Origin of the sequence: Blautia luti, assembly GCF_013304735.1 — a bacterium.
Classification (GTDB): domain Bacteria; phylum Bacillota; class Clostridia; order Lachnospirales; family Lachnospiraceae; genus Blautia_A.
On sequence record NZ_JAAITI010000020.1, the window covers coordinates 1 to 55,511 of the forward strand.

The following is a 55,511-nucleotide window of genomic DNA, read 5'->3' on the forward strand; positions in this document are numbered from 1 at the left end:
CTTTATCAGAGCTGAATAACGCCGCTGATATCGCACACAAACGAATTTATGACCGCATTCTGGAGAGATGTATTCCTGTCCGTATCAATAACCGGAATATCCGTCAGGACAACGCTTCCGCCAATTTGAAAGAGGCGAAGAAAATCCTGCTAAGCAATCCTGATTTGAACCAGAATTGAAACAACAGAGTATAACTCAATAGTTATTTCTCACTGGCAGTGGTGCTACTTTCTTTTCATATTCATCACCAGAAATATGCCACTGTCAGTTATCCGAAACTATAGTACTAGACCAGAAAGCATGGTCTCATTTATCAGGAAGTATTGCTCCCACCGATGGCTCCACCAGAATGGAAAGACCGTGAACAACTCTGGAATGCTGTGGAAGCTGCAGAAAAAACAAAAGACAGCCGACTGACAAGGGAATTTGTTGTCGCACTTCCCATTGAATTAGATAAGGACAGTAATATTTCTCTTCTTCAAAATTTTATTCAAAAGAATTTTGTGGATATGGGCATGTGTGCTGACTTTGCTATTCACGATACAGATGGACACAATCCTCATGCACACATTCTGCTTACCGTCCGTCCACTGAATGAAAACGGAACATGGCAGTATAAAACAGAAAAAGAATATCTCTGTATAAAAAATGGGAAAAAAAGGATTTACAGCTACTGAATCCAAATGCTGTTCTAGCAAGGGATTTTTCCCTTGAACCCATCATTTATGATATATGGTGGCGCTTTTCGCCCCCAAATAGTGAAAGTGGGGGCACTTTCTGCCCCCACTCAGGAAATGTTGCTAAAATACTGTTTAGATTTATCATACATACAAAATGGAAGTTATCTATTTCTCCTCTTCGTTAAGACCTAGTTCATTACATATTACTTGCTATCCCTGATACCTTATTCTTTCTACCAGCGTTTCCTTTTTCAGATTACTGCTTAAAACGCAGGAAAGTACAATCTGCAACAGACCGACCAAAAAAATCATAATAAAAATTGGTACGATTGGAACATGATAGATATTCATTCCAAATATTCCATTATGTTTTGCATAGGAAAAAAGTGCATAGCCGAGCGGCAGACCAATGATCAAAGCTACGCATATGGTACCAACCGTAAACATCATTCCCTGTAACTGCAGACATAAATTTAATTGTTTATTTGTCATACCCACAGCCTGTAATACACCATATTCCTGCTTTTTTGTCGTAATATTCATGATTATGGTGTTTGCCATATTCATAAAACCGATGAGTCCTACAACCGCCATAAACAGATAACAGCCAAGCTTCATCATGCGAGCTGTGAATTCTGCAGATTGTAACTGTGCATGATAGGTATCCATTTTTATATGCGAAGTATTAGAAATCAAAGTATTCAGACTCTGTTCCACAGATGCAACATCTTTTTTATCACAGTCCACCCACAAATAGCCATAGGCTGTTCCCCTCGGATTCATGGAACGGTATACACCTTCCGGAATGACAAGATAAGTGTCCGCGCTTACAAAGGATCCTGCAATCTTTCCCTGATAGGTATAGGTTTCACTTCCATTCTCAAAGTCAAATGCAATGGATTCACCCGGAGCATATCCATCTTGTTCCATCCACATCAACCAACCAAAGAAAATTTCACCATTCTTTACCGCCTGATCATAGTCCATAGAGCCAATATCCCCGTCTTGGCGCATAAAATCAAAATCATTTTTACTCACAATATCAGCCGGAAATCTTGTTCCGTTCAGATTTACAGAGACAATCTCTCTCGTCATGACATCTGTCACTCCTGGAATGCTTTTGATTTCTTCAATCATTGAATCATTCAATGGATTATCCGTCAGAATCGTATCCAGATTATTCTCCGGATATCTTTCATCGTACTCAGCAGAATAGTCAAGCTGCAGTTCAAATTGTCCATGATTAACGGAAAGACGTGCTTCATGCTCCGTATCAATATTTCCTACATAATTAGAGATAATCACAAACAATGCGCAGGAAAGCCCCAGTGTGAGGATGGTACCAATGGTTCTTTTTGGATTACCCGTTATATTTGCCATTGCCATAGAAAACACGGTGACATTTTTTCTGCCATTTCGTTTTCCTTTTTTGTGTGTTTCTGCATTTTCTAAATACCGTGTTGCTTCGATAGGTGAAATCCGTGAAACAATTTTCATTGGTTTACGCAGCGCCAAAGCAACGGTAAAAAATGACACGAAAATACATAGAAGCATAACAGGCAGGGAAAACAGTGGCATCTGCTGATTTTGGACTCCCATAGAGCCAGTTCCGGTTGATACAAAGTTTCCCTGTTCTACCAGCCAGTTAAAACCGCATTTTGCAATCAGAAAACCAAGAAGCAATCCAACTGGTATTGAAGAAATTGTCAAAAACATACCCTCTCTGAAGATCAGTTGTTTCATCTGCTTTTTTGTCGCTCCCAGAGCCTTGATTTTTCCATACTCCTGTATCTTGTTGGCAATACCGACCTGAAAAATATTATAAATGACCACAACAGAGAAAAGTACAATTGCAAGAATCAAAACCCCGCATACCGCAATCGTTTCATAACTCGGCTGCAAGACCCATTGCAAATAGAGATCATTGACTATAACGTTTTTTTCTTCGATCCCACAAGCTGCTGCAATCTGCTTTATAACCGAATCAATATTATTCATAGATACATTTGCAGAATCATTTAAAGTAAAATAAATATTATACTGTCTGTCATTCTCTGCGACATGCTCATCATAAAACTCCTGTGACCCGAAAGCAACATAAGATGCCTCGATGGTATACTCATCCCGATCATATAGGATTCCGCTGACAACAAATTCTTCCGGCTTATATTCTGACTGCATTCCTGCGCGGTAATCCAGTGTAACCGTATCTCCGATCTTTACATCACCATACCCCATTGCACGAAAAAATGCTCTTCCTGCGGCAATTTCCTGCATTTTTTCCGGATACTTTCCTTCCTTCAACTCATATTCTTTATTATAAGGAAGCATTTTTCTTGCAGTCTCATCCATGCAGACAAACCCGCCTTTTTCATTGCCTTTTATGATACCTTCGGTGCACATAGTGCCTGTAGCATCTATTTCCGCACGGCGGTTTACTTCTTTTAACTGCGATCCGTCTGCGGAAACAAACAGACCATAATTGCTTCCATATGATCCTGCCGCCTGACTTTTCTGTAAATGAATTACCCCATTTCCCACAGTACTGATGATAACAAGCAGCATCGTGGTCAGACAAATTGCCATCATGATCAGTATACTTCTTGTCCTGTTCCTTTTGTCATTGCTATATGCAATCCTGCTTATTGTCTTCATCTGAAATCCACCACCTGTCCGTCCTCAATCACCAGAATACGGTCAGCGACCTGTGCAATTTCGTCATCATGGGTAATCATTACAATTGTCTGTCCATATTTTTTTGCTGTCATCTTAAGCAGAGCGATTACCTCATCACTGGTCTTAGAATCAAGATTTCCTGTCGGCTCATCTGCAAATATAATTTCCGGACGATTCACCAGTGCTCTTGCAATTGCTACTCTCTGCTGCTGTCCTCCGGATAACTGATTTGGCAGATTATAAATCCGGTTTTCAATCCCCAGAGTTGCAATAATATCATTTACATACGCTTCATCCACTTTTCTTCCATCCAGCCCCAGTGGCAGTACAATATTTTCCCAGACATTAACAGATGAAACCAGATTAAATGCCTGAAAAACAAATCCGATTTTTCTTCTGCGGAAAACAGCAAGGGCATCTTCCTTCATCCTGTATAAATCTTTCCCTGCTAAAGTAACACTGCCTTTTGTCGGGGTGTCTAGCCCTCCAAGCATATGAAGTAATGTACTTTTACCGGAACCTGACTTTCCAACAATTGCGACAAATTCTCCCTGTTCAATCTGAATGTCCACCTGATTGACCGCTTTGACCTGATTCTCACCTGCGCCATAAAACTTACAAAGCTGCTTGGTTTCTAATATCACACTCATGTGTTGCCTCCTTTTCATCCTACATCCAAATTGTATCAGGGCAATCTTTCATTTCACTTTCAAAAAACGAGCAGAAGTCTTACAGAATTGTAAGATTTCTGCTCACTTAAAATTTAACCAACATATGGTAATTGAATCACAAACTTGCTTCCTTTTTTCTTTTTGCCGGAGGTTACCGTAATCGTACCTGCGTGTTTTTCGATAATTTCTCTCGATAGAAAAAGTCCGATTCCTGTACCACTCTTTTCCATGACCTCCTTGGAACTTCCTCTGTAAAATCGTTGAAAAATTTTGTGATACTCATTCTGCGGAATACCAATTCCCTGATCCTCAATTTCCATTCTTACAAGATCGTTTCTTTTTTGTAACCGGATAAATATTTTTGAACCACACGGACTGTACTTGACCGCATTATCCAGAACGTTGATCACAGCTTCACCAAGCCACCTTTTATCCTGCATAATCGTGCATGTTTCCAGCTCTTTTTCATAGTCAAAAACGAATTCAATTTCTTTCTCATCCGCTTTAGGATAAGTGCGGTTCACAGCAGATATGACAGTATCCATAAGTGGAAGTTTTTTCTTATTAATCTGAATCAGTCCAGTTTCCATCTTGGATATTTCAAGAAGCGACTGCAATAATGTCTCCAGTCCATCCAGAGCACTCCGACAACGGATACAAAACTCCTCCTGTTCTGTGGCACTTAAGTCATTCTGCATCAGCACACTAAAACATGTATCCAAAGCTGCAACCGGTGTCTTTAACTGGTGAGAAATATCAGAAACCATTTCTTTCGTGTTCTCCTTTTCTGCCCTTGCTTCTTCCTTTATCAACTGAATATGATGTCCGATTGCTTCAAGCTGGTCATTCAATTTTTCCAGTTCTGCATGATTTTCCGTTTTCAGTAAATCATCAAATTTATTTTCACGGAATCTGATCAGAATTTCTTCCAACTGGTCTAAAATTTTCTGATGACACGCATCTTCTTTTTTCTTCCAATAAAGTAAAAAAGTCAAAAGAAGCACGCATATCACAGTGCTTACAGCACCGGTCACCATAACCTGATGCCGGAATTGCGAATAAAATGCATTCCCTTTATTCCCCCAGTATCCATATTGCTCCAATAATCGCCTTCCCTGTTCGTTAGTTTCAATATCCTTATCCTTAAGCAATTCCGAAACAGCATCCAGCCCGGAAAATTCTTCCTTTGCAGCAATCTCTGTCATAAGATTCATTTTATATTTATAATCTTCATAAAACACATACGTGGTAAAGCAATTTAATATTGCAAACAATAATATGACAGGTAATACCAAGGAGAGTACTACTGTAATCTTCTTGCGATATCTCTTTGTCACTGCCTTACCTCATGATTCCATATATACCCAAGACCTCTGATATTCTTTATATAGACCGGTGCAGCCGGATTGTCTTCGATTTTCTCACGGAGTCTTCTGATATTGACAGCGATTGTATTTTCATCCACAAAATCCCCTTCCAGATCAAACACATTTTCCAATATTTGTGTTTTTGAAAGAATCTGTTTTGGATTCTGAAGAAAAAAAGTCAGCATTTTCAACTCCGTTTTTGTCAGACTGATTTCACGACTCTTTATCAGGACTTTCATTTCTCCTGCGATAAATACGATATCTCCCGAAATCATCTTTCCGGCTTCCGTTTTCTCCTGTCTGCGGCGGAAATGTGCTTCTATTTTCAAAAGAAGTACCGAAAGACTAAACGGCTTTGTAATATAATCATCTGCCCCTGCTTCATATCCCATGACCTGATCCATCTCCTGATCTAGTGCTGTAAGACAAATAATGTATGTATTATAATTGCATCTCATCCACCTTACAAATTCCAGTCCATTCCCATCCGGAAGATTCACATCACAAATGGTAACATCCACATTATTATCACTTGCAATTCTTTTCGCTTTTTTCACTGATTCTGCTGAAAAAACCTCATATCCGGATTTTTTCAGTGAGACTGTAATTCCACGATTTAAATTTTCATCATCTTCAACCACGAGTATACTTGGCATAGCATCTGCACCTCTCTTTATTAACTATTCATCTTAAAATGCTTCAATGCCTCCACAATTGCACTCTCTTTATCTTCTGGACACTGCGGTTGCCTGCTATCTTCATTTTTAGGTAAATTATAATTCTTTCCAACCTCAATTCCGCATTTTCTCTTTACCTGTGAGATATACAGATTGGAAACCTTCATGCCGGCATTATGTTCAGCCACATACTTCTTTATCTCATCATATGTAGCCTTAGTCTCTGCAGATGTTATATCCATATCATCAAGTTCAATCGTGACATTAATGTAATCATCCGGCTTTTGTTTCAGTTGGGACAAAAGAACAACCGTCTCCACATGTGTTGTCACTAGCATAGGAACACACATTCTTTACCTCGTCTGCGATATGGGAACACATTTCTTTCGCTGTTTCTACTGCTTTTGATTTCTTCCCAAATCGTTCTTTTGCGTTTCCAATTTCATTTTTGAATCCTGTTTTATATATGAAAATAATTTTATAGGGATCTTTCTCTCCATTTTCATCGTAACCACCGACAATAACTTTTTCGATGGTACTTTCAAATATTCCTCTGTCAAATTCTTCTAAAACTTGATTTTTTGACAATGCCTTCTTAAAATCTGCAAGTCTTCTTTGTAAGCTTCCCTCATTGTCATATTGCTGTTCCAACATACTCAGCTGTGATTTTGCTTCAGACAATTTCTTTTCATATCCCATATCTGTTTCCTCATAAATGTCTTTAGCTACAACACCTTCTAAATAATTTTCCAGCAACTTTTTTCTCTTATATTGAATATTATAAACGCTTCTATTAAGCTTTTCAATTTTATCTTCTATCGAATCTTCCAATAAAGTTTTCTCAACTCTCTTAATAAATTCCTCCAACACGTCTTTATGATCCATACATAACATGCGGTAAGATTCAATAAAAGCATCCTCTATAACCTGCTCTGGAATTCCTTTACTGTCTGGGCAAAACCTTTTACCATGCTTCGTTGATTCCACGCATTGCCAAATAGTTTTTGTATATTTTGAGCTGCTATGCCACCTTCGCCTTGATAAATTCGCACCACAAAATCCACACTCCAACATACAGCTAAATGCATACTGTCTACTGAATTTTTCTCTTTTCCCAGGAGCAACTCCCTTTTTACGTCCTCCATTACGACGTTCTCGTATTTCCTGGGCTCTTGCAAAAGTTTCCTCTGATATAATTGCTTCATGATGGTTCTTTATATAAAACCTATCTTCTTCACCAAGATTTTCCAACCTTCTCTTTGATATTGGATCTACTGTAAAAGTCTTTCCTAATAAAATATCTCCTTTATATTTTTCATTATTAATAATTCCCATCACACTGGAAGAGGTCCATGGATTTCCCCTAATGGTTGGTATTCCCTGTTCGTTTAATTCCCTTGCAATCATCGTACTTCCAGCTCCTGCAACATATCTATCAAATATGTATCGAACCGTTTCCGCACCTTCTTCATTAACAGAAAGCGATTTAGTCACCACATCATAATCATAACCTAAGCATCCCTGAAATCCAACGAGTTCTCCTCGTTTCATTTTCATCTTTAAGCCTTTTTTTACATATGCAGATGTATTTTCCACCTCTTGCTGTGCAACAGAACTTAAAATAGTCAGTAAAAATTCGCCATCCTTTAAGGTATTAATTTTTTCAACCTCAAAATATACTGCTATATTCCTTTCTCTTAGCATTCTTACATATTTTAATGTGTCTAAAGTATTTCTTGCAAATCGTGGAATACTCTTTGCAATTACCATATCAATATTTCCTGAAAGGCATTCCTGAATCAGTAACTGAAATTCTTCACGTTTATCTGTTTTCGTTCCTGTGATAGCTTTATCTGCAAAGACTCCGGCAAATACCCACTGTTTATTACTTTTAATCAAATCAGTATAATACCTGACCATTGAATTATAGCTTTTAATCTGATCTTCATCATCAGTACTAACACGACAATATGCGGCAACTCTTAATCTGTCAATCCTTCTTCCATTAGAAATATCTTCACCAGAACTATTCGCTTTAATGATTTCAACTTCCATTTCACCGATCCTTTCTTATGTATTCCTATCGTAGTGTTGATATTATTCTACAACGCAACTCTGTGCTAGTCAAGCAGTAATATTGGAAATTACACCATAATCTTTTTTTAGTTTTTTCTCTATTAAGCGATATTCATTTTCATTGATAAGTTTTAATGTTCTAAGTTGCTTTAGCATGGATAGCTGCATACTATATCTTAATAATTTTGTACTGTTCATTTTCCCTCCCTTATTTATTTTATAGATAATCCTGCAGGTAGCTGTCGGGTAACAGCTTCATTGGTATTTCACCATCTTTTCAGACCGGGCAGCCTTCCCGGAAGTATCATTATCAGAAACAGTCTCTTCGCAGCAAAAATCCCACTTTCTGATCACAGTCCAATATTTATCGCTCGTGCCTTTACTTCAATATCCCTTTGATATTTCTTCGTTTACAACATTTCCTCTTTGCGTCACGATGTCGCAAAGTAATAATGCAGACAGTCCTGGCGTATCCGCTGTATAGCTTCTCTGTTTCATATGTCCTGCAGGATAAATATTAAATTGTCAAGGTACAAGCAACGCTAAATATTCTTATCAGCAGAAAGGGATGCTCTTATACATTATTTAGCGAACCATTTTAAATCCCAGAATTGTTTTTATCAGTTTTGTTTCCAAGCGTCTGCGAAGCGTTTCATCCACACAATAATGAATACTTCCATATTCGTCATACATTTTTCTAATTGATAATTTTGCAATGTATCCCTCATAATGTTTCAATACTTTATTTATCGCCTGGATATCACCTTCCAATGCTCTTTCAATCACGCAAAGCGGTATCAATTTTTTATTACTTACACTTTTTTCTTCTGTTTTCATTTACATTTTCCTCCAGCATAGCCTTTAGTATTTCAAGTGATCGTGTTCGATGCTCATGTACCGTACTTCTGACAAGATTCAATTTTCTTGCTATATCAGCATCATTCATTTCCATAAAATACGACAAAAGAATAACATCCCGTTTTCTTTCCGTCAGTGCTTTCAATGCTTCTGCCAAAAGAGCATCTTTTACCACCACATCATAACCGCCTGCACGAAAATAGCTTTTTTCCAATGCATACTCATTGATTATAGAAAAATTCTCTATTTCCCGTTCCGATAATTCTGAAAACAAAACTTCATGTTTTCTAAGATATGCCAAATGTCTTTCATAATCCACCACTTCGCCTTTCAATGCTAATTTACATTTTCGATCAAATTGATGCCTGACTGTTTTTTCATCATAGGAAGAAGATTGCTCCATAGAGTTCACCTCCTTCCCGACCACAAGATATGAGCAAAGGTCTTTTTCCCTTTCCCCCTTATCCCGATTGAGAACTTCTCATTGTTCGGGTTTAAAAGAAAAACTCTATAAAAAGTTTTCGTAATATATAAAAAACGTCCTTACGGATTGAAATCCATTGGACGTTTTTATATAAATAATCTAATATTCAAAAAGTAATCTTCTCCCTTCTTTCTATGTAATAAAAAAGCGGAAATAATAATTTTATCATCTCCGCTTATTCTTACTATTTTCAATTTTATATTTCAAAATACCAACATACTGAGAAATTAAAATTATAAAGGTAGTCAATGCAATCAAAGAAAGCATATCCTGTATTAAACCAACTGTACAACAGATGGCAAATGCAATAACTCCGATTAAAATTTTCATAGTTACCTTTTTGCAATGTTCTTTTTCAGTATTGTTAAGTTCTCGATTAATACTCTCCACTGTTCACTCCGTTCACAGTAACGTAGCCAAAATTCATTCCAGATTGCCTGCGGCAATGGAATTTTGGCTTGTATGTCTCGGGATTTTGGCATATTCATGCCAAAACACCTCGCGGGACAGTGGTGTGTGAACAGTAACAATCATATTACATTCTCATAATCCAACCCGAAATGTACAATGATATAGGGTGATATGAGAATGAACCAAGATGAAAGAAGGTTTGACTTTCATGGGCTCGGGCTCGCTTTGAAACAGGCCAGAGAGGAAAAGGGCTGGACGCAAGCCTATGTGGCGAAGCTGGTCGGCAAGACTGACCGCACCATTATGAACATCGAGAACAAAGGCCAGCACCCCAGCTTCAACCTGTTTTTCAAACTCGTCACCCTGTTCGACATTTCCGTAGATCAGTTTTTCTATACAGAAGGTCAGCGTGGAGAGAACAGTTGCAGAAAGCACATTGATGTGCTTTTAAGCTCGATGAATGAGAAAGAGCTTGTTGTCATGGAGGCCACAGCCGAAGGGCTCAAGAAAGCCAGAGAAACGGAGGTTCAAGAGGTATGGCTGTTTTGCGTCAGCAGTATGTACTGGTGGAAGCAATCCAAGCATGGATTGCTTCATTAAAAAAGAATCAACAATAAATCATTATTCGGAAAGACCAGCAACTTTGAGTGGCGCTGGTCTTTTATATATGAATTATAAACTTCAACTAACCTGCATATAGTAACATTCCACGGGCAAAGTATGAATTATACAATGTAACCGGGTGATGTTATATGGCGAAAGTTGAAGATTGTCCCGGTTTTGAAACCTTCGGTGCAGATGTCAAAGCCGCACGAGAGGCAAATCGTCTGACACGAAAAACATTGGCAGAATTGGTTGGGATTGAATGGCGGTATCTTGCCAACATCGAAAAAGACAGCACGATTCCCAGCCTGCCTGTGATAATCTAGTTGATTAAAGTCTGCTGACTTTTCATCCCTTTCAACCCCTTACAAAAATCGGCATAATCAAGCCTATTGACCGGTATAATAACAGGTCTCCGCTGGCGCGGTTGTCATAACTCCGCAGCGTCGTTTTACTCGTGCGCCGCAGGGTTCCCCCCAAGTCTTTAGGAGGCCGTGAGGAAGTATCTTTAAGCCCCCGTGCAGTCCTCGCGCCGAATCTGCCACCATCCGCTTTGTGAAATCGTAGATCGCTCCGAAACAGCTTTGTTCATCACCTCCCTAGCTGCTCCATCTTCGCGGCGTTCCACACTCGCTCGTACACGGGTTATGTACCTGTTATGCTGTCTATGAAATTGTCAAAGTGCTGTTGAAGGTGGAAAACTTGTCCTTCTATTAACTCTGACAAAAAGAGCAAAAAACGAGCGCACCAAACGAAACTTTTTCAAAAATACTTTGCCAGCTGCTTCAGACCGCGCCGGATGCTGTCACGGACACGGCTTGGGTCTACACCCTCCGCTACTGCTATTTCGCTCACACGCATACCCAGGTAATACCGGGCATAGATTCGCTTAGCCTGCTTCTCCGGCAGAGCCATCACAGCGGCATAGAGCTGTTCCCGCAGCTGCTTTTCTTCCAGGAGCATTTCCGGCGTCTGGGGCTTCAGCAGGATCGCATTTTCAATGCCGTTGTCGCAGTCCAGGGAGTAGTGCGCCTTATAGCGATACATCCTCCGGTCATAGGCAGCCTCTACACGCTCAGCGGCTCGAATCGTCTCCAGCACATCTTCGGTTACTTCTACAAAGTGATCGTTTTTGTAAACATCGGGATATAAGTCCTTAAGATTGACTTTCTTCATTATGTACCTCCATTTCAATTCACGGGCGATTGACGAGTGAATAGAAAGGAGGCGGGGATCGGCAGCGACATACTTCGGGAGCCTTCCCGAAAAATCGACAATAAAAAGCGCCAGCTCCCTGCAATGGGAAACCGGCGCGACAAAAACACCTATTATTCTGCTTTAGTAGGAATGATAATGCCGATAGGTAGTCATACCTCCCCGGAGGAGGGGCAAGGCTTTTTTTAATTGGTGCAGCTCATGGGTACTATGAATAACGAAAATTGACATGGCGGTATCCTCCTAAATACCGCCCTCCTGATTGCATGAGCATCGATCCGAAAATCAAAAAGAAACGGCGGCTCTGATCTTTTCAAAGCCGCCGCTTCATAGGCGCATGGAAATGTGTCTGCTGTGCGACGGCTTTTTTTCTTTTGCCGTCGCCCGGCAGAATGTTATTCAATATTCTGATACACTTTATTGCAGACTACTATAATCAATTTCTCATTATTTCAATGACGGACTGCTTCTTCCACGAGTGAATAAGTAATATAGTCATCAAAACTTCGAGTAGTAACATTACAGTAACAAATAGTAAAAAGGCTCTGGTTGGAAATACAAATCCTGTAGACATTCCTGCTTTTTCAAGAAAAGTACCGATCATATATCCTCCAGGTATTCCAATAATAATAGTCATGAAAAGTGAAATTCCAGTATTGAAAAGCCCTTCTATCATAAAAGACTGTTCTAACTGTTTGTTTGTCATACCAATAGATTTTAGGGTTCCCATTTCTTGTTTCTGCGATAATAGGTTTGTAACAGTGAGATTAATTTGATTGATTACTGCAAACACCCATAGAATAGCCGAAATGATATAGGCTAAGGTAAAACCAGCTTGGTTATCTTCTTGATGTTCTTTTGTAAAATCTTGAAGGGTCTGTAAGCTAACTTCATCGTTCCCAGCAATTAAAGAACGAATTTTATTCTCCGCTTCCTGTATGCTTTCAGGCTCAGTCTGTACTTCTATCGCATAAGTGCAATCGTAACCAACAAGTTCATGCATCATTTTTTCGGGCATCCTAAAAATATAGCCACCCATTCCATCATTACTGGAGGTGATTGCACCAATTTTGAATGTTTTTGTTATTGTTTTACCACTATTATTTTTGAAATTAAAGGTCACAGTATTCCCAATTTGAGGTTTCCAATGGTAAACATCATAGACACGATCAGGATCACTTACAATTAACTCCGTGTTTTCTGTTATATTCCCCGATACAATAGCTGTGGTTAAGGAATCCATATCTTTTTCATTGTATCCCATCAACAAGGTTTCATCAGCAACATCATTGCTTGTTGAAAATTCAGCTGGTAATGTAGCGTAGGTAAACACATTACGAACACCATCCATAGTAGCAATGTTTCTATTTAGATCAGAAAAATATTCTTTGCGTAATACTGCATCTAAATTCTCACTATCATTTTCTAAATCTACACTGATTTTGAAATCCCCATGTCGTATATCCCAGTAACGAGCCATACTTTCTGCATTAAAAGAACTTTGATAACTCGCTGCAAAAAAGAAAATAATTCCGCATAGCCCCATTGAAAGTATCGTCAATACTGATTTTTTGCGATTCCTAAAAAAGCTGATTTTAGCTAAATATGCAGGTGTAATACGATGTCTTTTATGACTACGATAATTGATCGTTTCTACCTGATTTTTCAAGGCGGCTATCGGAGATACATTGGCAGCAATTCTTGCTGGCTTACGAACACTGATATATACAAGAAGTATTCCAAAAAGGCTTGCTCCACACAAAGAAACAGCAAAGGCAAATACAGACCATCCTTTTGATTGCAAGCAATAGCTGATAATCGTTCCCACTATGCTACCAATTAAAATGCCCGGAGAAGCAAGAATATAGCCTTGTTTAAGCACTATTTTATAAATCTGCTTTTTACTTGCTCCTATGGTTCGTAATTGTCCGAACTCAGCAACCTTTTGACCAACCGAAATGTAAAAAATACTGTAAATTACAAGTGCAGCAGCTAAAAAAAGAATTCCTGCAAGCACAATATATGCCGCATAATTACTAACCGAAAGCCCCGCGTTGACATAATCATAATAGCTGCTGACTGTCCAATCTTTTAATCCTGTGTTTTCCGAAATTTGGGATAATAGTTCCTCTGCTTCGTCTTTGGTAAAGGTATCGGCATTCTCAAGCCACACATATCCATTCAGTAAATCATTTCCCCTTAACTCCTGGCATTTTGCGAAAGAAACAAAAACAGGGTAAGCAGAAGCATCTTGGTCATGATATATGCCAACAATCGTATATTTTTTTACGGTCCCGTCTAAATTTAACTGGATTGTAGTATTGATTTTGGCAGGGACATTTTCACCTTCAAAAAAGGCATCTGTAACCGCAATTTCGTTTGATTGTTCTGGATATTTTCCCTCAAAATCTGGTATTAAATTGAACATCGTGTCATCATAGTAAATCAATGACAACTCTTTGGAATTTTGTTCAACTGTTTTAATGTTACAAGAAAGACCTATACTTTGAACGCCTTCTTCAGACGACAAATTTTCTTTGTCTTTTTGCGTAATATCAAAGAAAATTCCCTGATGTAATCCTGAAACCTCATTTTGGTTCTGATGAATAATATTTTGAACTGTCAGCAAAGACATCATAATCATTGCAACGGCAACAACAATCGCAGAAATACAGAACAAATTTTTCTTCTTATCAAAAGCTATACTTTTTTGTGCCATATTTTTGATTATAGCACCGGTATCATTTTCAAAAGGCCAAATCATAGTTCCATACCTCCGGTTATTTTTCCGTCCTCAATCCGTATGATGCGGTCTGCAAGACGGGCAATATCATCATTATGAGTAATCATAACGATCGTTTGATGAAATTCCACACTGGTTCGTTTGAGTAAGCCAATGACATCACTGCTTGTTTTACTGTCAAGGTTGCCTGTCGGTAGGTTCAATTTAGTAGTATGAAAATCTCTGTTATTTTTTACGTATTTTACGTATATTTTTATTGACATTACGTAAAATACGTGTTATTATATACTTGTAAGGAGGAAACAATACAAATGAGATTTCGAGAAATTGAAAAAATAGTCCTCAATGACGGATGGGAGTTGGTAGATGTGAGAGGTTCACATCACCAATACAAACACCCAACCAAAACGGGAAAAGTTACAATCCCAAATCATCGAGGCGACATTCCTCAAAGGGTTGTCAACTCCATACTCAAACAGGCGGGTCTCAAATGAGACCTGCCACCCATTAAAGAAAGGAGCGTTATCATGAATTATATTTATCCTGCTGTTTTTTATCCGGAGGACGACGGGAAATATTCAGTTATTTTCCCCGACCTCAATGATTTAGCAACTTACGGAGATAACCTTGCGGACGCTTTCGCAATGGCTCAAGAGGCTTGCGGTCAGTATTTATTCACATCCTTGCGTGATGGTGATGTTCTTCCCGCTCCGACCCCTCTTGATGCAGTCGAAAAGGACGAGGATGCAGCACTTGTCAATTTGATTTGTGTCAACCTCGACGAATACGCCCGTGCGTACAATGACAAGGCAGTCAAGAAAACTTTGAGTATTCCTGCATGGCTCAATACTGCATGTGAAAATTACGGTATCAACTATTCAAAAGTTTTGCAGGATGCGTTGATTGCCAAAATTCAAGCACGTTCATAAATCCATTATAGCACAAGGACGACACCCGTTTCCGGATGCCGTCCTCTTTTTTTGTCTGTATTCTCTTATAACTGCTCGAATTGTACATGCTCCGATTCTCCGGAGAGGTAAAGGTCGCCGATTGTTCTGACCATCTTCTTTCCGTCCACAACATGAATCTCTTTCACATAATATGACTGTCCTCTGATAGCACGACCGCAGATGTTGTCATTGCCACATTCTGCCGAACGTCTGATATTGAGTGAACCGTCACAAATGACTGTCACCCTCATTTTGCCCTGCGGAATGATGACCTTGTCCTCCTGCTGCTCCTCTGTCGCCTTGTCCGGCTCTGTATTCGCCCCATTTTCGCCGTTTTCCTGTTCGGTCGGTGGATTTGTCGCCTTATCCTCATTTGAGGCGTTCTCGTCGTCCTCTGCGTTCTTCTGCGATGTTTCCTGCTCATTGTCTCCGGTTGCAAGTTCGCTCACATCGTCATTGACCGTTGTCATTTCCTTGAGTGTCTCTGCGTCTACTGTTCCGGTCTTGTTTCCGTCCGCATCGTATGTGTTGACACTGCCGTCCGGATTTGTCTGTAACGCTCCCTCCGGAACATCATCCGTGAGCGAACCGATGACCTTTCCGGTTTCATCCCAAACAACGAGGCTCTCGTCCTTTGCTGCTGCCCTTAATGCTGCATCAAGTTTCTTGTACTCTTTGCAGTCCTCTTTCTTGAACTCTGTTCCTTTGCCTAAATAGTATAACATGTTTATTCCTCCTGCTATCTCAAAATTCTATTGACTTCGTTCTGAACTGCCTTTGCATCATATCCCGCTGCTGCGAGGCGGTTTGTTCTGTCGCTACCATTTCCCCACTTTCCGTTGATGACCTCTTTCGCTACTTCATTGATGCTTTTGCTCGGTGTCGTTGCATTCCCTTTCAAAATTCTGTTGACTTCGTTCTGAACTGCCTTTGCATCATATCCCGCTGCTGCGAGGCGGTTTGTTCTGTCGCTACCATTTCCCCACTTTCCGTTGATGACCTCTTTCGCTACTTCATTGATGCTTTTGCTCGGTGCTGATGTTCCGGACGCTTTTGAACCTGTTGTCAGATTTGTCGCAACGTGAGCGTTGTCGTTGAGGAGAATGTCTCCCGCAAATAAATATGCATCCGATGTCAGATATTTGCTTTCTGTCAGCACCTCGAATCCTGCTGCCTTGAGTGCTGCCCGCAGGTTTCCAGTATAACAAGCCGTACTCACCTTTTTCAGTGCGTCAATTCCCAGTCTGTAACCTGCTCCCTTTACGATTGCAGCGACACCGGATGAACAGTCTGCCTCACATGCGACTGTAATCTGTGCAGGGTCGTAGTTGGAATCTGCAAGGTTCGTCCAAAATGTACCCCTCTGTGACTGGTCATATCCTATGAGGTTGTTGTTTGCTGCTGCCTTTGCCATGCTTGCAATCATCGCTCTCACATCCGCATTCGGATGACGGAGAACACATTTCCACGGTCTGTTATACCAATTTATTACCCGCCACTCTGTACCTGTTTGGTCTCCGGCTTTTCCTCCGGAGTATCTTCCGTTTTCGTCATGTCCACAATTTGAAATCATTTGTTTTCCTCCTTGTCAAATTCTTCTGCTGTGAATCCGCATAATTCCGGATTCTTTTCTTGTATCGTGTCATATAGTATCAATCCTCCAACGATTAGAGGTGTACCCCACCACATCAACGCAGCAGGTATCGAAATAATGAATCCGGTCACTCTCGCCACCCATTTTCCGAACCTCGCCTCGTCTGTGTCGGAATAGCAATCTCCGTACTCTCTCATTTCCTCCCGAATCTCTTTGTCGATGTCAAAAGAGAGTTTCCAAAAGAAAATATTGACCGCCACCCAAACGATGACCGCACCGATTGCATATATCAACATGATTGTTTGCATGTTTCCGGTTGCGAAATCACATATCCTTTTCAACCGTTTCACCTGCCTCACCGCTCACAAGCGTCTGCATCGCTTTGTTGCTCTCAAGCATCTTTTTCATTCTCTCAAGTGCCTCGTCGACCATCATCGAAAAAGCCTCGAACGAAATCACTCTCACAAGCCATGTGAACCGTGCGACGAACATATCATATACATATCGCAGTTTGATTTGACCTGTACCGCCTCCCAGTTCCTTTTCTGCTTTTGTGACTGCATAGAGCAGCCATTCTCTAACTTTGTTCAACTGCTTGTCTGACGGCATTTTCACGAAAACATATACTGCATATCCTCCCGCTGTTAATACCGCAATCAGACCCACAATCACAAACCAATTCTCGACGATGTATTTCATCCTTGTACCTCCTCGTCATTCTGCTCCGGCTCGTCATTGTGTTGTATTTCTCCGTTTGACTTTGTTCCCTTGACCGTTTTCACGGACTTAATGAGTGCCATCGCCCCGCCCTCGACTGATAGAAAACGGAATACATTCTCAATCAGTGTCGACGGTTCTGAACCCATCCGCAAAAACACAAATATCATCACGACTGTAAAGATAAATGCTGCAAGAATCAAAGTGAATACAACACGTTTCATGAACAGACCGGACACCTTTTTGTCATGTCTCTCTTTTCGCTCCCTTATCCGGTACATTCTTTTCAGATGCCGGATTCTGATGCGTCGTTCCTGTTCTGTCATTCTCATGTATTGCCTCTTTTCTGTGAGGTTGATTCTTGCCTGTTCCCTGCCCTCCTGTTATCGGTCGGAATGTTGTTCTCCGTCCAGTCTCTTGTGATAACTCTTGAGTGACTGTTCCACTATGACAACACGCTCTCTCAATGTTTTCATCTCCTCACGGTTCTCTCTCGATTCCCGCTTGATGTCTTTGAGGTCATCTGCAATGTTCTCAAGTTTCACCATCACCATTGTGTCGGTTGTTGCTCTCTGTTCTGCATCTTCCTGTGTGTCCTTTTTCTCATTTCTCTGCTTGGAACAGATTCCGAAAAAGATTGCAAATGCAACAGATACTCCGGAGAGCAACAGGGATAATTCAATCGTCAACGGCGTTCTCCTTTCCGAACTCTGTCGCCTCGAGGTCGTCGGTGTCGCAGTATTTCCGCATGTGGTATTCGAGAACATCCATCTCCCTGTCTGTCTCCTCTACCTCCTGCCGGAGTTCCACTCTGACCGCCTCCTCGATTTTCGACTGTTCAATGATTGTTTGCTGCTTTTTCACGATTGCGGATAGAGTTTCCGTCACATCACACAATCGTGATATTATTTCAAGCGGACTCATTCTGCACCACCGCCAGAGTATGCCTCCCCTGTGATGTATTCATATTCATCCACTGAAATACTACCCTTTGAGACACGCTCGGAAATCTGTTCCTTTGTGAGAGTGCCTTTTTTGTACATTCTTTTGAGACTTTCAACAAGCATTTTCATACTAAATCAACCCCTCCTCAATCAACTGCTGTGTGTATTCGTCAATGACTGCATCTTTCTGAAACTGTGTCACGGATTCAACGATTCCTGTTGTGTTGGATGCAACAACCTCCTGCATGAGCGTCAATCTGTCATATTCCTCCCGTGACATCTCACGCTCCTCTCGCTGCCATCCGGTGATTTTCTTTCCGTCTGCATCCTCTTTCGTTGCTTTCTTGATATTGCGTCTCTGATATACCGTTGTCGGTGACGCTGTTGTGTCGAACTCCTCCGGCTGTTCTGCCTCCGTTCCGAACACTTCTCTCCATTCTTTCATGTTTTTCTCGCTCCTTTCGCTTTGAATGTTTGCTAACTATTTTCTTTAATTTCTTAACATTCACATAAGGCTTGACCCTTTGCAGGTACATGTCGTATGTGTCTGTATTGCTCAAGTAACCCATGTATGACAGAATTGCGGTTGCATCGTACCATGTGATTTTCTCTTTCTTTGCGACACGGTTGACTTTCCGTGTGCAACTCAACATGATGCTTTCCCGCAGAATCGTCTTGTCGTGATAGAACTGGAATCCCATGAAATCGAGTGGTCTCCCTTTTCTCTTTCCGGTCTTTTTCTCTGTGTAATCGAACCGGAACACCTGCCAGTTTCCTTTCATCTGCAAGTTGAACTTTTCTCTCAAGAATCTCTCAATCTCCTGCTGCATCCTGTGGAGTTCCTTTTTGTTCTTTCCGAACACCACCATATCATCCATATACCGGATATAATGCACCGCTTTCAACTGCTCTTTGATGAAATGGTCGAGAGGCTGCAACATGAAATTTGACAACCACTGCGACGTGTAAAACCCTAAAGGCAACCCGACCTCGCTCCCATCAATTATCAGTTCGAGGATGTACAACATTCTCTCGTCTCTGATTTTCTTCTTGAGCCACGCTTTCAAGACATCATGGTCAACACTCTCGAAAAAGTGTCGAATATCCATCTTGAGAACATATTTGCAGTTCTTTTTGTCTCGCTGAATCCACCTCTCGATGTACTTTTTCCCATAATGAGCACCCCTGTTCGGTACGCTCCCACATGAGAACTCATACATCCCTTTCATGAAAATGTCATAACACGCAGAGACGACAATGTGATGAATCACCTGCTCATAATTGTATCGAGGTTTCTCAATCATTCTCACTTTCCTGCTTGTTCCCTCGTTGATGCAGACTTTTCCGTGTCTTGATGGTTTCCATGCCTTTTCCGGATGTGGTATGTCGTACCCCTCCGGTGCAGTGTTCTCAAGTTGCTCGACGACGTTCTTGACATGTCTCTGAATGTTGGTCGGCTCTAATATCACCGCAACGTCCGGACGCTCTGTCTTGCCCTTTGCTGCTTTATGAAATTTTTGCTCAACATTGCTATGTTCTAACATAGGCTTGTACAGGTTATTGACGGATTTCTTTCCCATCTTTCTTATCACCTCAAGGTCTTTCTGATATTCTTACTCGACCCTGCCTGCATCGGTATCATTTCCACTGGTTAGGTGTATTTCAACACCCTGCGGTGTAGGAAAAAGGTATGCTTTTGGTTAAATGCTCCATAATTTGATAAGATTGGCTCGCCACGATGTTCGTGTTCACGTTCGTCGCAGGGTTGTTCACATTCCAGTACGACAAACCGCACTTCGACCCGTTGCCACGGTTGCCACCGAACAGGGCAAGGACGCACACCGATTCCCCTGTCATGTCAAGGTCATCTTTTTGTCATGTCGGAGATTCTATCACAATTTTTTCTGTTTGTGTCGGATGTGCCTCCCGTTTCCATCATCGTGGAAAATCCTTGTCATACCGGACACCTCGGAGGGTAAACCCTCCGAACCTCCCTTTTTATTGCGGGGGAGTATCTCCCCCGTTCCCCCTCGCTGCTTACGCAGCAGCAACAGGCGGTTTACAAGAAAGGCTCGCCACGATGTGCGTGGACACGTACGTCGCAGGGTTGCCCACAAACCAGTACGACAAACCGCACTTCGACCCGTGGCCACGGTAGCCACCGAACAGGGCAACTGCAACAATCGTATTGTTGAACCATAACCCATCACATTCGTATGTGGTCTCACTTCCGGATGCAACGGTCGGGATTCTTCCGATGTCGGATGCCATTTCCATTCTTGAACAGTAGCCTCCGGATGTTCCGGACGGTGTCAGTCCTGTGTTTGTGTACCCCGCACCTGTTGAGTTGTACGGAGGAACTGCTTTCACATGATACACTCCGTTGATAAGCAGCAGACCTCTCAAACGTTTCCAGTAGTTCGCAAAGAAGTTCTCGCAGTAAAATACTTTGACTGACTGTGTGGTCGATGTATAACCGAAAAACTGTCCTTTTCCGTTGAGTGTTCCGGTCTGCAAGAAATTGTCGGACTGACTGTTTCCGTTTCCAAACTTGCCTTGTGAGTTGGTGCTACATGTAATCATCGTACACATTTCATACATGAGGTTGATTTCAGAAAATGACTGTTTATCCCATCTGTCGCCGTTCTGCTTTGCTGCGGTCGTCTCCTGCTCGTCTGTCATGGACGCTGTCGGTGTGAGACCGGAGAGTGAACGCATCCTGTTGTTGACAACCGAACCCTCGTACATCGGGAAATATGTCACAGGCAGGACATTTCCGTCTGCGTCGGTGTGTGCGTATGCTTTGTATGTGTCATCGTACTGCTCCTCACAGAACACAACAAAATGATAATTGTTCTGTGTCCATCTCTTGACCCAAATCAGAGGAATCTCGGACATTGCATTTCCACCGTATGATGTTTTTGTGATGTCCGATGCTCCTCCGTTCAGCTTGAGAGCATGGTTTTCATGATTCAGTTCATAGTCAACCGTTCCGTCAGTTCTTACCATGACCGGACGGTTTTTCTTTACGAACCAAATATCTCCCCAGTCTCCATAATCGAACCCGCCTCCTGCGAAATTCATTCCTGCGGGTGTCATTCCAACCGCATCATAAAGATATTTGACACGGGTTGCCGGATTGCTGTCGAGGAGGTTGATTCTCATTCCGTATCTTTTCGGTTTTGCTTTTGCGTCCTCGATAATTTTCTTTGTGTTGGAAAGAATCTCCTGCGACGTGGATTCTTTCGCCATGAATATTCTGTCACCTGCTGCCATTATTCACTTGCCTCCTTTGTGATTTCCTCAAAATACAACGTACCGTTTGAGATACCCATTCGATACTTGATTTGCGTCGCATCGTCCTCCAGTTCGACAGTCGTTGCCAGTGCTTTCATTTCTGCAAGCAACTCCGTTCCCTTTTTGACCATGTCGTCATAGTACGTTTTTGCATCTTCGTCCATTCCGGTCTTGATTTCTCTGACCTCCTCGATGTCAAATGCGACAGGGAGGCTCATGAACTCGGTCGAACCGTTACCGATTCGGATGATTCTGTGACCGCTTGTCGTGGTTTCGAGACCCAGTTCTCCATCATCGAGAACCCTCTTGCTCTCCGTCCACTCTGCGGTCGTTCCCTTTTTCAGAGTGATTGTTGCTGTTGCCATTCTTTTTCACCTCTTTCTCAAATTGTGTGTGACGTTCCTGCGATGTACTTGTCATAATCGGTCGTGAACGGTGTTCCTCCCTTGACAAGCAGGAGGTCGGTTGATTTTGGTGTTCCTCCATCCACATTGATGTTGATGTCCGTCTCAAGTTCTCTGATGCGTTCATAATAGTCTTTGACTGCTGCCAGTATCGCATCAAGACCGGACTGACTGATGATGATTTTGTTTGCCTCCTCGGTCGCTGTCAGACATTTCTTTGTCTCAACAAGATTGATGATTTCTGCTGTGTACGACCTGTATGGTTTGGAAAGTTCGTCCAGTTTCGCCTCCGCATCCTCTTTCAGTGATTCCGCATCCGTGTATCTTTCATCTTTCCACGTCATCGTTTTCACTTTCTTTGAATACTGGTGATTCTCAACATAATTTTTCCCGTCGATATTCAGCATCAATCCATCTTTCCCTATCGGAATGAGCCTTGTTGCAAAGTCGTATGAGTTTGACTGCACCTGCAACCGCTTGAGGTTCAGACGTTCAATGAAATATGCTCCTCTGTCCTCTCCGTATTTCTCATATACCGAAATTCCCTTGTTCAGAGAATCGAACACCATCTCGCATCTATACGTTGTAATTGCCTGTTGAGCGACATCCCATGCAGAACAGTTCTGCTCTATCCGGATTGTTCTCTTTTTGGAAACATCGCACCGGATGACTTTCCATCCAGTTCCGTCGATTGCCTCTGTTAGACATTCATCGACCGTCTTTTCCACAGTCTCGAATCCCTGCGGATATTGTTTGCCCTCCAGTTCCTCGACGTTCAATGTTCCGGTGCATTTGTACCATTCCCCGCTCGGCTCGACCTGCTTGATAACAAATTCGTCCGTGTCGGTTCTGATATATCCCTCCTCTTTGATGTCCGTCGCATACCTGTTTGTCTTTCGGAACTCGAATGTGATTTCCTTATCTCCAGTCTTGAGAGTGCTTGTGATGCACGTTTCTTTTATTCCGGATAAAATACACACCTTTTCGTGTGAATCATTGTACAAATCCATCTGACCGCCTCCTATAACCACATAGGTTTGTATTGAATTGTTACGATTGCATTTTTATCCGAAAAAATGATGTGATGTTCTTTATCCTTTCCGGTTTTCAGATACGGAAATTCAAACATTTCCACATCTTTGAATTTGTTTTCGCCATCCATTGTTACGAATCCGGTCTCTCCATCAATCACGACTGTCGCACCTCTCGGAATTGTCTTTATTGTTATTTCATCCGAAAGACCGTTGATTTTCATTGTCTCGATGTATTCCAGTGCTGTGATTGTCAATCTGCATGGTGTCCACCTGTTTCCTTTTGTCTCGAAAATTATTTCATTTTTCTCCTGCCACGAGATTGTCACATCGTCGCTAAACCAGTACCCCGTGAACTTGAACGATGACTTGTATCTCTCTTTTGAGATTGTCTTTTCCGGTGCATTCGCTGTCATAAATCCCTTGAATTTTCTCCGATATCCGTCAAGTGTCAAAACAACACCTTTTTGCAGGAGTGCATTGAAGTCGCTAATATGTGTCATGACTTCATCTCTGTCTTTGCCTCTGAAAAGCACCTCAACCGTGATTCCGGACAGTGGTGTATATGTCTCTGATTCTGACGGAATCAAAGCACCCTCGAACATGTCCACTGTCACGGTTGTTTGAGGAGGTGTAAACTCGACCGATAACTGTTTTGCATCAAATTCTCGAATGTCTGTGCTATCTATTTTCATTCCTTACCTCCTCTTTTTGTGTGCTATCGCTAGATTGTCACTCACCTTGTCAGTGGTCACATTTGCGACCTCCTCGCTGTCGATATATGTGTGTACCTCCACTGTTGCATTGATATTCTGATTGATTGTTTGTATCTTTCTGTCAAGTATTGTATTGAGTTTCGCGTAAAACTCTGCAAGTGGCAAGATTGCCTCGTCACCCGCCTCGCCTCCTACCATGAGGCTGTTGCCGTTGATTCCGAACACGGTCGGATTTGTCATAATACCACCGGATTTGTACCACTGAATCGAGAATGACGGGAGCGAACCTTTTCCTCCAATTCCGAACGGTGCAACGCCTCCGGACACGCTGATGTGTGGCAAGTTCAAATGTGGCAATGACCATTTGAAATTGAACGCCGATTTGATTCTTGACAATGCACCTGTCACCGCTCCGTGTGCGGATTCCATCTTTGAGGAGAACGATGATTTGATGCTCTCCATCGCAGACGATGCGGTCGATTTTGCACTCTCTAATTTGCTTGAGAACGCCGATTTGATGCTGTCAAGTTTCCCGCCTGTCAGAGTGTTCGCCGTACTCATGAGAGAGTTCATTGTGTCCTTTACGCCTGTGAACGTAGCAGACACGATTCCCTTGATTCCCCCGCCTTTTTCACTGTATGCAGATTTCATATTATTGAGTTTCGTTGAAACATTGGACTTTGCTGTCTCCATGAGTGAGGTTGCCTTGTCCTTTATGTTCGTGAAATCCGTCGACCATTTCGTTTTTATCTCCGAAACCTTTGAGGAAAATCCGGATTTGATTTCTGTCAATTTATTCGATGTATTATTTTTCCATTCCGTCATTTTTGTGGTGACGGTGGTTTTCATGTTCTCCCAACCTGTTGAAACATTTGACTTGCACTGGTAGTCCTGTGATTCCGTCAAAGCTGAATGATGTCTTGAAATGCATCACCTCGTCTGTACTAAACACATATTGACGACCGGATGTCGGGTCTGTGTAGACGTACCACAAACGCCCCACTCCTGCGAATATCCCTGCATCATCAACGACTATCTGCACACAATTTGACTGCATGACCCACAAATCAACGATTTTTATTTCACCGCCGAATTTCTTTCGGTCAAACTTCTTTCTCATATACACATAGCCGTTTCCGTAATGGTTGCGGTTGATTTCAACCGTGTTCCAAAATGTTGTTGGTGTCATGAACGGATTCGGTCTTTTTGAGAGCAGTTTTGATGTATCTGTCGCCTCTGCCTCAATGATTCCCTTGTCCGTTTTCTGATAATATTTGATAGGCATTTTTGCAAGGGTTTCTGACAGCATCTTGAGACATGTGAAATATGTGACCTCTGATGTCGGTTTCCCTTTTCTTTTCAGTCCTATTCGCTCAAGGAACGACGGTGAGTTCAATGTCATTTTCCCTCCGTCGTTCTGTGGTTCGCCTCTCCACCAATTTGAAATTTTTACTCCCAATCTCTGAAACGGATTCATTTATTTCTCACCGCCTTTCTTCATATATTTTTCATATTGCTCAAGCCATTCATTGACAGTTTCATTCACATCCGGACGGTATTCCTCTTTCATTGCGTGTTTCCATGCGTCGATGATAGCGTCAATCGGGTCGATTCGTTCTGTCGTAATGTCTTTGTCAATCTTTATTTCACCGTAATTGTTTGAAATGGTCTTTGCATTCGCAATCGACCAAACAAGCAGGCTGTCAACCGGAACAACTATCTTGTTGCCCTCTTTTCCGACTTCCATTCCCTCAATCTCCACATTGCCCGCAAGAATCTCAAGTCTGAAATCAACGGTCGCATCGTTCAATTCTTTTGCTGTCTGTGTGACAGAGATTGAATCGAATCCCATCGCCTCAAGGTCTGACAGGAACGCCGATGCGTTGTGCGGGTCGTAACAAATCAACTGCGGTTTGAGGTTGTATTCCCTCACTAAATCCTCAAGGTATCTGATGATGTATTTGTAATCTGTCTTGATTCCTCCCAGTGTTTCCGTTACCGTCACAAGACCTTTTTCAATCCATACGTCGTATGGTACTTTGTCAGTCTTGATGTGTTCATCCACCCTTGAGGACGGGATGAACGAATGTGTGTGAACAAAATATTTTTTCGTGTCCTCCACCATGAACGGAATCACGATTGCGATTGATGTCAAGTCTCCTCCGGATGACAAGTCAACGCCAACATAGCACTTTGACCCTCTGAAATCCTTGAGTGATTTCAAAACTGCACATGCTTTCCATGATGCAATGTCCTTGATATACAGCGAATTTGACCACTGCATCCACATATTCAACTGCTTTACGAGGAAATCTCTCAAGTCCTCCCCGCCCATATCACGGGCAGTGTGTGCAATCGGAATGAGGTTCTCAAGTGCGTCTCGGTCAAACTCAAGAATCGGGTTCGCTTTTATCCAGTTTTCCGGCGTGTACCTGTCGTCGTGTTCGTCCATCTGTGCGATATACACAAATTGACTGTCATTCTCGAAAACGCCCTTGAGTAGATTGCAGCAATACTCATATAACTTGTAGCACGGCGACTTGAGGTCGAATCCTGCTGTTGTAATAACCGAAATCAACGCCGACTTGAGTTTCTTGATACCACCCTCAAGCAGTTTGTACATCTGGTTTGTTTTGTGGGCGTGGTACTCGTCGACGATTCCCAAATATGCACGGTGTCCGTCGAGTGACTTTGTATCTCCGGACAATGCTTTGATTTCCGAATGCGTCAGCAGACAGTCAATCGTGTGGTTGTGGTCGTGAACCTTGAACCACTCTGACAAATCCTCGTCGGAATTGATAAATTTTGCGACCTCGTCAAAAACAATGTTTGCCTGGTCTTGCTTTGTCGCCGTACAAAATATTTTTCCGTACTTGTACCCGTCGAAATTGCCGTAATAACACGCCAAAATACCATTGATGAACGATTTTCCGTTCTGTCGTCCTAATTGCACATAAGATGTTCTGAATCGTCTGTATGACTTTTCCTTTGTTCTCCATCCATTGAGTGACCCTAAAATGAAACACTGGAACGGATATGCCGTCACATGCTCATTTTCCTCACCCTCTGCAATGGTCAATTCCTCTGCGAAATTGATGATTTCCTCCGACTTTTCAACGTCGAAATAGTATTTGTATGGTGCTGCTTTCGATTTTTCGATGTCGTCAAGATGTCTCTGACATGCAAGACGGACATATTCTCCGGCTGTTATCTTGCCCGATACAACATCAAGGGCGTATTGTGTGCAGCGGTCTTGTGTTTCTCCTGCTTTTGCCATGCCTTAATTTGCATATTTCGCAAATTTGTTCTCCGGCTTTTGCTGTTGTGGTTTCGGTACGACCAAACGGCAGCGAGAGGAAACTGTCAGTCCGAAATCTGATGCTCCTTGCCTACACTGTTTCATGCAGCGGTCTTGAATTATCATGAGACGTTCTCTTTCTCCGTTCACGACCTGTCTTGTACCGACCTGCACACGTTCTTTTTCGCCTGTGTCCGGATTTTCCCTCGTCTCATAGACTGGAACATCCTCCATCAATGGAGTTTCTCTGATTTGTTCCGTGATTTCGATGTACTGCGTTTGTGCAATGAGTAGCCTTGCCAATGCATCGCAATCAAGGTTTGAAATCAGTTTGATTTCGAGTAATTCTTTCGCAATCTTCCGGAATTGTTTCTTTTGTTCCGGTGTCAAATATGACGGAGGTCTCACTTTGTCGCATGGTGCTGTGACCTCGGCGTTTTTCCGTGCCTCAATTTCTGCTTTTGTGAGGTGTTTTCGCCCGTTCATTACAACCAAATCTGTGGGTTGTCTCTGTCCTGCCATGATGCAACAAACCTCCTTTCCGTCAGCATTTCAGTATTTTGTGTCACATTCTGACACCTCTTTCGGATATACCTTTCTACTGAAATTCCCGTGGGGAGTTTTCTCCAAGGAAAAGAGGGGGTGCGACTAAAAACGAATCGCACAAAACTTTTTTATATCCCCCTGCCTCTCGAAAGTGGTACTCAATCAGTGACCTCAACTGTTTTTGTGTTGCTCTCATACTTGCTTTGCTCTGCTTATATAAAGCAGTGATTGTGTTGTGTGTCTTATGGTTGAGAGGTATGAGGTTGAACGGATTCAAACGCTGTTCCCAGTCGTCCTCAAGTTCAATGATATGGTGAACCGGATTGCATGTGAGCAACTCATGCTCGACATATGCCCTTTATATAGACCGCCTCAAGAGCGTCGTATTTATACCCCTCACCTGCTGCCTCTGCATCTTCCTTGAGCGATGCAAGAGCCTTTTTCAAATGTTCAAACAGAATGACCGTCTCTGCACGGCACTCTCTGACCGATTGCAGGAATGCCTTTTCCGCTGATATGTTGTATTTGCCTATATCCGGCACTTGAGAGGTCTCTGATACCGCCTCATTGATATATCGTTCCATTTCACGATAATTCTCAAGATATAGCAAGGTTTTTTCAATGACCGTCTGCTCCTTTTCCTCTTTCATGCTTTTTCCTCGCTTTCTGCTTTCTTCTCATAGGCAGACCGTGCATTTTACGCCAGTTATTCGTGTTTTTGCGGTTTTCCGCATCTCTCAAACTGCTCATTTTCAAAATTGCCGTTTTTGCCTGTTGCAAAGTCGTTCCCATTTGCAAAACTGCCTCAACGAACGCCTCTGCTGTTGTTTCAATCTTGATTTCCGGTTTTTGTGGATTTTCATTCTTTGCAACATCCGGATTCACTGTCGCCTTGTCCGCTGCTGCCTCAACGATGCTCAAAATCTCATTTTCTGTCTTTCCCATCGCCCGAAATCTGTCAATTATGCCTTTTAAGATTCCCATATTATCACAACCCTCCTTTTCGCTTACATAAAAGGCAAATCGCCGTCGATGCCGTCCGGAATACTCATGAATCCGTCTCCTGTGTCTGTATATCCGGCGTTTTCTGCCTGTTCTCCTGCTGCTTTCTTACTTTCTGCAAATTCCTGTTCCTCAATCACAACATCCGTCGTATATACCTTTTGCCCGTCTCTGTTGGTATATGAGCCTGTCTGAATCCTGCCAGTAACAACAATTTTTGTTCCCTGTTTCAGATATTTTTCCGCAAACTCGCCGTTTTTCCCAAATGCCACGCATGAGATAAAATCTGCCGACTGTTGCCCGTCTCTTGCACCTCTCCGGTCGACTGCCAGTGTATAACGTGCCACACACATGGATTCCTGTGAACCGTTCTGCTGTGTATATCTTACATTCTGGTCTCTTGTGAGCCTACCCATCAATATGACTTTGTTCATTCTCTTTTTTTGTCCTTTCTTGAATCAATCTCTCGTATAAACGCAAATCATCCGGCGGGATGTCGAGATTCCAGTCTCTCGCAAATTCTATCCCGCCGATGAACGCCTCTTTTTCTCTATCAGTCATTTTCCCGCTGCATAACATATTCATTTTGCATTTTCTGCAATCTGACAAGTCCTTTTTTGAACTCAAGGTCATCACCATTCATGCACACATCGAATATTTTCTCATAGTCGACAATGTGTGTCTTGATGAACTCTGCCTCTGCTGCCGTCCTGCTCTCATTGATGAACATTCCCTTGACTGCCTCTTTTATCATTTCGCAGTGTGTCCGTTCCTCCTCTGTCGTTGGAGGCGTGTTTTCAATCATTTTCTCATACGCATTGTCAATCGCTCCTGCAATGAGTTCTTTCCAACCCTTGCCCCGCTCTCCTAATAGCTGACATTCAATATCCTCGAAACGGTTTCCTTGCCCTGCTGCCGTAATTCTGATGTCCTTTTTGCCCTTTGCTGCAATCAGAATCAAATCGTCGTCGTATGCCTCCATGTAGTAGTCAAATTTCGCATCAAAATTCGGATTCGGATTGATGATGATTTCCGGTTGACTGCTGCCCTCTGTCTGAATGCTCACGCCGATGTATTTTGCATCTGTTGCCTTTGCATTGATAAATATTGCCTTTAACTCGCTTTTGTTCATGCTGCTCCTCCATTCACTAATCTGTTGAGTAACTGTTCATACATGGTCTTGTATGTGTCTCTTTCAGTCTGCAATCTGATTGTGTCCTCTGTCTGTGTCATGTTTGCAATCTTCTTGTTTTCCTCAACATAGACTGCTGCATCCTGTTCAATCTCTGCGATTGTGTCCTCATGCTCCTGCTGCAACATCTCAATTTCTTTCTTGAGACTGTCGATTTCCTCCTGCTGCTCCTTGATGGTCTTGTAATACTCTTTTGCTGTCTTGATGCCATTATCCAACTGTAAGGAAATCATGAGAGCAAGAAATTCCTGCAAATTTCGCATCGGTGTTCTTATAAGGTCATCGAACTCAAATCTTTCTCCATTCAGAACAGAAACCGTGAACACTCGCTCTCTTGCCTGTGGCAATCCGAACTCTCTTGCATCCAGTACCTCGAAATTATTCGTATATCCTAACCGCTCCATTTCAACCATGTATCTGTCAAAATTCGGTCTCATGTACTTTGATTTCACATTCTTCACATTTTCCCATATTACATAACGAGGTCGCCATTCGCCCATGTTCTCAATGATATGTATTGTCTCCCACATGAGGGAGGAACGTGTTCCGCTCCCCTCGTCTGAACCTTTTCCTCTGTTGATTCTGCCCTCGCCTGTGGCTTTTCCTTGATGTCCTGCAATGCTCATATCTTGACAGGGCGAACCGTGAATCAGAATGTCCGGTTTCAGATTCCATCCGACAACCGTTTGTGTTTTATATGCCAATTCCTCACGGAACATTGAATTGTACGAACGCACCGCCTTTTCATTGATTTCCACATAGTCGATTGCTTTCGTTGGAATGTTCAAATTTCTCAAGGCACATCGAGGCGACCCAATCCCTCCGAACAATTCAAGAATTTGTATTGTCTCGCTCATGCCCTGCTGCCTCCTCTCTTTTTGCAAGTTCTTCTTTTGCCAGTTTTATGAAATCTTTCAAATCTTCCAGTCTGCGGTTGTACTTCTCAAACGCTTTCCGTGCATTGTCGTACTGCCATTTAAGAAAAAGCCATTGTGTTGTTCCCTCTTTCTCTTTCAATTCTTTTTCTGCCTTTTCGATGGTCTCTTTCAAATCTCCGCTATACTTGAATGTTGTTCCGTTCTTTTTATGCACCGCTCTCATTCCTGCCACGTCTACCCCTCCATTTCCGTGAGTAACTCATGCACAACGCATCTGTAATCTTGAGACACAATCCCACGCTTTGAAAATTTCGGGAGTGGTATCATTGCCGTTGTAGATTTCTCTGCGATGATAGAACGACGAATCGGTGTGGCAAACATGTCAAATCCGGATTCTGCTTTCAACCACTCCTCAACCTCAAGAGAGGTCTTGTTTTTCTGTCGCATGGTCATGAGTGCCTTGATTCTCAAATCCGGATTGATGTCTCTCAAGTCCTCAATCTGCTCCTCAAGGTTCTGCAATGCCTCGATTTCATATCCCCCGACCTTTACCGGAGCAATAATGAGTTCTGCTGCAATCAGAATGTTAATGACTACCATGTCAAGCAATCGCCCGCAGTCACAAACGCAATAATCATATGCATCGGAGACCTCCTCCAACGCCTCACGCAATCGTGTGACTTGATTATCCTCCGACTTGAGCAGTAAATTCATGTCCGTTTTCATGAGATAACCATTCGCCGGAATGATGTCAACGTGTGAATACTCTGTCGGACGAATCAAGTCGCCTGTTTTATATGTGCCTCCGACGCACTCATGTTTCTCAAGTAATTCGCTCATTCCGATTCCGTCCGGTTCATACACTCCGAACGTCTTTGATGTGTCTCCCTGCGGGTCTCCATCTAACACAAGCACTCTCTTTTCCTGTTCCTCGCCTAACATATAGGCGATTGAATCGGATGTCGTTGTTTTCCCGATTCCTCCTTTTGGTGACATTACTGCAATGATTTTCATGTCTTTTTTCCTCCTGTTATTATCCTGTTATATATAAATCGTGTAATACAATTTCATTTGCAATTCTTGAAACTTGAAATCCGGCGTTTCGTCCGGTCGCAGTGGTGACATGAGGTTCAATTCTTTCCACTTCCTGTGAGTAATCTCCGGAACTGCTCTGAATTTCACAACCTCGTCAAATTTATACTGTTCATAGAGTTTGCAGTTCGTGTGACCGACCTCCGGTGCAAATAATGCAAGATACCCGACGAATATTTCCTCGTCTCCCTTGATGATTCGCAGCATGTCCGCACTCTCTAATGTGTTGAGTAAATCTGCAAGTGTCATGACCTGCCTCCCTTGACTTTCCCGTCCTTGAGGATGCTGTTGTTCGGGATGCTCATTTTGTTGTTGAAATCCTCCTCCGGACAATAACACAACGCAAGATTCAAATATTCCTCAATGACTTTGATTGCCTCCTCTGCTGAATAGCAGGTTGCGACAAAATGTCCTGCTGCTGCCATGTCTGCAAGGAACTCTTTTTGTGTGTCCTGCTGCCTGTTATTTCCGAATTTCATTTCAACGAACAATCCGCAGTATGAGCCTTTCGGATATGGTAGGCACAAATCAGAAACACCCGCCTTGACACCCATCTGTTTGAATTTGACTGCCTCCTGCTTGTTTCTGCTGCCTCCGTTCGGTACATGGAACAACCACCTCAATTCCGGATAACGGTTCACATTCCAATTCGCCCACAGCACGACATTGATTTGCTCTGTGTCCTCACTTCTCATTGCGTATTTCATATTCATCTGCATTCACCTCTCTTTTGCATATTTCGTAATATTCACATGTCAGACATAAATGTCTGCAATCCTTGACTTTGAGCATATGTCTGAATCTCTCTGCGACTTCTCTCATTTTCATCTGTCCTGCTCCTCCATTTCTAAAATCATGTAGGCGTGAATGAAAATGCTCTTGTGTTTCCTGCCGAACTGGTCTTTTGCCGGAGGTACTTCATGCATATTCTCAATCGTTCTCTTTGCCTCCCACCATCGGCGTGTTTTTCCATCTCTTGAAATCGGCTTGAAATGTACCTTGACCGTTCCTTTGATGACGGAAAACTGGTCTCTGTCTACCCGCAGGATGTCATCGAATCCCGCTGCCTTGACTGCTGCCGTTGCTTTTCGGAAATACCTCTCTTTCGATTCCGGTTTCCAGTCAAACCTCATTTCCCGACCACCTCCTCAATCTCTTTCATTCTCTGCATGATTGCCGTGTTGTATGAATATACATACACGCCGTTGCTCCACAAATATTCCCTTGCACCTTTTTCACCGTAGTTGTACGCTGCAAGTGTATCTTGAATCGTGCCGTATTTCTTGAGCAGGTATGAGAGGAAATCAATCCCGACCCTCACGTTTTGATATGGGTTCATAAGGTCGGTGCATCCTAGATTCTGCATCCGGTCGGTGTGCCATTTCTCATATATCTGCATATATCCCTTTGACTGCCCGCCGTCTCCGGTTTTGTCGAACTCATATCCGGATTCTTGCTCTATGATTGCCAATACAAGGGCATATGGAACGTCATATTGCTTGCATAGACATCTTGTGTATATCTGCATTTTCTCCGGAAAATAGCCTTTGTCTGCATACTGCTCCGGCAAGTCATAGAACACGAATCCCTCAAGGTCATCACTCCCCCAGTCCTCGGACATGGTGTCAAATACCTTGTATTTGTCCTCGATGTTCTCTGCTGTCTGTGTCATCGTCTCCGGATTCTGCATCACTTCCGCTTGTATCTCCTCCGGCTCTTTCTCCTGCTGCTCCGGTTCTTTGACATTGAACAATATCACGCAAAATCCCGTCAGTAATACCGCAATCAATGTGATGTGAAACGCATTATACAAACCTGCTCTTTTCAATGCCCGTCTTATCCGTCTTATCCGTCTTTTCACCTGTCGACCTCCTTTTCCGCATTCGTGCATGTATGTAAAACATGCAATTAAAATCGTTGTAGTACACTTTTGCATTCGTGAAATCCATGTCCGGATACCACTTTTTCAGTATCTCCGGAATGGAATCCCTGTCCTTGACCATCTTGTCAACGAATGAGCCTATTTTTTTATAACTGCCTCCTGCTGCCGGACGTTTGGAATGAACAACCTTGATTCGTGGGTCTCTCAATCCCTGTGAACTGTTCCATCTCTTTTCTGACGGAACACGGTTCTTTTCTTCAACGATATAGTTCGCCATGCCGGACAAACCGTTTTCGTCTGTCTGCAACCTGCGAACCTCATTCCTGCTTGACTGTTTCCAACATGATTCAACTGTCTCCATGTCTAACGCACCATCCATGACAATGTGATGATGCCATCTGATTTCCGCATCCGGATTGTATGCGGTCACATAGACATATTTTGCATTCGGGAGACCTCTCTTTTTTCTCTGATAGTTGATGCGTCGGATGTACTTTTGCACATTCTTGATTGCTGCATCCACATCCCCGTCCGGTGGGAGATGCTCGTCATCATAGGTCAATGTCATCCAAATATCACGGTCACTGAAATTCTCGTTGATTAGCCTCTCAACATATTTCCGTGCGTTCTTATCATTCAGATTCTTTTGAGCCTTGTTGTTGTCTTTCTTGATTGTCCTCCCCTCCGGAGGTACTTCATCCATGCTCCGGAACTGCGGATATATCTCAATTTCAAACTGGTCTCCTGCTGTTATCTCTTTCAGTGCATATATAACTTTCTTTCGATGTTGGAACAGGTTCTCAATGAACCACTCATGCATGTCCTCCATCGCTTTGTTATATGCTGCCTCATAGTCATACGGGATATATTGCATCCCTCTTTTTCTTGCCATCTGACACATGCCTCCTGTTATGTTTTCGTAGACTTGTTATTATCTATTACAAGGACGACAAAACCTCCGAAAACCCTTTGTTTTCCCGACCTTTCCGGTCGTTTTTGAGTTGCTTTTTCGTGTCAGATTTGATATAATATTCTTAGTTTGAAACATATCAATCGACACCGATTGACACACGGATGACCGTTCGCAGCGGTCATCCGTTTTTTTGTCTTTATGCTGCTTTTTCTTTCTTTGAGACGCTCACGGTGATTTTCACCTGCTCACGTTCAGAAATGATTCTCGCTAATGTCTCATAAAATTTCTTGATGTTCTGTTCACTCACCTGCTGCACCTCCAATCTATTAAAAAGGCTCTTGCCTGTTGTTTTCGTGTTCGGTTAGGCGGTCGTTGCAACCGCCTCTTTCTGTTCCCATCTGCGACGCTCCTCGACTTTTCCTGCTGCCTTGCCCTCTGCGTATGCAGACATGACCATGATTGCCATTGATTTTCCCTCAAGGTCGGAAATATTCATGAATCTTTCTGCCATGTTCTCGATTGCCGTCTTTTTCTCGTTTCTCGTCATGATTCAACACCTCCTCTGTTGATAGTGTTTTATGTGATTTCCTGCACTGGTGGTTCTCTCGGTCTCTGCATCCCGTCCACCTGCTTTCCGGCTATGTCTACCGTGTTATGACTTTTCACCTTAAAAAATCATTGAAAACCTGTTGACCAACCGTGAACCTTTTAGCAAGTCCACCCGCTGCCATGTTTCCCACGGTATCGCTGACGCTGTCTCTCGGCTTGCCATCGTCAGAGCGTCGGTCGCCATCCGGACGCTGACGGGGCGACTGTTGCCCCGTTTCGGCTTTAATAAAATGAATCTCTCTGCATTTCGTCGTCGACTTCTTTCGGTATCGGAATAGGTTCAAAATCATCGTTTTTTCCATCCCAATAATCAAATAACTCTTGTATGTACTGATTCAACTCCTCTACTCTGCTCATTTCCGTTCCTCCTGTTCTTGCTTGTCCTGTTGCATCTCCTGCCATATAATAAATGTGCGACCATTTCAAAATGACAGGAGGTGACAACATGGCGGTTCATCATGACACTTTCAAAAGTGCGATTGCAAGTGCGTTTGAAAATAGCGACATCAAATTTTCAAAAGTTTCTGATTTATCAAAAGAAGAATTTGAACGTCTTCTCGCATCAGCTATCAAGGCATGTGTTGAAACACAAGATTTTGCACAACACATTCGCACTTTGAAATGATTTTCTCGGAGGAGTGTTTCACCACTCCTCCACAATCTTTCCTATTTCTTCCGCTGCCTTTTTGACAACCTCTGAAATCTGCTTGATTTGCTCCGGTTCGGGGTCTCCCTCGAATTCCGCTCTCACTCTAATCTCTTGGTGTTCGGAAACCTCCGTTTTGTAGAAAATGAGTTTTTCAATCGCCCCAGTTCCCCGTGTTCTTACGTTTGAAATTTCATGTTTTGGCATTTCTTTTCACCTCCTTGTTGTTGTCCTTGAATACATAATATGCGTCTTTGACAACTTTGTCAATAGTTTTTTGTATTCTTTGAATACTTTTTTATTGCATTTTATTTCAACGGGTGTTATGATTCATAAAAAGGAGGTGTTCGCATGACACAAAATGAGCGTGTAAAGGAAATAAGAAAGACGCTCGGTCTCACTCTTGAGAAATTCGGTGAACGTATCGGAGTGACAAGAGGTTCAATGTCTAATATAGAAAACGGAAATCGTAACCTAACCGAACAAATGACAAAATCTATCTGCCGTGAGTTCAGCGTTGATTATATGTGGTTGACCACTGGTGAGGGAGAAATGTTCATTGACACGGACGATGATTTCATCGAACGCATTGACCGCATCATGGCGGGTGAGGACGAGGCACGAAAAAACCTTTTCAAATTCATGCTTGAATTGAGCGATGATGACATCGCAGCACTCGACCGCTTAATGAAAAAAGCGATTGAGTTCACACAAAATAATAAAGAAAAAGACTGACAGTCTTTTCAACTGTCAGCCTCATGGGTGTACAGATACGCCACGAATTTATATATCCTCTTGAGGATGCGTTCGTTTTGTATCTTCCCGACTATTTCAACAATAGCCTCTTTGTAATTCAAGGGGAACACCCCCTTTCCGATTACAGTGTATCATATATTTCCATCATTGTGGAAATATCGAGGTTGATTTCCATAATCGTGGAAATCGTTCCTCCTGCTGCCGGAATCCCGCTGCAATGTGATACAATTATTTGTATTCGGATTCAAACAGGTCGGTGATTTTCACGCCTAATGCAATCGCTATCATTTCAAGCTGAAATAATGTCGGCGACACCTTACCGTTTTCGATGTTGTTTATCGTAGATTTTCCGATTCCGGATTTCTTCGATAACTCCATCAATGTGAACCCTTTTGAGGTTCTCATTTCCCAAACGAGAATTTTCATCCTGCACACCTCCTTTCTCAAGGAAAGTGTACAGAACGAAAAGTTATAGAAATGGAGGTGCGTTCATGAAATACGGTGTCCGGAAACCAAATGTCAAAAAAAGCATCAAGGCACGAACAACTGGAAAAGTCAAACGGCAGGTCAAAAAGGCGGTCAATCCCCTTTATGGTAAAAAGGGAATGGGAATCGTCAACGACCCGAAAAAGGCAGCATACAACGCAGTTTATAACAGAACGACCGTCGGTGTATCTGACCTTGTAAAAGAGGCAGCATCGACAACTCAAAAATCTGCTGCGAATGTTCCTCATGCCGTTCCGCAGAAAAAGGAATACTCCGACCGCATGTATAATGTTTGCGGAACGCTCATGATTGTTCTCGGTGTTATCCTTGCACTTTTAGGATTGCTCCTGCTGCTTGCTGTTCCTGTTGGTGGAATCGTGGCTGTTGCCGTTGGTGTGATTTGCGTCATTATCGGTCGCAAATATAGAAAAATCGTCAAAGAACGTCATTTGAACGAATAGAAATGTAAATAAAAAAGAGCAGCCTCCACGCCAATGGAAACCGCTCTTTAGATAACATATACCTCCGTATAAGCACGGCGATAAAATGTCACCCCGCAAGTCTCATTTTATCATAAAACCGTGCTTGTGCATAGGTTTTATTTTTATACCTTTTTTTGAATGGAGTTGATAAAATGCGACGTAAAACAACCGCTCCTGTTGAGAAAATCCTGCTCCGTGTGGCAATCTATATCCGTGTTTCGACCGACAAGCAGGTCAAGGACGGAGATTCCATGCGTGACCAATTAGCAACAGGGCAAAAATACATAGACAGTCACGAGAACATGATTCTCGTTGACACATACATTGATGACGGAATCTCCGGACAGAAATTGAAACGAGACGACTTTCAACGCCTCATTGATGATGTCCGTGCAGGTAGAATTGACCTCATTATTTTCACCCGTCTTGACCGTTGGTTCAGAAACCTCCGTCATTATCTGAACACGCAGGACATTCTTGACAAGCACGGTGTTTCATGGACTGCCATTGAGCAGCCTTATTTTGACACCTCAACCCCTCACGGTCGTGCTTTCGTTAATAACTCAATGATATGGGCAGAGCTTGAGGCTCAAAATGATTCCGACCGAATCCTCGGTGTGTTCGATGACAAGGTTGACAACGGGGAGGTTCTCTCCGGCTCAACTCCTCTCGGATATACGATTGTAAATAAACACCTTGTACCGGATGACGATGCTCCGACCGCCGTTGCTATCTTCCAATACTACCGCAAGACCGGAAACTTGAGCATGACACTCCGGTACATGGAGAGTGAGTTCGGACTTGTCCGTTCTGCTGCCAGTCTCAAAAATATGCTCACAAATACGAAATACATCGGTGAGTTTCGTGATAATAAAAATTATTGTCCTGCAATCATCGACCGTGACCTTTTCTTTGATGTGCAGAGACTTCTCAAAATCAACATCAAGAGCGGGAAAAAGCACGATTATATTTTCAGCGGTCTCGTTGTGTGTGATGACTGCGACCATATCATGAGCGGATGTCAGCAACGTGCAAAAGGTCGTGTCCGTGCTGATGGAACACAAATCGTATATAAATACAGTGTGTACCGCTGCCGACAGGGTGTGAACCTGCACCGCTGCCCGAACCGAAAACTCGTCTTTGAGACAACCCTTGAAAAGATGCTCCTTGAACGCATCCGTCCGGAACTGGAAAACTATATTGCAGAATACGAGGTTGCAAATCTTCCGGCATTGCGTACCGATGCCAAACGCCGGAGTGTTGAGGGAAAAATGCAGAAATTGAAAGACCTGTATTTGAACGACCTCATAACAATGGACGAGTTCAAACTTGATAGAGAAAAACTGCTGATGCAGCTTGAGAAAATAAATGCAGAGGATTCCCGACCTGTCAAGGATTTATCGTATTTGAAAAACTTTTTGAAAATGGATTTTGAAAGTGTGTATGATTCTTTGTCTATACCGGAGAGGCGTGAATTGTGGCGTTCCATTGTCAAGGAAATCCGTGTTGACCATGACAAAAACATTCATATTATTTTTTTGTGATTGTTATACTACTAACTGAACCCCTCCGGTAGGCTCGTCGGCCAGTACGATAGCTGGTTTTGTAATCAATGCGCGGGCGATTGCTACACGCTGCTGCTGGCCGCCGGAAAGATTGTTCGGCATATTATTCAGTTTATCTTCCAACCCCAGCATCATTACAACATTATCCATAAACTTCTGATCTACAATATCTCCATCCAATTCCACAGGTAAAACGATATTTTCATAGACATTCAGCATTGGAACAAGATTATAATTTTGAAAAATAAAACCTATATTTCGGCGTCGGAAGATGGTAAGCTGCTCGTCGTTCTTCTTTGCCAGTTCTTCACCCCTGACAATTATAGTTCCACTGGTAGGGGTATCCAGTCCGCCCATCATGTGAAGAAGGGTGGACTTGCCACTGCCGGAAGTTCCAACAATAGCCACAAACTCTCCATCCTCCACAGAAATATTAACTCCATCAAGGGCACGAGTAATATTCGGCTCTGCACCGTAATACTTTTTCAGGTCAATCGTCTGTAAAACGCTCATATTCAAAACTCCTTTCAAGGCTTCCTTTGTATTGATAATGTCATTATAAACCACAAATGTCCGCGAAATGTTACAGCGGCCAAAAAATCTCATTGAAAATCGGGGTGAAATGTTACAACGCTCGGACATTTCAAAAAAATTTACGGCGGGCAGCCAGAAATGGCCGTCCGCCGCGTTCTATTTTGTAGGCAGCATAATGGAAAATGCCGAACCCTTGCCCAGCTCCGAAACCACTTTGATATAACCGCCCTGCCGTGTTACGATTTCACGGGCCAGATACAGGCCAATACCCACGCCCTGCTGTTCGTGTACTTCTTCCTCTCGATAGAAGCGCCGAAAGATGGCAGCCTGATTGCTTTCGGAAATGCCCTTTCCGGTGTCGGTCACTTTGATCTCCACATACATTTCCCACAGCACCACCGACACAGCGATTTTCCCGCCTGCCGAGGTGTACTTCACCGCATTGTCCAGCAGGTTAAAGAGGGCTTCCGATGTCCACTTGCTGTCATGGGAGACGGTTAAATCTTCCGGGCAGTCCACGGTCACGGAGATTTCCTTTTTCTCCGCTGCATACACGATCCCGCTCATGGCTTGTGCCACAGTATCAAAAAGGCGGCCCATTTCCTTATCCAACTGGATCACGCCCGTTTCCAGACGGGAAGTTTTCACAAGGGCCTGAAAGAGAAAGTCCAGCTTATCCGTCTGGCTGCGGATTCCCCGGATAAAGTCGGTGCGCTCCGCTTCGGCCATAGGCTTTTCCAGCAAGGTATCCGTCGCCATTTTTAGATTGCTGACCGGAGTTTTTACCTGATGGGAAATGTCCGATACAAGGGTCTGTAATTCCCGCCGTTCCTCATCCACCCGACGACGGTTCTCCTGCATGATTTGATACAATCGGGACAACCGATGGCTAATGCGAGCAAACTGAGTTTCCTGTTCTTCTAATAGCATCGGTTCTTCATTTCCACTAATCATGCTGTCGATTGTTCTGCACAAATCAGAGGTAAAGGATACCAATCTTTTTGCAAGTATTTGTGCGCAAACCACAAACCATATAAATGTACATAGCAACAACAATATTCCAGCCAGCAATACAGATGTTTGTTTCGTAAAAATGAATATGGTCAGAGTAATGACTATTATCGAAACTGCCTGTCCTACCATAATCCAACTAAATAGCTGCTTTACCGAGAGGTTCTTAAACTTCATTTTACATCGCCTCCCGTCCATTGATATCCCATACCGTAAACAGTCTTGATGTAGGGCGCACCGCCGTCAGATTCGATTTTGCTGCGAATCCGGCTGATAGAGGTTGTTAGGGTATGTTCATCCACAAACTTCTCGTCTATATCCCATAGCTTTTCCAAAAGCTGTCCACGGGTTAGTACTTGCCGAGGATTTTTACGGAATAGATTCAGCATTTTGTACTCCATCGGGGATAGGTTCAGGGGTTTACCATTCAGGGAAGCTGTCTGCTCCGAGAAGTCCAGAAACAGCCGCCCGTCGTCGTAAATGTCCTTGGCCGGTTTGTGGTGTTCCAGCATGGCGAACATGGCTTTGATTTTTCGCTGCAAAGCTCCGATTACAAAGGGCTTTGTGATGTAGTCCACCGCACCCACCTCATAGCCTCGTATCTGGTCGCTCTCCTGATCATTGGCAGTCAGGAAAATTACGATGGTGTCCGGGTATCGAGGCTTTATCAGCTTGCATAACTCAAAACCGTTTCCGTCCGGCAGGTTGATGTCCAGCAGCACTAGATCAAATTCCAACTGACAGATGACATCGGCTGCGGTTCTGGCATTTAGGGCGGAAGTCACTCCGTAACCGTCTGCGGTCAGGTTATAGGCTAACATCTTATTCAAAAAACTGTCGTCCTCGACAATTAAAATTTGCTTCATATATCCTCACTTCCTTTGCTTTGACAAATAGTATAACATACAAATGTCCGCGAAATGTTACAGCGGACAGATTTTTTCAAAAAATTATCCACCTATATTATAATTTGATTCAGTTAATGATACAAGGATGGCATTCAAGTCTTCTTAAAAAATCAGCATAATCAAGCCTATTGACCGGCATAATAAGGTTATTCCTTTGTGCAAATCGGCACGATAGAATATACTTGAGGTGAGTGATTATGCCGATTGATGATTTGACTGCTTTGGGGCAAAAAATGCGGGAAGCCCGAAAGAAAAAAGACCTGACACAGCAGGAGCTTGCGGATCTGAGCCATGTATCTGTCAAGCAGATCGCCAGCATTGAAAAGGGACAAATAAATCCGTCCTATTTGATTTTGAGAGCATTGGCAAAGATCCTGCACATCTCTTTAGATACGCTTATAAATCCAGATGTTTCCCTGGAAGATGAGGGTGTCAATCAGATGAAAATGCTTTATTCCAGCTGTCCGCCAGAAATGCGTGACACCCTACTGCATCACACCCAGGAAACGGTGAAGGAACTGACAGAGTTGTCCGAGAAATTTGAAACGAATTGAGCCAGTGAGTGAAATTTAACGATTCTCTCACTGGTTCTTTTCATTTTCGGAGAAAAGAGGCAAGCAATGCCTGTGTTAATACACACAGGCCCGCAGAGAAGAAAATCCCTCCGTGATTTTCCTCTCCGCTTGCTTGTTGAGGGCAACGCCCCCAAGCCCCTTTGAACACAGAATTTCATTCTGTGGCTGCGCGTTCTGCGAACGCTTTTGACCAGGACCAGCTTACCGCTGGCCGTGGTCTTTTTCTTTTTCAACATCCTGTTCTACCTCCATTTTCAGCACTCGATCTACATTTACCTTTGCCGTTAAAAGCTCCCGCATTTCCTCACGGGAACGCCGGTACTCGGCATAGGTCTTTTTCTTCTCTTCCAGCAATTTCACGTACTCCGTCTGCAACTCTTTGACCTTGGGAAGCTTCTTGACCCCCATCTCATCAAAGGCATTCTTAGCAGCCTGGTGGAGCAGAATTTCTTCCTCATGTTCCTCCCGGAATTTCTTAGAGTAACCCGCCTTGCGGTATGCCACATAGACCTCACGGGTCTTGGCATAATTTACGATGTGAGTACGCAGAACCGCGATCTCTGCCATGCGCTTTTCAGCCGCTTTGATCTGCGCCGAAAGCTCATTGTGATGTGCCGTGACAGCCGCAGCCTTTTCTTCCAAAAGCGCATACTCCAGCAGATTGTTCTCTGACAGGTAATTCATGGTCTGCGCCATTTGTTTCAGATTGAAAACTTTAGCCCATCGAGTATAGCCAGCACCTTTTCCAGCCTGCAATTTTGCCTGAATGTCCACCAGCAGATTGATCTTTGGCGGCTCTGCCTGTGCGACTGTTTTCTTTCGCGGGGTATGTGCTTTCTTCCCGGAGAGAACTGCCCGCAAATCTTCCAATCCATATCCTTCGCCCAGACTGTCCATGCGGGCGGCTTTCTCCCAACCAGAGAGCTTCAGTCGATACGATTTTCCGCGCTTTGAAACTTCACAACCATACTCTTGCAACAGCTTCAGCAGTTCTTCAAAGTCAGCAGGACTTTGTGATAATGCGTTGTCAATCGCCACACGAAGCAGCTCTCGGTGAGAGGGCTTTGCCTGATCGCCCAGCCATTTGTTATAGCTCTTTCCGTGAGGTTTCGGATTCTCTACAATGGACAGTCCATTCTCAATACAGATGGTGTCACTTAGCCGACGAACCGCCTTGGTGCTGCCCCAAAAGTTTCGGAACTTCCGGTCATATTCTAAGCTGACCAATGACCAGATAATGTGATTATGAATGTGCGACTTGTCTATGTGAGTGCAGACTACAAAGGCATGATTGCCTTTAGTAAAACGCTTTGCAAATTCTACGCCCAGCCGGTAATGAGCCTGCCGTTATCTGTTTTCTTTGGATTGGCCACATAGTCGATGATGTCACTGATCGCCCGACTCTCTGTGCGGCCTTTGCCGACATGAAGCGGCATGATTCTTGTAGTTGCCATAAAAAGCCCTCCTCTCAAAATATTTTCTCTGAACTCTTTGTGCCTATCGTTGAAATAAACTCTCCTTATGGGTATAATATAAAGAAACTACCAATACCTCAAAGGAGGGATTTTATGATAGAACAGCTAATTGCTGAAGCAACCGAATGTGATTTCAAAGTTGCACTTGAAATAAAAAAACCCAAAAGCTGGTTAAAAAGTGTCAGTTCCTTTTCTAATGGAATCGGCGGAACTCTGTTTTTCGGAATCTCTGATGACCGGAAACCTATTGGCTTGTCCGATGTTCAAAAGGATGCTGAGGCAATCAGCCGCTTAATCAAAGAACGAATCACACCATTACCTCAGTTTATCTTAAAACCATTACAGGAAGATGGTAAAAATCTATTAGCTCTGGAGGTTTCTCCCGGCCGCAGCACCCCATATTATTACAAGGCAGACGGAGTGATGGAAGCATATATCCGTGTTGGAAATGAAAGCGTAATTGCCCCGGATTACATTGTAAATGAATTGATCTTAAAGGGAACCAATCAGTCCTTTGATACCCTAACAACAGACGCGGTAAAAAAGGATTACAGCTTTACACTTCTGGAAGCAACCTATCTGGAACGGACCGGTCTCCGCTTTGAGCCATCCGATTATGTTTCCTTTGGTTTGACTGATAAAAATGGACTCCTGACCAATGCCGGAAAACTCATGACCGATCAGCACACGGTTTATAACTCCCGTATGTTCTGTACCCGGTGGAATGGCTTTGAAAAAGGCTCTATCTTTGATGATGCATTGGACGATAAAGAATACGAAGGGAATCTGATTTATCTACTGAACAGCGGCAGTGAATTTATTCGCAATAATTCCAAAGTCCGTTTTGTCAAAAAGGCACAGTATCGTGTAGACAAGCCGGATTATGCTGAACGAGCTGTGACAGAGGCTCTTGTTAATGCGCTTATCCATCGTGATTATATTGTGCTTGGCAGCGAAATCCATATTGATATGTTTGATGATCGGGTGGAAATCACATCTCCGGGCGGTATGTTTGGCGGCGGCTCAATTCAGGAATACGATATTTACAGTATTCGTTCGATGCGACGAAACCCTGTGATTGCTGACCTGTTCCACCGCATGAAGTACATGGAACGCCGTGGAAGTGGTCTGCGCAAAATCGTCAGTGAAACTGAAAAGCTGCCTGGATACACAGAGGCATATAAGCCCGAATTTTCCTCAACAGCGACAGATTTCAGAGTTATTTTGAAAAATGTGAATTACATCATGTGCGGTGCTTCCGCACATGATACAGCACATGATGCCGCACATGATACATCTGTGATCAGCAAGCAAAACTTGCTATTGGAATTTTGTGCAGACCCTAAAAGTCGAGATGAAATGCAAGCATATATTGATGTTTCCAGCCGTTCTCACTTCAGCAAATATTACCTCAAGCCTTTATTATCTTCTGGTAAACTTGAAATGATGTTTCCAGACAAACCCAAAAGCAAAAACCAGAAATACACTACCGTTCATTCCAAATAACCAAGAAGCAGGGCACTGGGTCTCATCTCCCATTGTCCTGCTTCTTTTCATTCCAGATTTATTCACATCATTTACCCATACATCCAATCCTAGATCGCAAATTTCAAATCCTGCACCTTACCCAACAGCCAGATCGCCGCAAGCGGCAATCCCATCGGGCTAATCAAAAAAGCTATAACCAACAAAATCACACCATTCTGCGGGGAATAGGTAATAATCACAGCCGCGCCAAGCAGAGCAATTACCGTGCTTAGTAGACCAAGCACCAGACTGGATATGTAGATCAGCCCCGTGCAGAGCCAAACAAAAAGCGTCAACACCAAAATGACTGGTGCAGTTATGACCAAAATGACTGATGCAGTTATGATCATCAGCAGACATTTCAAAAGGTATACTAATCAGCCCTAAAATACCAATAGTTAAAAATACAATACTATAATTTCTATCTTTTTTGAAAGAAGTTTTATTGTTATCAATTTTTTCAACAACGTCTCCTGACTTTAACATTTCATCAACTGGAATATCAAATTTCTCACTTATTAGAATAAGTGTATTAATATTTGGAACAGAGACTCCGTTCTCCCTTAATTAAAGATATTGTTGGGTAAAAAAGAAAGGTCAGTCGATTTTGCCGATGAAGCGGTAGTAGATTTCTACTTCCTGTTCACGGCTTCCGTCCTCGCCCTTGACAGCTTCGTGGACGGTTATTTTTTCAATTAGAGTGTTCAGAAGTTCGGCGGTCAGCTCCACAGGGTTGACATACTGTTTCATTAGGGCAATCCACTTTTCAGCATCCGCTGCGGTCTGTACGGCGGCTTCCATCGTTTCGTGAAGCTGTCTTATTTTTGCTTCAAGCTCCTTTTGCTCGTTCTGGTACTTCTCGGACAGCATATTGAAGTTATACTCGGTTATGCGTCCGGCAGACCAGTCCTCATACATTTTAGCAAACAGCCCGTCAACCTCGGCTTTACGCTTCTCTGCCTTTTTCAGCTCCGCAGCCTGCTTTTTCTTTGCAGAGTTTCTTTCCCTGTCGCTGGCATTGAGCAGGCGTTTCAGTAACTTGTCCTCGTCTTTCTGTGCCAGCATAGACCAGTATTGCAGTCTTGCAAGTACATAGGCATACAGTACATCATAGCGGATATAGTGCATGGAACACTGGCGTAATCCCTGTCCGTTTTTGCTGCAATGGTAGTACCCGTATGGGTTTTTGTTCTGCTTGTTTTCCCCATAGGCTAAAGACCATCCGCAGTCTGCACATTTTATCAATCCTGCGAAAATCTGTGTCGTACCGTTTCTGCGTTTCCTGCGTCTGCTTGCAATCAGCTCCTGAACTTTTTGAAACACTTCTTCGGAAATGATGGCTTCGTGGGTATTTTCCACACGATACCATTCTTCCTGCGGCTTCCGCACCTTTTTCTTGTTCTTGAATGAAATGTTGCTCTGCTTGTTGTGAACGCTGTGACCGATGTAGGTTTCCTCTTTCAAAATGCTCTTGACCTGTGCAATCGTCCACGCATAGGCTTTTTCTGCGGGCGCACCGGCGTAGATATTAGCGAAAGTCCCGTATCTTTCATAGTTCAGCCAGCCGGGGGTAGGTACTTTTTCTTCCACCAGAATCCGTGTAATGCTGGCGGCACCCCTCCCGTGTACTGCAAGGTCAAAAATCTTCTCTACAATCCAGCGCGTTTCCGGGTCGATCAGAAGATGACCTTTTTTGTCCGGGTCTTTTACATACCCCAGCGGTGCATAGGCTCCATAGTGTGCGCCATTGGCAAATCTTGTGCGCATGGCAGTCTTGACCTTTTTGCTGGTCTGTCGGGCGTGCATTTCATTCAGGATGTTTAAGAATGGGGCAAGCTCGCTTTCTCCGTTGATGGTGTCCACATTGTCATTGATGGCAATGTAGCGTACTCCCTTGCTGGGGAAATAGATTTCCGTGTACTGACCGGTCAGGATATAGTTTCTTCCCAGACGGGATAAGTCCTTTGTGACAACGCAGTTGATTTTCCCGTCCTCGATGTCATCAATCATCCTTTGGAAACTTGGACGCTCGAAATTTGTCCCGCTCCATCCGTCGTCAATGTACTCGTCTACAACAGTCAGCCCATGCTCTGCGGCATACTGCCTAAGCATCATGCGCTGGGTCTGGATACTGCCGCTTTCCCCCTGTAATTCATCGTCACGGCTCAATCTCAAATATAGTGCAGTGTTATAAATCGTTGTATTGTATGGTTGTTTCACGGTTAAAAATCCTCCTTCTAAAAGAAACAACCCACGCTTATATAATACTCGCTGGTACAAGTATATCATAAGCGTGGGCTGATTGACAGTCGTTATTCCGTATTTTTTCAGGAAGCGGCGGCAGCGTGCTGGATCACATCTTCCAGCAGGCTGTCAAGCGGCTTCCCATCCTGTGCGAAATGCTCCGATACCTTGATACGGACTTTCCCCATGACAAAATACTGGGTGCCGTCTTTTTCGGTAAGCAGGGTGCCGCTGTTTTCGTTGTTGCTCTCGTTTTTGTTTTTTGCCATAGGCAGTTACCTCCATAAATGAAATATGCCCGACATGGGAATGTCAGGCAGGTGTATAGCCGTAGGCTGTCTCCATGTCAACCAAACCGTGTCAACCGGCAGAAAAGACTTTGAAAACAATCCACAGGCGCTCTATTATTACTTTTTACTTTTTCTTTGATTTCTTGGTTGACATGGTTGACAAAGGAGAGAAATGCCCCAAATATCAGGCTTTTCCCCGTCAACCGGCTGTCAACCGAAGCGTCAACCAAACTGTTAACCGGCGGCTTTTCAGAATGGCAGTTCCATTTGCCGGGCTTCTTCTTCCGTGATTTCCTGAAAACCGTCCCCCTCCGGCGGGTCTTGGTTGACACGCTCCCAGCCTTTTTGAGAACCGTATTTCTTATACCGCTTCGGGCTTTTGTAGGCTGCCCAGCCCTGTATGATGCCGCCCGCAATGCCGGTATTCATAATCTCGCAGATTGCCCGTGTCTCCCAGTCTGCCGGGGAATTTAAGTTCCCCAGCGCTTCCTCATAAAGCTGCTTGGAGCATACCCTGTCACCGGTGTAGTCCTCCAAATAGGCGTAGATCATGCCAGCCTGTGTGTCCTCCTGCATGAAGTCCTGCTGATGGGCGTTCAGGTATCGGTTCATTTCTATGCTGAATGACAGCTTATACTTCCCACTGCGGTAAACCGTCATGGCTTCCGCCCACATCTGTTCGATATACGCCCTCGCCGCCGCTTCATCGTCCAGTATGTGAACCTCCGCCCGTTCCGGGTACACCGTCACGGGGAGAAAGCGCCGGTTGCCGGTGCGGTCACGGGGCAAAAAGTCCTGCCGGTTGGTCGTCCCTCCAAATACACATTGCCGCAGCCGGTCTGCCGGATGTGTCTCATACGGCACTTTGTAGGTTTCTTTCTGGCGGCTTAAGAATGACTTGATTTCCTCAATACTCTTGGCGTTGGCTGTGGCGATCATCTCCGACATCTCGATAATCCAATGCCCTTGAAGCTTGCGGTACACATTTTCATCGTCCAGCTTCTTCAAATCGTCTGAAAACCATTCGTCCCTGCCTGCCAGCAGCCGGAAAAAGGTAGATTTCCCGGCTCCCTGACCACCAACCAGACAGAGCATGACCTCAAACTTGCTCCCCGGTCTGAATACCCGCCGGATGGCTCCCATCAGGAACAGTTTCAAGGCTTCATAAGTGTATTCGTCCGTATCGGCTCCCAGAAAGTGATGCAGGGCATAACGAATGCGCTCTGTGCCGTCCCATTGCAGGCTGTTCAGGTAATCCCTGACCGGATGGTAGCGGTTTTCATTGGCAACAATCTTGATGGCGCTCTGCACCTTTTTCTCGCTGATAAGCCCGTAATTTTCTTCCAGATACAAAAGCAGGTAGTTCATGTCCATGTCGGTCAGCGTGGTACTGGTGCGCTCCCAGCCCAGCGGCTTCACAATGTCAATCTGCTCCGTCAAAAGGTTCAGACGCAGCGCCCCACGAAACAGCGGGTCACGCTGGAACACCGTCAGGCAGTTTCGGATGCTGTTCTTCACGCCGCCTTTCTGCGTCCCCTCTAACGTCTCCCGGATTTCTTCCGGTGTCTGCGCCGGTTCCATTGTGTCCATCGTCCTTTTGACCGCTTCCTGCGTTTCCGGCGGCAAGCTCTGAAATTCGCTGTTCAAGCCGCAGCACCTCCTTTCCCTGTGCGGCGATCAATGCCGCTTTTTCTTCTATTTCTCCGTATAACAAAATATCCAAAAGGTATTCTGTGTAGCTTATCCTCTGCAACGCTTCCACAAAAAGAGGATGCCAGATGGCATCCTGCGGCTGTGGGGCGTATGCTGTTTTCCAATGTTCCAGCAGGCGCTGATAATCGCATAGCACCCGGAAACAATACCGTTCCGTTTCCTGAAATCTCTGCTCCGCTGATTTTTGCCGGGGCTGTGACCTGTTGTGACGCTTCCTATCTGGCGGCGCATTGCCGGATTTCTCATAGGAAACGCCGAAGTCCTCCGCAAGCCTGACCGCAGCTTCCCGTTTCCCCAATCCATGCAGCAAAGCGGCAAAGTCGATCACATCCCCGGAAGCCCCGCAGCCGAAGCAGTAAAAGCGGCTGTCCACTTTCATGCTGGGCGTGCGGTCATTGTGGAATGGACAGCAGACCATGCCGTTTCTCCCCACCCGGATTCCATAGAATGAAGCAGCCTGCCGTGTGGTAACAGACTGTTTCACCGCTTCAAATACATTCAAATGCTCCCTCCGTAAAAATACCGGTAGCGGTAAAGCTGCCGGTTATATCATAGCTCCATCTCATGTTTCTTTCTCTGTACTTCCTGTGGCTGCTCCCTCCGGCGCAGTGCGGTATCTACGGCGTTCTGCACCTGCCGCAGCCGTATGACTTCCTCCCGGAGTGGCTTGTGCTGCGGAGACAGTTCGGCATACTCTGTTTTTAACTGTGCGTATTCCTGTTTCCATGCTTTCAGGGCAATGGGTTTTCCGTCCAGTTTTTCTTTCAGAATACGGCGGGCGGCATAAAACAGCCGTAACTCCGCATCGTGGGATGTTTCAAATTTCTCCCTCTGTTTCTTAAACTTGATATTGTTCAATTCCGTATGGACAGGTTTTAGCCGCTGGTAATTCTCGCCCTCCCGTATCAATTCCTGCAATTCCTTTATCCTGGCAGATTTCTTTTTCATGGAGCCGCTTAATGCTTCAAATTCTTCACTGACAGAGGAAAGACGCTCCTGCAAATCCTCTAATGTGAGCAGCTTGTTTTCCGTCAGATAATTGACGGCTTCGGCAAACTGCTTTAAGTTTCCGGTTCTGGCTTTATTGCTCCATGCCCCTGCGTTGCGCTGGTTGTAATAAGCGATCAGCAGGTCGGCAAGGTTCGGTGTCTGCGGTTTGGAAAGTTCTTCTTTTACCTCTGCCATCCAGACAAACAGGGCTTTGATCTTCTTCCTCAAATCCTGCATGAGCCGGTTGGTGGCTTTAATCCAGCGGTTCAGTTCCCCTTTCTCGGTGCGGATGCCCTTTGCTTCCATCTGCCGGACATTAGCTCCCTCGTGGACAGTAGGTATCAGGTCAAGCCCCTGCCGCACATAGGAACGGTGGTCGATACGCAAATCCAGCCCTTTTTCCTCAAATTTTGTATTAACGGCAGCCGCCCACTGCTCCCGCCAGTGTTCCAGCGTTTCCGGCTCATGCCAGTCTGTTGTATGGACAGCGTTAAACATATAATCGCCGTTTTTATCCCGGATTCGGTTTCCATCTTCATCAAGAAGATATTCCCGACGCTGTTTTTGTCCCCATGTGCCATCCGGGTTCAAAGGGCGCATGGTTGTCATCACATGAAAATGCGGGTTAGGGATGCCGCCGTCCTCTTTCTCCGGGCTGTGAAAAGCAAGGTCGGCAATCATGCCTTTTGTCACAAACTGCTCCTGTACGAACTTCCTCGCCAGCTCCATGTTTTCTTCCAGCGTCAATTCATTCTGCATGGCAATATCAAAGGAATAGGCAAGCTGTGCTTTTGGATGTTTCTCGCAGTTCTCCACAGCATTCCAGAGGGTCGCCCGGTCAAGATATATTTCCGGCGCATGGGGCGGCAGCATGATTTCCGAAGCGATCACGCCGCCCTTTTTGGTGTAGTCGCTGACTTCTCCATAGTAGCTGCTGTAAAGACGCTCCCCGGCTCGATAGGCTGCGCTGGCAATGGCGCTCTGACCGGCGCTGCGCTTGATCTGTGCGATTGAAAAATGATAAAGTGCTATCCTTAGTCACCGCCTTTCTCCTGCCCGGAAATACGGGCGTGGTTCTCTGTGGCAGACCGGATGAAATGCTCCGCCTGCGGCAGATTCAAAATGCTTTCCATGAGGGAATAAAATTCCGCTTCGGATAGCTCCTTTGTCTGTGGTGCAATGCTCTCAATAGCTGCCCCACGGGTAATCAGCCGGTGCGTCCTCTGTTTCCGGGAACCGCTTTCCAGATACGCCTGCCGGTTTTTCAAACGCTGCATTTTCCGTTTTTCCTGTTCCAGCAGGACAGTGGTTTTTTCATATTCCTGCTTCAACTGTTCCAAAGATTTTTCCATGTTCTCACATCCTTTGCTGATAAGATAAAGAAAGACCATCCGCAGACAGTCCGTGTGTCAGTGCTTCTATAAAACCCGATGAAAAGGGAAAACCGCAGAGCGGATTTCTCTTTGCGGCGGGTACACAGGGGATAGCCGCTTTAGCGGCGCAAGGGGGTGTAGCCACCTTGTCGGAGCGAAGCGAACGCAGACCTCGGATTGCTGATTTTATCAGCGGCAGAGGTAAGCTCCGCAGGACGCACGATACATGGTCTTTAGACTATGTATAGAAGTGCGCCCTTAGTTCCTAAGGGATTTTGCCGTTTCCGGCAGTCTTGTCCTTTTTCTTGGAACGCTTGGAAAGATACTTCGGGCAGTCAACCACAACCGCCCGGAAGCTCTGTTTACATTCGTGCTGGCATTTCCGGCACAGTTCGTTGTAAGTGATACGGCTGCGGTCATTTAAGAAGAAAGACCATTCCAACCGCCGCTTGTTACTCATTCTTGCCATAACCGGCTCCTTTCTCCGTTTCTATCTGATGTACGCAGATAGGCTGTTTTGATGTAGCGTCTCGGTATCATTTTTAAGTTTTTTTCCCTCTGTATGCCCCTTTGGAAAGTGCGGCAGTATTGCAAGTCAGGGAATGATACCTCACGCTTATTTGTCGCTTCCCGGTACGGTTTCGGAGCCTTTTGCCATCCATTCAAAGAAAGCAATTTTGCTGACCTTGATAAGTCTGCCCCTGCGGAACGCTGGAAAGCCGGGTGTGTGTACCAGCTCATAGGCGCTCGCTCTTGAAATTCCCATAATCCGCTGAATGTCCGCCACATCCAGAACCAGCGGTAAATCCTCGTAGCTGTTCAATCTCTTTTTATCGTTCATTCTGTTCCTCCCATAAATCAAATAGGTTAAAATGCTTCCTGTTGCCGTTCTCCCCAAAAGCCGTTTTCCTGCCCCATTCCTGCGGTGTTTCCCTGCATTGGTGCGCCGAATGCGTCACTTCTCCTGCCGGTCATATCCCTTTTGGACGGTCATTCACTTGTCAAGGTACTGTGCGGTACGAAATTACCAACCGCAATCATCATAGCGTACTATCCTTGACAAAACAATGATTCTGCGATACCATGAGTGTAACGGATATAACTGAATTATATAATTACCATAAACAAAGGCAGGGGATAGGGATGGAGAATCAGTTTATACGGCATGAGCCATGTTTTGAGAGGATTTTGTTTGTCCTGACGCTGGACAGGAAGAAAATGAAAGAGCGGATTTTGATTGGGGAAGAACAGCAGATCCGCTTCCGTCTGAACGGGAGCCAAAACGCAGAGGTGCTTTGTGATATGACACGCCCACTGGGAACTTTTTTGATAAACTTTGAGCGTGACACGGACAGAGACTGGAACTTATACGGGCTTTCTCCGCTGCGGCAAGCTCTCCACTCCAACCGATGGAAACAGCCGGAGCTGGAGCAGGCGGCAAGCGAATTTCTTTGGGAGAAATATCTTAGCAACGACCCTCTGAAAATGTATGTGGCGTTCCGTATCTGGAACAGCTATCTGCTTGCCAGAGAACCCCGTGACCGTAACGCTGCCTGTGACCGCTTCATGGATAAAATGAGCAGACTGACCGGGGTATTCCAAAACGAAACCATGAGCTTTGACAGGGAGACAGGAAAACCGAAACAATTTCAAGCTGGCAGCCTTTATTTCAAAGGCGCACCGTCAGAAGATACCCGGCTTGACCTCTGGTTCCCGGACAACCGGCGCACAGAAGAATGTGTGTCTGCCCATGCGTCCCTCTACCCGTTGATTACCTATTATCTGAACAGGCTGAATGACTGGGGGCTTTGCTTCCGGCGGTGCAAGGTCTGTGGAAAATATTTTCTGGCAAAGAGCCAGCGGTATGAGCTGTGCAGCGACAAGTGCCGAAAAGCACAGGCGCTTCAAAACAAGCGGGAATTTGACGAGAGGTCAAGAGAAAATAACTATGACCTGCTTTATAAAAATGAATGCCAGAACTGGCGCAACAAAATAAACCGGGTAAAAAATACCGCAGGCTTTCCGGCTGACCGTCTGGAAAAAATACAGGCTTCCTTTTCCGACTTTAAGAAAGAAGCCTTACAGAGAAAAAAGGCTGTAAAAACAGGAACGGCCAGCCCGAAAGAATTTACGGACTGGCTGTATCAGCAGAGTAATGTAATTGTTGAGCTGACCGAGATATGAAAAACTTTCTATCGTCAATTTCGCATTATTGCAATAACAGATTGCTTCTTCCATGAATGGTAATATTATCATCAAACTTTTGGAAGAACTATAAATGTCCGAGGTGCCTTTGATTTCGACAGAAAAACAGGCTGAATTGTTACAAAGCTCGGACATTTCAAAAATTTTTTGAGAAATGGCGAAAAAAGCGGGGCAGCACACGCCGCCCCGCCGATCCCATACGGTTATTCCATCGCCCGCATTTGTTCAATCAGGGATTGCTTTTTCTGTCTGCGGATTGTCCATACAGACAAGATCAGTTCCATTCCGAACAATACCAGAATGAACAGTCCCATTTCCAAAACCGGGAATTTGTAAGGCACTACATTTCCGGCAAAAGCTCCTATACTCATTTTTCTGCAAGCAAAGATGGAAGCCGGAAGCCCAACGATCAGCGTCGCCAATGTTGCAAAGAGCGCATAGAACAGCCCCTCACAGATGTTCATTTTACATAGCTGTTTTTGTGTTAGGCCGATAGAACGCAGAATACTGTTTTCCTGCTTTCGGGCTATCTGGTTAGAGAGTGTCGTATTGATAAGGTTGATAACGCCAAAGAGAAATACCAACCATGAAAGTATCTCCATACTGCCAAACGCAAAAGAATTTGTCATTTCTTCATATTCAATCACTGTATTGATTTCATCTAAGGCAATATTACTATGGCTGGCAACAATATTTTTCAATTCAGCTCCCACATAGTCCGTTTTTTTAGCGTCATTTACAATGCTCCATGAATAGTCAAAAGAGGTGATTTCCGGGTGCAGTTCGTGGAACAACGCTTCTGGTGCAAAAAGAGTTGCCCCATCTAAGTGCATCCTGCCATGTCCTGAATATACCTTTGCAGGAGCGTATAACCCCGATATGGTAACAGAAACGGATGGCTGTTCTTCTCCCAAAGAAATCTCAACCGTTGAACCAACACCCATATCCTCATTCTGCTTTAGCACATTATAGTCAATTACAATACTACGGGAATCTGTTGGCATGGTTCCCTCTGTCAGAGCCGCTTCAACTGCCGCATAATTCTGGTCGGTCAGCATATCGCACATACCACCAGCTTGATGAATCTCTGTTTTATAAGTTGCATGGAGAGATTGCCTGCTTGGAATTATATCTGTAACGCCATCAATAGATAAGATTTTCTGCTTTAATTCCTCATTCAATGGATTTCCCGCTGCCATAACCTT

Annotated in this window: 65 protein-coding genes and 7 pseudogenes (1 of these 72 running past the window's edge); 12 read left to right on the forward strand and 60 right to left on the reverse strand. The window is 43.9% G+C overall.

Annotated features, from left to right (window positions below; genetic code table 11):
* Window positions 1-290: 290 nt before the first annotated feature.
* Window positions 291-705, forward strand: a pseudogene (locus G5B06_RS11400) (MobA/MobL family protein); the annotation flags it as partial.
* Between the two features lie 185 nt (window positions 706-890).
* On the opposite strand, the gene G5B06_RS11405 reads toward G5B06_RS11400, so the two are convergent.
* From G5B06_RS11405 to G5B06_RS11445, 9 genes and pseudogenes are all read right to left on the reverse strand, one after another.
* The gene (locus G5B06_RS11405) at window positions 891-3,335 is read right to left on the reverse strand and encodes an ABC transporter permease (protein WP_118609024.1); all 2,445 of its coding nucleotides are present in this window, start codon (window positions 3,333-3,335) and stop codon (window positions 891-893) included.
* Window positions 3,332-4,006 carry an ABC transporter ATP-binding protein gene (locus G5B06_RS11410; RefSeq protein WP_006426335.1) on the reverse strand — a complete coding sequence of 225 codons (675 nt, stop codon included), beginning with the start codon at window positions 4,004-4,006 and terminating at the stop codon, window positions 3,332-3,334. Before G5B06_RS11410 ends, G5B06_RS11405 begins: the two co-directional genes overlap by 4 nt.
* 113 nt (window positions 4,007-4,119) lie before the next feature.
* Window positions 4,120-5,364, reverse strand: a complete 1,245-nt coding sequence (locus tag G5B06_RS11415; protein ID WP_173772075.1) for a sensor histidine kinase — start codon at window positions 5,362-5,364, stop codon at window positions 4,120-4,122.
* Complete coding sequence (locus tag G5B06_RS11420) at window positions 5,361-6,050, reverse strand: response regulator transcription factor (RefSeq protein WP_173772076.1); 690 nt, start codon at window positions 6,048-6,050, stop codon at window positions 5,361-5,363. The genes G5B06_RS11415 and G5B06_RS11420 overlap by 4 nt, the downstream gene beginning before the upstream one ends.
* A gap of 20 nt (window positions 6,051-6,070) precedes the next feature.
* Window positions 6,071-6,400, reverse strand: a pseudogene (locus G5B06_RS11425) (23S rRNA (uracil(1939)-C(5))-methyltransferase RlmD); the annotation flags it as partial.
* A complete protein-coding gene (locus G5B06_RS11430; RefSeq protein ID WP_173772077.1) occupies window positions 6,345-8,126 on the reverse strand; it encodes a recombinase family protein in 1,782 nt (593 codons plus the stop codon). The pseudogene G5B06_RS11425 and the gene G5B06_RS11430, both read right to left, overlap by 56 nt.
* Window positions 8,127-8,195: 69 nt before the next feature.
* Window positions 8,196-8,345, reverse strand: coding sequence for an SHOCT domain-containing protein (locus G5B06_RS11435; protein ID WP_117944158.1), 150 nt, complete (start codon window positions 8,343-8,345; stop codon window positions 8,196-8,198).
* Between the two features lie 387 nt (window positions 8,346-8,732).
* Complete coding sequence (locus tag G5B06_RS11440; protein WP_117944159.1) at window positions 8,733-8,984, reverse strand: helix-turn-helix domain-containing protein; 252 nt, start codon at window positions 8,982-8,984, stop codon at window positions 8,733-8,735.
* Entirely contained in the window at window positions 8,956-9,408 is a 453-nt protein-coding gene (locus G5B06_RS11445) for a sigma factor-like helix-turn-helix DNA-binding protein (protein WP_117944160.1), read from the reverse strand. The genes G5B06_RS11440 and G5B06_RS11445 overlap by 29 nt, the downstream gene beginning before the upstream one ends.
* Window positions 9,409-10,071: 663 nt before the next feature.
* Here G5B06_RS11445 and G5B06_RS11450 point away from each other — a divergent pair.
* Window positions 10,072-10,434: pseudogene (locus tag G5B06_RS11450) on the forward strand (helix-turn-helix domain-containing protein); the annotation flags it as partial.
* Window positions 10,435-10,652: 218 nt separating this feature from the next.
* Window positions 10,653-10,826 (forward strand): annotated as a pseudogene (locus G5B06_RS11455) (helix-turn-helix domain-containing protein); the annotation flags it as partial.
* A gap of 439 nt (window positions 10,827-11,265) precedes the next feature.
* Here G5B06_RS11455 and G5B06_RS11460 read toward each other — a convergent pair.
* The 3 genes and pseudogenes from G5B06_RS11460 to G5B06_RS11470 form a co-directional block, all read right to left on the reverse strand.
* Window positions 11,266-11,679: a sigma factor-like helix-turn-helix DNA-binding protein gene (locus G5B06_RS11460; protein ID WP_055214144.1), complete on the reverse strand. Its 414-nt coding sequence runs from the start codon at window positions 11,677-11,679 to the stop codon at window positions 11,266-11,268.
* 475 nt (window positions 11,680-12,154) lie between these two features.
* Window positions 12,155-14,482, reverse strand: a complete 2,328-nt coding sequence (locus G5B06_RS11465; RefSeq protein WP_117944162.1) for an ABC transporter permease — start codon at window positions 14,480-14,482, stop codon at window positions 12,155-12,157.
* A pseudogene (locus tag G5B06_RS11470) lies at window positions 14,479-14,655 on the reverse strand (ABC transporter ATP-binding protein); the annotation flags it as partial. The pseudogene G5B06_RS11470 and the gene G5B06_RS11465, both read right to left, overlap by 4 nt.
* Window positions 14,656-14,772: 117 nt before the next feature.
* Here G5B06_RS11470 and G5B06_RS11475 point away from each other — a divergent pair.
* Window positions 14,773-14,955: a type II toxin-antitoxin system HicA family toxin gene (locus tag G5B06_RS11475; protein ID WP_055055841.1), complete on the forward strand. Its 183-nt coding sequence runs from the start codon at window positions 14,773-14,775 to the stop codon at window positions 14,953-14,955.
* Between the two features lie 33 nt (window positions 14,956-14,988).
* Window positions 14,989-15,390 (forward strand): type II toxin-antitoxin system HicB family antitoxin, encoded by a 402-nt coding sequence (locus tag G5B06_RS11480; protein ID WP_055055840.1) that lies wholly within the window; start codon window positions 14,989-14,991, stop codon window positions 15,388-15,390.
* 65 nt (window positions 15,391-15,455) lie between these two features.
* Here the strand turns inward: G5B06_RS11480 and G5B06_RS11485 are convergent, their stop codons facing one another.
* From G5B06_RS11485 to G5B06_RS19250, 32 genes are all read right to left on the reverse strand, one after another.
* Entirely contained in the window at window positions 15,456-16,136 is a 681-nt protein-coding gene (locus tag G5B06_RS11485) for a hypothetical protein (protein ID WP_173772078.1), read from the reverse strand.
* 14 nt (window positions 16,137-16,150) lie between these two features.
* A complete protein-coding gene (locus G5B06_RS19035) occupies window positions 16,151-16,984 on the reverse strand; it encodes a hypothetical protein (RefSeq protein WP_244094553.1) in 834 nt (277 codons plus the stop codon).
* Window positions 16,981-17,346 (reverse strand): hypothetical protein, encoded by a 366-nt coding sequence (locus G5B06_RS11495; RefSeq protein WP_148871897.1) that lies wholly within the window; start codon window positions 17,344-17,346, stop codon window positions 16,981-16,983. Before G5B06_RS11495 ends, G5B06_RS19035 begins: the two co-directional genes overlap by 4 nt.
* The gene (locus G5B06_RS11500; RefSeq protein ID WP_173772079.1) at window positions 17,330-17,704 is read right to left on the reverse strand and encodes a hypothetical protein; all 375 of its coding nucleotides are present in this window, start codon (window positions 17,702-17,704) and stop codon (window positions 17,330-17,332) included. The genes G5B06_RS11495 and G5B06_RS11500 overlap by 17 nt, the downstream gene beginning before the upstream one ends.
* Complete coding sequence (locus G5B06_RS11505) at window positions 17,701-18,054, reverse strand: hypothetical protein (protein WP_244094554.1); 354 nt, start codon at window positions 18,052-18,054, stop codon at window positions 17,701-17,703. The genes G5B06_RS11500 and G5B06_RS11505 overlap by 4 nt, the downstream gene beginning before the upstream one ends.
* A 51-nt stretch (window positions 18,055-18,105) precedes the next feature.
* Window positions 18,106-18,411: a hypothetical protein gene (locus G5B06_RS11510; protein WP_148871899.1), complete on the reverse strand. Its 306-nt coding sequence runs from the start codon at window positions 18,409-18,411 to the stop codon at window positions 18,106-18,108.
* Window positions 18,401-18,646, reverse strand: a complete 246-nt coding sequence (locus tag G5B06_RS11515; RefSeq protein WP_100932001.1) for a hypothetical protein — start codon at window positions 18,644-18,646, stop codon at window positions 18,401-18,403. Before G5B06_RS11515 ends, G5B06_RS11510 begins: the two co-directional genes overlap by 11 nt.
* Window positions 18,643-18,795 carry an XkdX family protein gene (locus G5B06_RS11520; protein ID WP_100932002.1) on the reverse strand — a complete coding sequence of 51 codons (153 nt, stop codon included), beginning with the start codon at window positions 18,793-18,795 and terminating at the stop codon, window positions 18,643-18,645. Before G5B06_RS11520 ends, G5B06_RS11515 begins: the two co-directional genes overlap by 4 nt.
* Window position 18,796: 1 nt before the next feature.
* A complete protein-coding gene (locus G5B06_RS11525) occupies window positions 18,797-18,946 on the reverse strand; it encodes a hypothetical protein (RefSeq protein ID WP_004605279.1) in 150 nt (49 codons plus the stop codon).
* A gap of 1 nt (window position 18,947) precedes the next feature.
* Window positions 18,948-20,246, reverse strand: coding sequence for an RNA-directed DNA polymerase (locus G5B06_RS11530; protein ID WP_100932003.1), 1,299 nt, complete (start codon window positions 20,244-20,246; stop codon window positions 18,948-18,950).
* Between the two features lie 457 nt (window positions 20,247-20,703).
* On the reverse strand, window positions 20,704-21,942 hold the full coding sequence (locus G5B06_RS11535) for a hypothetical protein (RefSeq protein ID WP_173772081.1): 1,239 nt from the start codon (window positions 21,940-21,942) through the stop codon (window positions 20,704-20,706).
* Entirely contained in the window at window positions 21,942-22,328 is a 387-nt protein-coding gene (locus G5B06_RS11540; RefSeq protein WP_055062296.1) for a hypothetical protein, read from the reverse strand. The genes G5B06_RS11535 and G5B06_RS11540 overlap by 1 nt, the downstream gene beginning before the upstream one ends.
* A 17-nt stretch (window positions 22,329-22,345) precedes the next feature.
* Complete coding sequence (locus G5B06_RS11545; protein WP_244094555.1) at window positions 22,346-23,377, reverse strand: phage tail spike protein; 1,032 nt, start codon at window positions 23,375-23,377, stop codon at window positions 22,346-22,348.
* Window positions 23,378-23,388: 11 nt separating this feature from the next.
* Window positions 23,389-24,093, reverse strand: a complete 705-nt coding sequence (locus tag G5B06_RS11550; protein ID WP_148871902.1) for a phage distal tail protein — start codon at window positions 24,091-24,093, stop codon at window positions 23,389-23,391.
* A gap of 3 nt (window positions 24,094-24,096) precedes the next feature.
* Window positions 24,097-24,963, reverse strand: coding sequence for a phage tail tape measure protein (locus tag G5B06_RS11555; protein ID WP_173772083.1), 867 nt, complete (start codon window positions 24,961-24,963; stop codon window positions 24,097-24,099).
* Window positions 24,920-25,516 (reverse strand): phage portal protein, encoded by a 597-nt coding sequence (locus G5B06_RS11560; protein ID WP_244094556.1) that lies wholly within the window; start codon window positions 25,514-25,516, stop codon window positions 24,920-24,922. The genes G5B06_RS11555 and G5B06_RS11560 overlap by 44 nt, the downstream gene beginning before the upstream one ends.
* A gap of 75 nt (window positions 25,517-25,591) precedes the next feature.
* Window positions 25,592-27,391, reverse strand: a complete 1,800-nt coding sequence (locus G5B06_RS11565; RefSeq protein ID WP_117800685.1) for a terminase large subunit — start codon at window positions 27,389-27,391, stop codon at window positions 25,592-25,594.
* Window positions 27,392-27,394: 3 nt separating this feature from the next.
* Entirely contained in the window at window positions 27,395-27,934 is a 540-nt protein-coding gene (locus tag G5B06_RS11570) for a phage terminase small subunit P27 family (RefSeq protein WP_173772085.1), read from the reverse strand.
* Window positions 27,935-28,296: 362 nt separating this feature from the next.
* Window positions 28,297-28,608: a hypothetical protein gene (locus tag G5B06_RS11575; RefSeq protein ID WP_244094557.1), complete on the reverse strand. Its 312-nt coding sequence runs from the start codon at window positions 28,606-28,608 to the stop codon at window positions 28,297-28,299.
* Window positions 28,577-28,942, reverse strand: a complete 366-nt coding sequence (locus G5B06_RS11580) for a hypothetical protein (RefSeq protein ID WP_173772087.1) — start codon at window positions 28,940-28,942, stop codon at window positions 28,577-28,579. Before G5B06_RS11580 ends, G5B06_RS11575 begins: the two co-directional genes overlap by 32 nt.
* 23 nt (window positions 28,943-28,965) lie before the next feature.
* Window positions 28,966-29,394: a single-stranded DNA-binding protein gene (locus G5B06_RS11585; protein ID WP_173772089.1), complete on the reverse strand. Its 429-nt coding sequence runs from the start codon at window positions 29,392-29,394 to the stop codon at window positions 28,966-28,968.
* Between the two features lie 119 nt (window positions 29,395-29,513).
* Window positions 29,514-30,092, reverse strand: a complete 579-nt coding sequence (locus G5B06_RS11590) for a hypothetical protein (protein WP_173772091.1) — start codon at window positions 30,090-30,092, stop codon at window positions 29,514-29,516.
* Window positions 30,089-31,009: a DNA cytosine methyltransferase gene (dcm, locus tag G5B06_RS11595; protein ID WP_173772093.1), complete on the reverse strand. Its 921-nt coding sequence runs from the start codon at window positions 31,007-31,009 to the stop codon at window positions 30,089-30,091. The genes G5B06_RS11590 and dcm overlap by 4 nt, the downstream gene beginning before the upstream one ends.
* Entirely contained in the window at window positions 30,984-31,262 is a 279-nt protein-coding gene (locus G5B06_RS11600; protein ID WP_173772095.1) for a hypothetical protein, read from the reverse strand. The genes dcm and G5B06_RS11600 overlap by 26 nt, the downstream gene beginning before the upstream one ends.
* Before the next feature lie 2 nt (window positions 31,263-31,264).
* Window positions 31,265-32,044, reverse strand: a complete 780-nt coding sequence (locus tag G5B06_RS11605; protein WP_173772097.1) for a ParA family protein — start codon at window positions 32,042-32,044, stop codon at window positions 31,265-31,267.
* A 27-nt stretch (window positions 32,045-32,071) separates the two neighbouring features.
* Window positions 32,072-32,371 carry a hypothetical protein gene (locus G5B06_RS11610; RefSeq protein WP_173772099.1) on the reverse strand — a complete coding sequence of 100 codons (300 nt, stop codon included), beginning with the start codon at window positions 32,369-32,371 and terminating at the stop codon, window positions 32,072-32,074.
* Entirely contained in the window at window positions 32,368-32,835 is a 468-nt protein-coding gene (locus G5B06_RS11615; RefSeq protein WP_173772101.1) for a VRR-NUC domain-containing protein, read from the reverse strand. The genes G5B06_RS11610 and G5B06_RS11615 overlap by 4 nt, the downstream gene beginning before the upstream one ends.
* A 111-nt stretch (window positions 32,836-32,946) precedes the next feature.
* The gene (locus G5B06_RS11620) at window positions 32,947-33,255 is read right to left on the reverse strand and encodes a hypothetical protein (protein ID WP_173772103.1); all 309 of its coding nucleotides are present in this window, start codon (window positions 33,253-33,255) and stop codon (window positions 32,947-32,949) included.
* A complete protein-coding gene (locus tag G5B06_RS11625; RefSeq protein ID WP_330606713.1) occupies window positions 33,252-33,983 on the reverse strand; it encodes a lytic transglycosylase domain-containing protein in 732 nt (243 codons plus the stop codon). The genes G5B06_RS11620 and G5B06_RS11625 overlap by 4 nt, the downstream gene beginning before the upstream one ends.
* Window positions 33,928-34,896 (reverse strand): rolling circle replication-associated protein, encoded by a 969-nt coding sequence (locus G5B06_RS11630; protein ID WP_244094558.1) that lies wholly within the window; start codon window positions 34,894-34,896, stop codon window positions 33,928-33,930. Before G5B06_RS11630 ends, G5B06_RS11625 begins: the two co-directional genes overlap by 56 nt.
* A gap of 382 nt (window positions 34,897-35,278) precedes the next feature.
* Complete coding sequence (locus G5B06_RS11635) at window positions 35,279-35,464, reverse strand: hypothetical protein (protein ID WP_071144226.1); 186 nt, start codon at window positions 35,462-35,464, stop codon at window positions 35,279-35,281.
* Window positions 35,465-35,748: 284 nt separating this feature from the next.
* Window positions 35,749-35,883, reverse strand: coding sequence for a hypothetical protein (locus G5B06_RS19250; RefSeq protein ID WP_256137231.1), 135 nt, complete (start codon window positions 35,881-35,883; stop codon window positions 35,749-35,751).
* 88 nt (window positions 35,884-35,971) lie between these two features.
* Between G5B06_RS19250 and G5B06_RS11640 the strand changes: the two genes are divergently transcribed.
* Window positions 35,972-36,151 carry a hypothetical protein gene (locus G5B06_RS11640; protein ID WP_173772109.1) on the forward strand — a complete coding sequence of 60 codons (180 nt, stop codon included), beginning with the start codon at window positions 35,972-35,974 and terminating at the stop codon, window positions 36,149-36,151.
* Between the two features lie 18 nt (window positions 36,152-36,169).
* Here G5B06_RS11640 and G5B06_RS11645 read toward each other — a convergent pair whose 3' ends face one another.
* Window positions 36,170-36,379: a hypothetical protein gene (locus tag G5B06_RS11645; RefSeq protein ID WP_173746553.1), complete on the reverse strand. Its 210-nt coding sequence runs from the start codon at window positions 36,377-36,379 to the stop codon at window positions 36,170-36,172.
* A 144-nt stretch (window positions 36,380-36,523) separates the two neighbouring features.
* Between G5B06_RS11645 and G5B06_RS11650 the strand changes: the two genes are divergently transcribed.
* Complete coding sequence (locus tag G5B06_RS11650) at window positions 36,524-36,907, forward strand: helix-turn-helix domain-containing protein (RefSeq protein ID WP_173772111.1); 384 nt, start codon at window positions 36,524-36,526, stop codon at window positions 36,905-36,907.
* A 249-nt stretch (window positions 36,908-37,156) separates the two neighbouring features.
* Here the strand turns inward: G5B06_RS11650 and G5B06_RS11655 are convergent, their stop codons facing one another.
* Entirely contained in the window at window positions 37,157-37,354 is a 198-nt protein-coding gene (locus tag G5B06_RS11655; protein WP_055296883.1) for a helix-turn-helix domain-containing protein, read from the reverse strand.
* A gap of 65 nt (window positions 37,355-37,419) precedes the next feature.
* Here G5B06_RS11655 and G5B06_RS11660 point away from each other — a divergent pair, with 65 nt between their 5' ends.
* Window positions 37,420-37,875: a hypothetical protein gene (locus G5B06_RS11660; RefSeq protein WP_173772074.1), complete on the forward strand. Its 456-nt coding sequence runs from the start codon at window positions 37,420-37,422 to the stop codon at window positions 37,873-37,875.
* A 173-nt stretch (window positions 37,876-38,048) separates the two neighbouring features.
* A complete protein-coding gene (locus tag G5B06_RS11665; protein WP_202030852.1) occupies window positions 38,049-39,440 on the forward strand; it encodes a recombinase family protein in 1,392 nt (463 codons plus the stop codon).
* An 18-nt stretch (window positions 39,441-39,458) separates the two neighbouring features.
* Here the strand turns inward: G5B06_RS11665 and G5B06_RS11670 are convergent.
* From G5B06_RS11670 to G5B06_RS11680, 3 genes and pseudogenes are all read right to left on the reverse strand, one after another.
* Window positions 39,459-39,974 (reverse strand): annotated as a pseudogene (locus tag G5B06_RS11670) (ABC transporter ATP-binding protein); the annotation flags it as partial.
* 177 nt (window positions 39,975-40,151) lie between these two features.
* Entirely contained in the window at window positions 40,152-41,183 is a 1,032-nt protein-coding gene (locus G5B06_RS11675) for a sensor histidine kinase (RefSeq protein WP_173772113.1), read from the reverse strand.
* Window positions 41,180-41,872, reverse strand: coding sequence for a response regulator transcription factor (locus tag G5B06_RS11680; protein WP_117944164.1), 693 nt, complete (start codon window positions 41,870-41,872; stop codon window positions 41,180-41,182). Before G5B06_RS11680 ends, G5B06_RS11675 begins: the two co-directional genes overlap by 4 nt.
* 239 nt (window positions 41,873-42,111) lie before the next feature.
* Between G5B06_RS11680 and G5B06_RS11685 the strand changes: the two genes are divergently transcribed.
* Window positions 42,112-42,468: a helix-turn-helix domain-containing protein gene (locus tag G5B06_RS11685; RefSeq protein WP_117944165.1), complete on the forward strand. Its 357-nt coding sequence runs from the start codon at window positions 42,112-42,114 to the stop codon at window positions 42,466-42,468.
* 222 nt (window positions 42,469-42,690) lie between these two features.
* On the opposite strand, the pseudogene G5B06_RS11690 reads toward G5B06_RS11685, so the two are convergent.
* Window positions 42,691-43,943: pseudogene (locus tag G5B06_RS11690) on the reverse strand (relaxase/mobilization nuclease domain-containing protein).
* 114 nt (window positions 43,944-44,057) lie between these two features.
* Here G5B06_RS11690 and G5B06_RS11695 point away from each other — a divergent pair.
* Window positions 44,058-45,470: an ATP-binding protein gene (locus G5B06_RS11695; RefSeq protein ID WP_055214156.1), complete on the forward strand. Its 1,413-nt coding sequence runs from the start codon at window positions 44,058-44,060 to the stop codon at window positions 45,468-45,470.
* Between the two features lie 89 nt (window positions 45,471-45,559).
* Here the strand turns inward: G5B06_RS11695 and G5B06_RS11700 are convergent, their stop codons facing one another.
* From G5B06_RS11700 to G5B06_RS11740, 9 genes are all read right to left on the reverse strand, one after another.
* Entirely contained in the window at window positions 45,560-45,841 is a 282-nt protein-coding gene (locus G5B06_RS11700) for a CD1845 family protein (protein ID WP_173772115.1), read from the reverse strand.
* Window positions 45,842-46,088: 247 nt separating this feature from the next.
* A complete protein-coding gene (locus G5B06_RS11705) occupies window positions 46,089-47,711 on the reverse strand; it encodes a recombinase family protein (protein WP_173772117.1) in 1,623 nt (540 codons plus the stop codon).
* A gap of 107 nt (window positions 47,712-47,818) precedes the next feature.
* Window positions 47,819-48,004: a hypothetical protein gene (locus tag G5B06_RS11710; protein WP_015540918.1), complete on the reverse strand. Its 186-nt coding sequence runs from the start codon at window positions 48,002-48,004 to the stop codon at window positions 47,819-47,821.
* Between the two features lie 270 nt (window positions 48,005-48,274).
* Window positions 48,275-49,615 carry a virulence-associated E family protein gene (locus G5B06_RS11715; protein ID WP_173772128.1) on the reverse strand — a complete coding sequence of 447 codons (1,341 nt, stop codon included), beginning with the start codon at window positions 49,613-49,615 and terminating at the stop codon, window positions 48,275-48,277.
* A complete protein-coding gene (locus G5B06_RS11720; protein WP_055059557.1) occupies window positions 49,500-50,240 on the reverse strand; it encodes a CHC2 zinc finger domain-containing protein in 741 nt (246 codons plus the stop codon). Before G5B06_RS11720 ends, G5B06_RS11715 begins: the two co-directional genes overlap by 116 nt.
* 47 nt (window positions 50,241-50,287) lie before the next feature.
* On the reverse strand, window positions 50,288-51,760 hold the full coding sequence (mobQ, locus tag G5B06_RS11725; protein WP_173772130.1) for a MobQ family relaxase: 1,473 nt from the start codon (window positions 51,758-51,760) through the stop codon (window positions 50,288-50,290).
* Between the two features lie 2 nt (window positions 51,761-51,762).
* Entirely contained in the window at window positions 51,763-52,080 is a 318-nt protein-coding gene (locus G5B06_RS11730) for a DUF3847 domain-containing protein (protein WP_008816380.1), read from the reverse strand.
* 286 nt (window positions 52,081-52,366) lie between these two features.
* On the reverse strand, window positions 52,367-52,570 hold the full coding sequence (locus G5B06_RS11735; protein ID WP_004614949.1) for a hypothetical protein: 204 nt from the start codon (window positions 52,568-52,570) through the stop codon (window positions 52,367-52,369).
* 147 nt (window positions 52,571-52,717) lie between these two features.
* A complete protein-coding gene (locus G5B06_RS11740; protein ID WP_005362423.1) occupies window positions 52,718-52,942 on the reverse strand; it encodes a helix-turn-helix domain-containing protein in 225 nt (74 codons plus the stop codon).
* A gap of 302 nt (window positions 52,943-53,244) precedes the next feature.
* Here G5B06_RS11740 and G5B06_RS11745 point away from each other — a divergent pair, with 302 nt between their 5' ends.
* Entirely contained in the window at window positions 53,245-54,285 is a 1,041-nt protein-coding gene (locus tag G5B06_RS11745) for a DUF6076 domain-containing protein (RefSeq protein ID WP_173772119.1), read from the forward strand.
* A 224-nt stretch (window positions 54,286-54,509) separates the two neighbouring features.
* On the opposite strand, the gene G5B06_RS11750 is transcribed toward G5B06_RS11745, so the two are convergent.
* Window positions 54,510-55,511, reverse strand: partial view of an ABC transporter permease gene (locus G5B06_RS11750; protein WP_173772121.1) — the end only. It continues 1,377 nt past the right edge of the window; the window shows 1,002 of its 2,379 coding nt (coding positions 1,378-2,379); its start codon lies off the right edge, out of view; its stop codon occupies window positions 54,510-54,512.

Coding starts and splice junctions, on each gene's coding strand:
- G5B06_RS11405 (WP_118609024.1), bottom strand. CDS start 3,335: ATGAAGACAATAAGCAGGATTGCATATAGCAATGACAAAAGGAACAGG.
- G5B06_RS11410 (WP_006426335.1), bottom strand. CDS start 4,006: ATGAGTGTGATATTAGAAACCAAGCAGCTTTGTAAGTTTTATGGCGCA.
- G5B06_RS11420 (WP_173772076.1), bottom strand. CDS start 6,050: ATGCCAAGTATACTCGTGGTTGAAGATGATGAAAATTTAAATCGTGGA.
- G5B06_RS11430 (WP_173772077.1), bottom strand. CDS start 8,126: ATGGAAGTTGAAATCATTAAAGCGAATAGTTCTGGTGAAGATATTTCT.
- G5B06_RS11435 (WP_117944158.1), bottom strand. CDS start 8,345: ATGAACAGTACAAAATTATTAAGATATAGTATGCAGCTATCCATGCTA.
- G5B06_RS11440 (WP_117944159.1), bottom strand. CDS start 8,984: ATGAAAACAGAAGAAAAAAGTGTAAGTAATAAAAAATTGATACCGCTT.
- G5B06_RS11445 (WP_117944160.1), bottom strand. CDS start 9,408: ATGGAGCAATCTTCTTCCTATGATGAAAAAACAGTCAGGCATCAATTT.
- G5B06_RS11460 (WP_055214144.1), bottom strand. CDS start 11,679: ATGAAGAAAGTCAATCTTAAGGACTTATATCCCGATGTTTACAAAAAC.
- G5B06_RS11465 (WP_117944162.1), bottom strand. CDS start 14,482: ATGATTTGGCCTTTTGAAAATGATACCGGTGCTATAATCAAAAATATG.
- G5B06_RS11475 (WP_055055841.1), top strand. CDS start 14,773: ATGAGATTTCGAGAAATTGAAAAAATAGTCCTCAATGACGGATGGGAG.
- G5B06_RS11480 (WP_055055840.1), top strand. CDS start 14,989: ATGAATTATATTTATCCTGCTGTTTTTTATCCGGAGGACGACGGGAAA.
- G5B06_RS11485 (WP_173772078.1), bottom strand. CDS start 16,136: ATGTTATACTATTTAGGCAAAGGAACAGAGTTCAAGAAAGAGGACTGC.
- G5B06_RS19035 (WP_244094553.1), bottom strand. CDS start 16,984: ATGATTTCAAATTGTGGACATGACGAAAACGGAAGATACTCCGGAGGA.
- G5B06_RS11500 (WP_173772079.1), bottom strand. CDS start 17,704: ATGAAATACATCGTCGAGAATTGGTTTGTGATTGTGGGTCTGATTGCG.
- G5B06_RS11505 (WP_244094554.1), bottom strand. CDS start 18,054: ATGAGAATGACAGAACAGGAACGACGCATCAGAATCCGGCATCTGAAA.
- G5B06_RS11515 (WP_100932001.1), bottom strand. CDS start 18,646: ATGAGTCCGCTTGAAATAATATCACGATTGTGTGATGTGACGGAAACT.
- G5B06_RS11520 (WP_100932002.1), bottom strand. CDS start 18,795: ATGAAAATGCTTGTTGAAAGTCTCAAAAGAATGTACAAAAAAGGCACT.
- G5B06_RS11525 (WP_004605279.1), bottom strand. CDS start 18,946: ATGTCACGGGAGGAATATGACAGATTGACGCTCATGCAGGAGGTTGTT.
- G5B06_RS11530 (WP_100932003.1), bottom strand. CDS start 20,246: ATGGGAAAGAAATCCGTCAATAACCTGTACAAGCCTATGTTAGAACAT.
- G5B06_RS11535 (WP_173772081.1), bottom strand. CDS start 21,942: ATGGCAGCAGGTGACAGAATATTCATGGCGAAAGAATCCACGTCGCAG.
- G5B06_RS11540 (WP_055062296.1), bottom strand. CDS start 22,328: ATGGCAACAGCAACAATCACTCTGAAAAAGGGAACGACCGCAGAGTGG.
- G5B06_RS11545 (WP_244094555.1), bottom strand. CDS start 23,377: ATGGATTTGTACAATGATTCACACGAAAAGGTGTGTATTTTATCCGGA.
- G5B06_RS11550 (WP_148871902.1), bottom strand. CDS start 24,093: ATGAAAATAGATAGCACAGACATTCGAGAATTTGATGCAAAACAGTTA.
- G5B06_RS11555 (WP_173772083.1), bottom strand. CDS start 24,963: ATGAAAACCACCGTCACCACAAAAATGACGGAATGGAAAAATAATACA.
- G5B06_RS11560 (WP_244094556.1), bottom strand. CDS start 25,516: ATGACATTGAACTCACCGTCGTTCCTTGAGCGAATAGGACTGAAAAGA.
- G5B06_RS11565 (WP_117800685.1), bottom strand. CDS start 27,391: ATGGCAAAAGCAGGAGAAACACAAGACCGCTGCACACAATACGCCCTT.
- G5B06_RS11570 (WP_173772085.1), bottom strand. CDS start 27,934: ATGGCAGGACAGAGACAACCCACAGATTTGGTTGTAATGAACGGGCGA.
- G5B06_RS11575 (WP_244094557.1), bottom strand. CDS start 28,608: ATGAAAGAGGAAAAGGAGCAGACGGTCATTGAAAAAACCTTGCTATAT.
- G5B06_RS11580 (WP_173772087.1), bottom strand. CDS start 28,942: ATGGGAATCTTAAAAGGCATAATTGACAGATTTCGGGCGATGGGAAAG.
- G5B06_RS11585 (WP_173772089.1), bottom strand. CDS start 29,394: ATGAACAAAGTCATATTGATGGGTAGGCTCACAAGAGACCAGAATGTA.
- G5B06_RS11590 (WP_173772091.1), bottom strand. CDS start 30,092: ATGAACAAAAGCGAGTTAAAGGCAATATTTATCAATGCAAAGGCAACA.
- dcm (WP_173772093.1), bottom strand. CDS start 31,009: ATGAGCGAGACAATACAAATTCTTGAATTGTTCGGAGGGATTGGGTCG.
- G5B06_RS11605 (WP_173772097.1), bottom strand. CDS start 32,044: ATGAAAATCATTGCAGTAATGTCACCAAAAGGAGGAATCGGGAAAACA.
- G5B06_RS11610 (WP_173772099.1), bottom strand. CDS start 32,371: ATGACACTTGCAGATTTACTCAACACATTAGAGAGTGCGGACATGCTG.
- G5B06_RS11615 (WP_173772101.1), bottom strand. CDS start 32,835: ATGAATATGAAATACGCAATGAGAAGTGAGGACACAGAGCAAATCAAT.
- G5B06_RS11620 (WP_173772103.1), bottom strand. CDS start 33,255: ATGAGGTTTGACTGGAAACCGGAATCGAAAGAGAGGTATTTCCGAAAA.
- G5B06_RS11630 (WP_244094558.1), bottom strand. CDS start 34,896: ATGGCAAGAAAAAGAGGGATGCAATATATCCCGTATGACTATGAGGCA.
- G5B06_RS11635 (WP_071144226.1), bottom strand. CDS start 35,464: ATGACGAGAAACGAGAAAAAGACGGCAATCGAGAACATGGCAGAAAGA.
- G5B06_RS19250 (WP_256137231.1), bottom strand. CDS start 35,883: ATGAGCAGAGTAGAGGAGTTGAATCAGTACATACAAGAGTTATTTGAT.
- G5B06_RS11640 (WP_173772109.1), top strand. CDS start 35,972: ATGGCGGTTCATCATGACACTTTCAAAAGTGCGATTGCAAGTGCGTTT.
- G5B06_RS11645 (WP_173746553.1), bottom strand. CDS start 36,379: ATGCCAAAACATGAAATTTCAAACGTAAGAACACGGGGAACTGGGGCG.
- G5B06_RS11650 (WP_173772111.1), top strand. CDS start 36,524: ATGACACAAAATGAGCGTGTAAAGGAAATAAGAAAGACGCTCGGTCTC.
- G5B06_RS11655 (WP_055296883.1), bottom strand. CDS start 37,354: ATGAAAATTCTCGTTTGGGAAATGAGAACCTCAAAAGGGTTCACATTG.
- G5B06_RS11660 (WP_173772074.1), top strand. CDS start 37,420: ATGAAATACGGTGTCCGGAAACCAAATGTCAAAAAAAGCATCAAGGCA.
- G5B06_RS11665 (WP_202030852.1), top strand. CDS start 38,049: ATGCGACGTAAAACAACCGCTCCTGTTGAGAAAATCCTGCTCCGTGTG.
- G5B06_RS11675 (WP_173772113.1), bottom strand. CDS start 41,183: ATGAAGTTTAAGAACCTCTCGGTAAAGCAGCTATTTAGTTGGATTATG.
- G5B06_RS11680 (WP_117944164.1), bottom strand. CDS start 41,872: ATGAAGCAAATTTTAATTGTCGAGGACGACAGTTTTTTGAATAAGATG.
- G5B06_RS11685 (WP_117944165.1), top strand. CDS start 42,112: ATGCCGATTGATGATTTGACTGCTTTGGGGCAAAAAATGCGGGAAGCC.
- G5B06_RS11695 (WP_055214156.1), top strand. CDS start 44,058: ATGATAGAACAGCTAATTGCTGAAGCAACCGAATGTGATTTCAAAGTT.
- G5B06_RS11700 (WP_173772115.1), bottom strand. CDS start 45,841: ATGATCATAACTGCATCAGTCATTTTGGTCATAACTGCACCAGTCATT.
- G5B06_RS11710 (WP_015540918.1), bottom strand. CDS start 48,004: ATGGCAAAAAACAAAAACGAGAGCAACAACGAAAACAGCGGCACCCTG.
- G5B06_RS11715 (WP_173772128.1), bottom strand. CDS start 49,615: ATGGACACAATGGAACCGGCGCAGACACCGGAAGAAATCCGGGAGACG.
- G5B06_RS11730 (WP_008816380.1), bottom strand. CDS start 52,080: ATGGAAAAATCTTTGGAACAGTTGAAGCAGGAATATGAAAAAACCACT.
- G5B06_RS11735 (WP_004614949.1), bottom strand. CDS start 52,570: ATGGCAAGAATGAGTAACAAGCGGCGGTTGGAATGGTCTTTCTTCTTA.
- G5B06_RS11740 (WP_005362423.1), bottom strand. CDS start 52,942: ATGAACGATAAAAAGAGATTGAACAGCTACGAGGATTTACCGCTGGTT.
- G5B06_RS11745 (WP_173772119.1), top strand. CDS start 53,245: ATGGAGAATCAGTTTATACGGCATGAGCCATGTTTTGAGAGGATTTTG.